Below are 43,976 nucleotides of genomic sequence, written 5' to 3'. Positions count from 1 at the left end.
GCAGGCCGGCTCCCGCGGCGTACGCGTGCGGATGCTGGACGCGCGCCGGGCCTTCCACTCGCCGCACGTCGCCGCGGCCGCCGAGGCCCTGGCGGGTGCGGGAGGCACTGGTTTGCGAAGGTTCGTACATGCGTGGGTGGCGGCGGGGCTGCTGCTGCCCGCTCTGGCCGCGGCCGCGCCCTCGGCGCGAGCGGACGACGCGTCGCTGCAGCAGGCGTTCGTCCGGGCCGCCGAGCGCTATCGGGTGCCGCAGGACGTACTGCTGGCGGTGTCGTACCTGGAGTCCCGCTGGGACGGGTACGGCGGGGCGCCCAGCGTGGCGGGCGGCTATGGGCCGATGCATCTGACCGAGCCGGCCGGCCGGGCGGCCGGGGGTCCCCCGCCGACGCTGCCCCAGGCCGCCCGGCTGACCGGGCTGGCGCCGCGCGAGCTGCGCGAGAGCGCCGCGGCCAACGTCCAGGGCGGTGCCGCCGTGCTGGCCGACCTCCAGCGCCGGCTGGACCTCCCCACGAGCGCCGATCCCGCCGACTGGTACGGCGCGGTGGCGGCGTACTCGGCGGCGCGCGACGAGCGGTCCGCAAGGTCGTTCGCGGACGAGGTGTACGACGTGCTGCGCACCGGCGCGCGCCGGACGACGGACGACGGCGACCGCATGGTGCTGCCGCCGCACCGCGGTCTGCGCCCGCACGCGGAGCAGCTCGCCCTGCTGGGCCTGGCGAAGGCCGCCGCGGGGCGCGCGGAGTGCCCCGCGGAGCTGGCCTGCGAGTGGATCCCCGCCCCGTACAAGGAGTTCCGGGGCGCGGGCGGCGAGCCCGACTACGGCAACCACGATCTGGCGCGGCGCCCGCTGGACATGCGGGTGCGCTACATCGTCATCCACGACACGGAGGGCGGCTACGCGGGCTCCGTGCAGGCCGTGCAGAACCCGGAGTTCGTGTCCTGGCAGTACACGATCCGCTCCCGCGACGGTCACGTGGCCCAGCACGTGCCGCTGAAGGCGGTGGCCTGGCACGCCGGGAACTGGCATGTGAACTCGCAGTCGATCGGCATCGAGCACGAGGCGCGGCTGGTCTCCCCGGACACCTGGTTCACCGAGGCGATGTACCGCTCCTCGGCGAAGCTGGTGCGCTGGCTGGCCGGGCGTTACGACGTACCGCTGGACCGGCAGCACATCATCGGCCACGACAACGTGCCCGCGGGCACGCCGGGCGCCGTCTCGGGGATGCACACCGACCCGGGGCCGTACTGGGACTGGGCGCACTACTTCGAGCTGCTGGGCGCCCCCTTCAAGGCGCAGGGCGGTCCCCGCTCGGGCGCGGTGACGATCCTCCCCGACTACGCCAGCCACCGTCCCCGCTACACCTCGTGCCACTCGGGCGGCGACACCTGCCCCGCGCACGGCTCGGGCGCCGTCCGGCTGCGCAGCGCACCGGACCCCGACGCCCCGCTGGTGAAGGACGTCGGTCTGCACAGCGGCGAAGGCCGCTCCTCGTCCGGCGTCAACGACACGGGGGCGCGCGCCTCCACCGGCCAGCAGTTCGCGGTGGCGGGCCGCAAGGGCGCGTGGACGGCGATCTGGTATCTGGGGCAGAAGGCCTGGTTCCACAACCCGAAGGACCGTCCGGTGGCGGTGCCCGCGACCGGACGCGTGGTGACACCCCGTCCCGGCCTCGAGAAGGTGCGCGTCTACGGGCGGGTGCTGCCGGAGCCTGCCGCGTTCCCCGAGGGGATCAAGGTGGTGGAGCAGACGCCGCTGCCGTACACGCTGAAGGCCGGGCAGCGGTACGTGCTGGGTGACCGGGTGCCCTCCGAGCACTACCACGCCACGGAGTTCTCCGGGCCGACGCAGCGCCGGGTGGTACGCGGCCGGACGGTCTACTACGAGATCCAGTTCGGCCACCGGATCGCCTATGTGAAGGCGGCCGACGTCGTGGTCAGCCCTGCTGGAACAGCTCCGCGGGCAGGGGCTTGAGCAGCTGGTAGAGGTCGTCGGTGATCGGCCGGTCCCAGGCGGCGATGGTGACCAGCACGCCGTCGCTGCGGTCGAACTGCACGCAGGAGATGCGGCCCTCGGAGCATTTGACGCGCTTGACGATGAGCAGGTTGTCCTGGTGCATCACCGGGGTGTCCTCGGTCTCCACGACCGTCACCGGCTCGTCGTTGCCGAGGGCCGCCATCAGCTGCGCCACCTCGAACGGCACCTGGCCGTCGCCGAGGTCGCGGGCCGGGGAGCCGGCCGGCAGGTTGCCGATGATCATCGCGGGTCCCCGGCCGCCGAACAGGTCGTAGCGCAGGAAGACGCCCTGGCAGGTCCCGTCGGGCGCCGGCAGCAGGCCGGCGCCGAGATCGCCCGGCCAGTCCCCGGGATCCATGGCGAGGACGTCGAAGTCCGGCCCGGCGGGCGTGGGCGTGCTGCGGCGGCGGAGGAAGGACATGCGTCCAATCGTACGGCCAGGCAGCGCGAGAGGAAGCCGGGGTGCGGGCGAGTCGGCACGGGCCCGCGTGTCCGCGCTGTACGGGGCGCGTGTCCGCGCTGTACGGGGCGCGTGTCCCGACCGCACCCGGCGCGTGTCCGGCCCGTACGGGCCGCCCGCCCGGACCGTGCGACGTCTCCCGGCCCGTGTCCGTCAGGGCGTCGAGCGCAGCGCCTCCGGCAGTCCCGCGGCGTCCGTACCGACCTTGCGGTACACGGCGGACAGCAGCAGCTCGACGGCGCGCTCGTCGGTGCCGAGCTCCTCGGCGATCCGCTGCGCGGGGACGGCGCGGGCGGCGCGGTCGGCGGCGGCCCGCTCGCGGCTGCTCAGGGCGTCGGTGTCCGTGGCGCGCAGCCGGCGCGGGCGCAGTCCGGCGGCCGCCAGCTCGCTCTGGGCGCGTTCGGCGAGGGCCTCCGCCCCGCAGGTGAGCGCCCCGTCCAGGCCGCGGTACAGCTGCTCCGCGGCCTCCCGCATCCGCCCGGCCGCCCGCAGCGCGGCGCCGTGCTCGACGAGGGCCACGGCCAGTTCGTACCCGGCGGGTGAGCGTTCCAGCTGGTCGACGGCTTCCTGCAGCAGCTTGGGGCGCTCCGCCGGGCACGACACCTGGGCGGTGACGCGCAGGGCCTGGCCGATGGCGGAGGCGGTGCCGTACCGCCGGGCCTGGGCCATGGCCTCGTGGGCCTGGCGGAGGGCCTCGTCGGGGTTGTCGTGCGCCCGGGCGCGGGCGAGGTGCAGCTGCCAGGGGCACCACGAGGGGTTGCGGATACCGCGCGGGGAGAGCCGCCGGCCGGCAGCCGCCAGCTGGACGGCGGCCTCCTCCGTCCGGCCGGTCGCCAGCAGCAGCTCGCCGTAGACGGTCTGCGCGTCGGGGAAGGTGACGGCGGCCGGGAACGGCTCGCCGAAGTCGTAGCTCTCCGCCAGCCGTGCCGCCTCGCGGGGGCGTCCGCGCGCGAGGAGGATCTCGATGAGGATGGCCAGCGCGTACCACTGGGCGGGTGTGCCCCTGCCGACGCGGTCGGCCAGGCGCAGCCCGTCGCGGGCGAAGTCCTCCGCCTCGTGGAGCCGGCCGCGGCGGTAGCGGACGTAACCGAGGAGGGTGTAGCCGAAGGACAGATGGGCGCCGCGCCAGCCCGCCCGCTCGAAGGCCGCTATGCCGTCGGCGAAGAGCTCCTCCGCCCGGCCGGGCCGGTCGGCGTACATGAACGCGAGGGCGACCAGCACCGGCACCTCGAAACCGCGTTCCTCGTCGGCCCAGTTGAGGCCGCCGCACAGCGCGCGCTCCGCCTGCCGGACGGCGACGTCGGCGGGTTCGGCGCGCAGGGTGGCGTCCCAGGCGCGCAGGCCGATGATGTACCGCTCGGTGAGGTCGCGGCCCGGGAGCCGGTCGGCAAGGCGGGCCAGGCGCCGGGAGCGGGCCGGCGAGTCCGGTTCGTCGGAGCGGAACGCGTCCCACATGAACTGCTCGGCGCGCATCCGCAGCCGGGTGCGGGCGTCGCTGACCGTCCGCGAGCCCTCGGCGACCACGGCGGACGCCTCGCCGAGGCGGTCGGAGTGGGCGAGGGTCTGGGAGAGCCGGTAGATGATGGCGTGCCGCAGCTCCGGGTCGGAGTACGGCTCGTCCAGCGCGCTGCGCAGATGGTTGACGGTGGTGGCGGGCTCGGTGAGCGTGGAGGAGCAGCCCAGTTCGTACAGGACGGCGGCGCGGTCCTCCAGGGGCGGCGGTTCGCGCAGGGCGCGGGAGAGATAGGAGCGCGCGGCCTCGGGCGCGCCGGCGCGCAGCGTCTCGCGGGCCGCCTCGCGCAACTGGGTGACGACCCAGGGGTCGCCCTCCGGATGGGTCTCCAGCAGATGGCGGGCCGCGGCGGAGGGGCCGAGCCCCTGGTCGACCAGCGCCCAGGCGGCCTGGCCGTGCAGCGCGACGCGCACCGCGTCCGGGATCGCGCGGTAGACGGCGGTCGCGATCAGCGGGTGCACGAACTCCAGGACGTCGGAGCCGGCGAGGATGCGGAACTCGCGCAGCCGGTCCGCCGCGTCGGCGGCCTCCTCCTGGCCCAGGCCCGCGACGTGCGCGGCGAGCGTCGGGGAGATCTCGGTGCCGAGTACGGCGCAGGCCCAGGCGTAGCGGACGGTGGAGGCGCCGAGGCGCTCGAGGCGGCGGACGAGTCCGCTGCCCTTGGCGGCGGCCGCCAGATCGCGCAGCAGATGGGCGCTGGACTCGTCGGGGCGCAGACCCCGGTCGCGGACCTTGGCGGTGAGTTCGACGGCCTCGAAGGGGTTGCCCGCGGTGACGGCCCAGCACTCACGGCAGAAGGCGTCGTCCGCTCCGGGGCCGATCCGGACGCGCACCAGGTCGGCGATGGCCGGCGCGGTGAGCGGGTCGAGGCCGATCGGTCGGTGGCCGGCGCGTCCGGGCAGGCCGCGGAAGGACTCGGCGTACTCGGGGAGTTCCTCCGGCCGGTAGGCGGCGACGACGAGCATGGGGAGCTCCTCGGCGCGCGGGGCGAACGCGGTGAGCCAGCCGAGGGACTGGGGGTCTGCCCAGTGCGCGTCGTCGAGGACGAGCACCAGCGGGGCGCGGTGGGTGGCGAGGTACGTCAGCACCCAGTCCAGGCCGTCCGCGAGCCCCTGGGGGTCCGGCGGGGCGCCGCCCGCGGGGGCGCACAGGCCCAGTGCGGGGCCCACGATGCCGTACCAGCCGCCGAGGGTGTCGTGCAGTTCGTCGTCGCCGTAGCGGGCGAGCTGGGGCTGCAGGAGCTGGCGGGCGACGTGGAAGGCGACGCGCTGCTCCTGGTCGCCGCCGCGGGCGAACAGGACGGTGCAGCCGAGGGCCGCGGCCCGGGTGCGGGTCTCGGCCAGCAGCGTGGTCTTGCCGAGCCCGGCGTGCCCGGCGACGGCGACCAGCCCGCCACGGCGCACCCGGGGCCGGCCCGAGCCGCTGCGAGGCAGCCCGGCGACCTCGCGCAGGGCGTCGTCGATGGCGCTCAACTCCGCCTCGCGTTCGAGTAACCGCTCCTCGCGCATCAGGACACCACCAGCTCAGGCCAGGGAGCGCGGAGGCCCGCACACCCGTCCGTGACCACTGAGCGTACGCCCGCGCGCACGGTCTGGGACCCCGTCCTGCGGGATTGCCCATGGACTATTCGCAGGCGGTCGGACCGCGCCGCGGGAGGACGGCGCGGGCTCAGACCGTGCCGCGGTGGCGCTCGTGGTGGCGGGCGACGCGGGCGCGGTTGCCGCAGGACGGTTTGCACCACTCCTGGCGCGGATGCTCCTTGACGAAGTAGCGCACACAGCGCGGGCCCTGGCAGGCGCGCAGCTTCTCGCGGTCCGGTCCGGCGAGGAACGCGATCGCGTCGCGGGCCAGGGCGGCGGTCAGCCGGACCGGCGGCGACACGGCGGCGGACGGGACCTCGGAGGCGGCCGGGGCGCCGCCTTGCGGCCACTCCAGGCGCGGCGCGCTCGGCAGCGCGGCCGCCGCGGCGTTGAGACGGGCGACGGCCTCCTGCGCCGGCATCGGGGGGCGGGTGTCGGCCCGGCTCGCGGGGCCCGGCCGTACGGCCAGCGCGAACAGGGCGCGGACGGCGGCCCGCAGGTCGCGTACCGCCGTCAGGGCCGCGTCGTCCGCCGGGAAGGGCTCCACGCCGAGCGCCGCGCGGTGCTCGGCGACCCACACGGTGAGGGCGTCCGCGGTGGTCAGATCGTCCGCCACGCCGCCGTGCCCGTCGTGGCGGATGGTGAGAGCCAGGCGCAGCACCGGCCGGTCGTCCGTCATGGCCCCCATGCATACCACCTCTCGTCCGCTCGGCCCCCCTCGGGCTTCTAATGCTAAGGTCCCACACATCCATTAGCCACACGTGGAGGGGACGCCGCATGACACCGCAGGTACGTGACGTACTGGACGAGATCCTGGCCGGCCAGGACCGGCTGGGTGAGCTGGTCGAGGGCCTGACCGACGAGGCCGTTCGCGAGCCCTCCGCACTGCCCGGCTGGTCCCGGGCGCACGTGCTCTCGCACCTCGAGGGCATCGGCCGCGCACTCGCCCGCCAGGCGCGCCACGCGGTCAGGGGCGAGCTGGTCGAGGTGTACGACGGAGGGCGGCCGGCCCGCGACGCGGGCATCGAGGCGGGCGCCGTCCGCTCCGCCGCCGAACTGCGCGACGCGGTGCGCGTGGCGCTGGCCGAGGCGCACGCCGCCTGGACGGCCGTGGGCCCGGACGACTGGTCGCGGCCGGTCCGCTACCGGGACGGGGAGCTGCGGGGCGCCCTGCTGTGCTGGTGGCGGGAGCTGGAGATCCACACCGCCGACGCGCTGCTGGGCCGCGGACCGGGCGACTGGTCGCGCGCCCTGTGCGGCCACATCCTGGACTTCCTCACCCCGCGCGCCCCCGAGGGCGGACTCGCGCTGCGGGTCACGGACGGACCGGAGAGCCGGGTGTACGGCGACGGGGATCCGGCCGCGGCGGTCGACGGACGGCTGGCGGACCTCGCGGCGTGGTTCGCCGGCCGTACGCCGCGGCAGCCGGTCACCGCGGTGAACGGTCCGCTGCCCGAGCTGGGGCCCTGGCCGTGACGACGCTCGACTTCTGGAAGGCCGGACTCGGACGCGTACCGGCCGAGGTGTGGCAGGAGACGGGCACCGAGGTGCTGATCCTCGCGGACAACGGGCTCACCGAACTACCCCCGGGGATCGCCTCCCTCACCCGGCTGCGCACCCTCGACCTGGGGCACAACCGGCTGCGCGCGGTGCCGGCGGAGGTCGGATCGCTGCCCGCGCTCGACCGCTTCCTGTATCTGCACGACAACCGGCTCACCGTCCTCCCGGAGTCCCTGTGCGCGCTCACCGAACTGGCGTACCTCAACGTCGGGGAGAACGAGCTGGTCGCGCTCCCCGCCGCCCTGGGCGGCATGCGCGGGCTCGTCGAGCTGCGCGCGCAGCACAACCGGCTGACGGCGCTGCCCGCGTCGCTGGGCGGCCTCGCCGGGCTGCGCGAGCTGTGGCTGCGCGGCAACGCGCTGAGCGGCCTCCCGGCGGGCCTGGGCGACCTCGCCGAGCTGCGGGAACTCGAGCTGCGCGACAACGCGTTCACGGCCGTCCCGGACTGCCTGGCCGGGCTGCCGCGGCTGCGCCGGCTCGACCTGCGCGGCAACCGGCTCACGGGGCTGCCGGGCTGGCTGGCCGGACTGCCCGCACTGGAGAAGCTCGACCTGCGCTGGAACGGGGTCGAGGACTCACACCCGGTGGCGGCGGGGCTCCGGGCGCGCGGCTGCGTGGTGCTGGTCTGAAGATCCCCTAGGTGAGGTCGAACTCCCCGTCGCGCGCGCCCAGCACGAACGCCCGCCACTCCGCGGGCGTGAAGATCAGTGCGGGTCCCTGCGGGTTGCGTCCGTCGCGCATGGCGATATAGCCCTCGACGAAGGCGATCTGGACGTCGCCGACCCCCTGGCTGCTGGACTGCCACTGCGCGCCCGAAAGATCGAGCTGGGGCTTCTCCCGGCCGGCCAGGGGATGTTCAGTGGTGCTCTCGGCCACGTGCGTGCTCCTCCCGGTGCGTGTCCCCGGCAAGCCTAGCCATCACGGGGCCTGTGCGACAGGTCACACGGTCAGCTCCCGGGAGCGCGGTCGGCGACCAGCCACATCGAGAAGAACTGGGAGCCGCCCCCGTACGCGTGGCCGAGCGCCCGGCGCGCCCCGGGCACCTGGTGCTCCCCCGCCGCGCCGCGCACCTGCAGCGCCGCCTCGGCGAAGCGGATCATCCCGGACGCGCCGATCGGGTTGGTCGACAGCACCCCGCCGGAGGGGTTCACCGGGAGGTCGCCGTCCAGTTCGGTGACGCCGGACTGGGTGAGCTTCCAGCCCTCGCCCTCCGCCGCGAAGCCGAGGTTCTCCAGCCACATCGGCTCGTACCAGGAGAACGGCACGTACATCTCCACGGCGTCGATCTCCCGCCGCGGATCGGCGATGCCCGCCTGCCGGTAGACGTCCGCCGCGCAGTCCTTCCCCGCCTGCGGGGAGACGCAGTCCTTGCCGGCGAAGAGGGTCGGCTCGCTGCGCATCGCCCCGCCGTGCACCCAGGCCGGCCGGTAGGGGGCGCGGGCCGCGCCGGCCCGGTCGGTGAGGACCATGGCGCAGGCGCCGTCGGAGGACGGACAGGTCTCGGAGTAGCGCACCGGGTCCCACAGCATCGGCGACGCCTGGACCTTCTCCAGGGTGATGTCGTGCTCGTGCAGATGCGCGTAGGGGTTCTTCAGGGCGTTGCGGCGGTCCTTGTACGCCACCAGGGAGCCGATCGTGTCCGGGGCGCCGGTACGCCGCATGTACGCGCGGATGTGCGGGGCGAAGAAGCCGCCCGCGCCCGCCACGAGCGGCTGCTGGAACGGGATGGGAAGGGACAGCCCCCACATCGCGTTGGACTCCGACTGCTTCTCGAAGGCGACGGTGAGCACCGTCCGGTGGACGCGGGCGGCGACCAGGCTCGTCGCCACGAGGGCCGTCGATCCGCCGACCGAGCCGGCCGTGTGCACCCGCATCATCGGCTTGCCCACCGCGCCGAGGGCGTCCGCCAGATACAGCTCGGGCATCATGACGCCCTCGAAGAAGTCGGGCGCCTTGCCGATGACGACGGCGTCGACGTCCGCCCAGTCGAGCTCCGCGTCGGCGAGCGCCCGCAGCGCCGCCTCGCGTACCAGACCGGCGATCGACACGTCCTTGCGGGCGGAGGTGTGCTTGGTCTGGCCGATTCCGACGACCGCCACGGGCTCCTTGCTCACGACTCCCCCTCGAGGACGGCGACCAGGTTCTGCTGCAGACAGGGCCCCGAGGTGGCGTGGGCCAGGGCGCGTTGCGAGTCGCCGCGTGTGATCCGGGCCGCCGCCTCGCCGATCCGGATCAGGCCGGCGGCCATCACCGCGTTCTCCGCGCCGGAGGGGTTCAGGGCGACGCCGTCGCCGAGCTTCAGCGCCTCGCGGAGCACGGCCTGCTGTCCGCGGTACGGGGCGTGCAGTTCGGCCGCGTCGACGGGCGCGTCGAAGGCGCCCGCACGGGTCGCGGCCAGCCGGGTGGACGGCGAGTCCGCCAGATCGCGCACCCCGAGGCCGTGCGCCTCGATCCGGTGGTCGATCCCGCGGATCCACGCGGGCCGCGCGCACAGCCCGCGCGCGGTGTCGCCGGCGGCGAGCACCACCGCCGCCGCGGCGTCCCCCACGGGGGTGCGGTCGGAGGGCGACAGCGGCTGGCTCAGCCCGGCGTGCCCCGCGTCGATGGCGGCCTGCGTCTGCAGGGCGCCCAGGGAGTCTGCGTCCGGCCACAGGGGAGCGAGGTAGTACGGATCGAGCTGGCGGGTGAGGACGGCGCCGATGTCGCCGGGTGAGGACTTGCCGTACGCGTAGACGAGCGCGGTGTCGGCGTCACCGGTGAGCAGCTTCACCCACGCCTCGTACAGCGCCCAGGCGCCGTCCATCTCGACGTGCGACTCGGAGATCGGCGGCCAGGCGCCCACGCCGTCCAGGGCCATCGTGAAGGAGAACGCCCTCCCGGCGAGATAGTCGCTGGATCCGGAGCAGGTGAAGCCGATGTCCCCGGCCTTCAGCCCGGTGGCGTGCAGCACCTCGTGCAGCACGGGCATCAGCATCTCGACCTCGGAGAGCTCTTCGGCGCCCGCGCCGGCCGGCGTCCTGGCGTACGCGACGATCGCGATGTCCCGCATCACTGCCTCCCGTTGCCGTCGTCGGCCCGCGCGCTTGTCCGCGGGTACCTGGGGTCGCCGGTCCGCGCGCCCGTCACAGGAGGTCCTTGTAGTCGTCGTAGTCCGCGTCCGGTTCGCCGGTGGGGCGGTAGTGGTCGGGCCAGCGGGCGCCCTCCCGCCACACCGGCTCGACGCGCAGGCCCATGCGGACCTGGTCGTACGGGATGCCGCCGATGCGGCCGTGCAGGGCCAGTCCGGCGCCGTCCAGGGCGATGTGGGCGTAGACGTACGGGACCTCGACGTCGAGGTTGCGGGCCTTGATGTTGACGATGCAGAACGTCGTCACCGTGCCGTGCGGCCCCACCTCCACCTGCTCGTCGGTGGCCACCCCGCAGGTGGGGCAGGCGCCGCGCGGCGGCACGTAGACCTTGCGGCAGGAGGGGCAGCGCTCGCCGACGGTGCGCTGTTCGGTGAGGGCGTGCAGGTACGCCGTGGTGGAGCGGCCCGGGCTGTAGGTGTACTCCAGCCGCGCCGGCTCGACGATGCCGGTCACCGGCTCGGGGAAGACGCCGTCGTGCGGGGCGGGCGGCGGCGGTGCGGGCTCCGCCGCCCCGCGCTCGGGTTCGAAGCAGGCGATGTCGGTGATCCGGCCCTCCCGTTCCTCGGCCCACCGGACACGCACCCGCATCCCCGTGCGGACGACGTCCCGCGGCGCCTCCAGGGCGTGCAGCAGGCCGGTGTCGGCGCCGTCGAGCCGCACCAGCGCCCAGGCGAAGGGCGTGCGCAGCGGCTGACCGGGCCGGGGGGCGGCGTTCCACGCCCAGGTGACGACCGTGCCGGCGGTGCCGACCTCGACCAGGTCGCGGATCTCCGCGGAGGTCACCGGGTCGTACTCCACGGGCGGGACGAGCACCCGCCCGCCGGCGGTCCGCACACCGAGCACGGTGCGCTCGCGCAGCCCGGTGAGGAAGGCGCTCTGTACGGGCCCGAGGGAGCGGGTGAAGGGGAACTCGACGACCAGCGGGGCGCTGAGGGTCTGCGGCACTTGGGTCTCCTTGGGGCGTGGGTCTCCTTGGGGTGGGAACGCTCAGGCCCGGCGGAACTCCGGCTCACGCTTCTGGGCGAAGGCGCGGGCGCCCTCCTTCGCGTCGGCGGTGGCGAAGACCGGCCAGCCCCGCTCGAGTTCGAGCTTCAGGCCGTCCTCCTCCGGCAGCGCGGCCGTGTCGTACACGCTGGCCTTGACGGCCTCGACGGCGAGGGGTCCGTTGGCGTTGATCAGCCCGGCGATCTCCAGGGCCCTGGCGCGGGCGGTGCCGTCGGGTACGACGTGTCCGATCAGGCCGATGTCGCGGGCCTCCTGCGCCGTGTACGGGCGGCCGGTGAGCAGCATCTCCAGCGCGTGCGTGCGCGGGATCTGGCGCGGCAGGCGGACGGTGGAGCCGCCGATGGGGAACAGGCCGCGCCGTACCTCGAAGAGTCCGAACGTCGCGCTCTCGCCCGCGACGCGGATGTCGGTGCCCTGCAGCATCTCCGTGCCGCCGGCCACGCAGTAGCCCTCGACGGCGGCGATGACCGGCTTGCGCGGGCGGTGGTGGCGCAGCATCGCCTTCCAGTGCAGGTCCGGGTCCGCCTTCAGACGGTCGCGATAGCCGTCTCCGGCGAGTCCGCCGTCGCCGGCGAGGGCCTTGAGGTCCATGCCGGCGCAGAAGTCGCCGCCCGCGCCGGTGAAGACGACGGACCGGACGGTGTCGTCCTCGTCGGCCGCGAGCCAGCCGTCGTACAGGCCGACCAGCATGGGCAGGGAGAGGGCGTTCTTGGCCTCGGGGCGGTTGAGGGTGAGGATCAGGGTCGCTCCCTCCCGTTCGACGGTGAGGTGCTCGGTGCCGCTCATGGCTCTTCCTCTCGCCGAAGGGGGCCGGGAAACCGCGTAGAACAGGGTGCAGGAGCGGGCGGCCCACTTCAAGACTTTTCTGACGCTCAGTCAGATTTCTTGTCCGCGCCCCTTCCCACGTCGGTGCGGCGGCGCTAGTAATACGGCCAACGACCCAGCCCGGGCAGGAGGCGCCGTGGAGTACAACCTTGCCGACCTCTTCGAGTCCGTCGTGGACGCCGTGCCCGGGCGGGAGGCGCTGGTGTACCTCGACCATCCGGGGACGGGCGCGCGCACCGCGCTGACGTACGGCGAGCTGGACGCGGCGGCGAACCGGATCGCGCACCATCTGCTCGCCGCGGGCGTCTCGCCCGGCGAGCACGTCGGCCTGTATTTGTACAACGGCGTGGAGTACCTGCAGTCGGCGCTCGCGGCGATCAAGATCCGCGCCGTGCCCGTGAACATCAACTACCGGTACGTCGAGGACGAGCTGATCTACCTCTTCCGCGACGCCGATCTGACGGCCGTCGTCTTCGAGGGGGAGTTCACCCCGCGGGTCGCGGCCGCGCAGCCCAGGTCGCCGAAGCTGCGGCACCTGGTCCGGGTGGGTGAGGCGCCCGAGGGCTCGCCCGAACCGGCCATCCCTCCGGTGCGGTTCGCGGACGCCGAGGCGGGCGGGTCACCGGAGCGCGGTTTCGGTCCGCGGTCGGCCGACGACCAGTTCATCATCTACACCGGCGGCACCACGGGCATGCCGAAGGGCGTCATGTGGCGGCAGGAGGACCTGTTCTTCTCCGGGCTGGGCGGCGGGGCGCCGACCGGTGAGCCGGTGAAGCGGCCGGAGGAGCTGGCGGAGCGGGTGGCGGCCGGCGGCGAGGGGCTGGTGTTCTTCCCGACGCCGCCGCTGATGCACGGTACGGCGACGCTGACGTCGTTCATCTCCTTCAACTTCGGCCAGAAGCTGGTCATCCACCGCAAGTACGCGCCGGAGGCGGTCCTGCGGACCATCGCCGAGGAGCGGGTCACCAGTGTGTCGCTGGTCGGGGACGCGATGATGCGGCCGCTGCTGGACGCCCTCGACGGGCCGATGCGGGGCTCGGACCTGTCGTCGCTGTTCAGCGTGAGCAGCTCGGGCGCGATCCTGTCGGAGACACTGCGCGACCGCTTCCGGGCGCTCGCGCCGAACTGCATGCTGCTCGACAACTTCGGCTCCTCGGAGTCCGGCTTCAACGGCACGGCCACGGCCGACTCGGGGCCGGGGCGGTTCCGTATCGAGGTCAACGAGCGGACGCTGGTGGTCGATCCGGCGACGCACGCGCCGGTGGCCCCGGGCGAGATCGGACGGGTGGCCCAGCGCGGGCACGTGCCGCTCGGCTACTACAACGACCCCGGGAAGACGGCCGAGACGTTCTTCGAGCGGGACGGCCTGCGGTGCGTGCTGCTCGGCGATATGGCGACCATCGACGAGCAGGGCATCGTCACGGTGCTCGGGCGCGGCTCGCAGTGCATCAACACGGGCGGCGAGAAGGTCTATCCGGAGGAGGTCGAGCATGTGCTCAAGGCCCATCCGGACGTGTACGACGTGCTGGTCGCCGGCGTGCCGGACGAGCGGTGGGGCAACCGGGTGGCCGCCGTCGTCCAGCCCCGCGCGGGCGTGGACACGCTGACGGCGGAGGCCATCGAGGCGCACTGCCGCGGACGGCTGGCCGGCTACAAGATCCCCCGTACGGTGGTGTTCACGGACCACGTCCAGCGCTCGCCGAGCGGCAAGGCGGACTACCGCTGGGCGAAGCAGGTCGCGTCCGGCGGGTGAGTTCCGGCCTACTCCGGCGCCGCCCGATACGGCAGGATGGGCGGCGGGAGGACATGTGACCGACCGGGATCCGGACACCGTGACGACAGCGCGCCTCGAGGTGCGCCCGCCGCGCGAGTCCGACCGGGCCCGTTTCGTCGAGCTGTTCCGCGACGAGGACTTCATGGTGTTCTCCCCCCGGATCCTCACCGAGTCGGAGGCCGAGGCCCGCTTCGACCACATGCTCGCGGTCTGCGGGACCATCCCGTTCGGCAAGCAGCCGGTGGTGGAGCTCTCCTCCGGGCTGATCGTCGGCTACACCGGCGTCGACCGCATCGACCTCGCGGGCGAGACCTGGCTGGAGTGGGGCTACCGCCTGGTCCCGGAGGTCCGCGGCCTCGGCTACGCCACGGAGGCGGGCCGCGCCCTGCTGTCCAGGGCCCGCCGTACGTACCCGGGCGCTCTGCTGGCGATCATCGCCCCGGACAACCTCTCCTCGCAGCGGGTCTGCCGCAAACTGGGCTTCGCCTTCTGGAAGCAGGCACCGGTGGAGGGCGACCTGCGGAACCTCTACACGCTCTGCGCCGAGGACCCTGTCTCCTGACCGCCAAGGAGGAACGGGCGCTGCGCCCCCAGCCAGGCGTTCTCCGCGCGCATCTCCGCCGCGTCCCCGCGCGCGAGGAACGCCGACCAGGGCTCCTGGCCCTGGCCCCCGAGGCGTTCGGTGCGGGCTGCCTCGCGGGACTGCAGGGCGTCCAGCGCGTCGAGGACCGATGACGGGTCCGCGCCGTACGCCGTGCAGAGGGCGTCCAGGCGGGCGGGCAGCGCCCGGGAGCCGGAGACGGGTGCGCGGCGCTGCTGGTCCGCGGGCCTCAGCGGGACCGCGTACCAGGCGAGTTGGGCGAGGTCGTCGAGGGCCTGGCCGGGGGCCGCGAAGTCCCAGTCGATGAAGCCCGCCAGCCGGTCCCCGGCCCAGATGGAGTTCCACGGGCCCAGGTCGCCGTGGCGGATGACCAGTCCGGGGCGCCAGTCCTCCTCCTGGCCCTGCCACCGGGCGTCCGGCGGCGGGCGGAAGTCGCGGACCGCGTCGTGGTACTCGCGCAGCCAGGACGCCAGCCAGGCGATACCGGCCGTCCGGCGCAGGGCCTGCGGCCAGGGCGAGAACGCCGGTTCGCCGTGCAGCAGGGACAGCACCTCCTCCGCGCCGTCGGTGCCGACGACGCGGGGCGCACGGGTGAAGCCCACCGACTCGAGATGGGCCAGCAGGGCATGCACCGCGGGCGTCCAGAAGCCGACCGGCCGGCGGATGGTGTCGCCGACCCGCCGCACCGTGGTCACACTGCCCCTGGCGGTGGCGCCGTCCTCGATCATCCGGCCAGGGTAGCCCCGGTACCGGCGCACGAACGGGGCGGGCACCCGCGCCGGCTCGCACCGCGTCGCCGAGGCGTACCGGCCCCCGCCGGCAGCCCCTACCGGCGTCCCGCCGCTTGCCGCCTCGACCGGCACGCGGCAGCATCGGCGGCAGGCCGCAGATCCGTACCCGGGAAGGAGGGCCCATGACCACACCGGGTGCCCAGCTCGAACGCCTCGCCAAGCAGAAAGCCGTCCTGCTCACCACGTTCCGCCGCAACGGTCAGCGGATCGGCACGCCGGTGAACATCGCCGTCGAGGGCGACCACGCGTACGTCCGCACCTTCGCCGCCTCGGGCAAGGCCAAGCGGATGCGGAACAACCCGCGGGTGCGCATCGCGCCCTGCACGATGCGCGGCACGCCCACCGGACCCGACATCGAGGGCGGCATGCGCGCCCTCGACGGCACGGAGGCGAAGGCGGCGGCGCGCCGGCTGAACCGCAAGTACCCGTTCCAGCAGCGGGTGCTGCTGGAGGTCCAGTACGCGCTGACCCGCCGCGAAGCCGTCACCTACGAGTTCACGCCGGACTCCCCCGCGGAGCCGCCGGACTCCCCCGCGCCGCCGCCCGCCTCCTGACCGAGGAAGCCGCGCACCGCGTCGAGGAACTCCCGCGGCCGGGTCTCGTGGACCTGGTGCCCGGCCTCGACGGTCACCAGGGCGCAGTCGGGGATCGCGTCCGCCAGGTCCTTGAACAGCCGTTCCGGCAGGAAGCTCGCCGGTCCGCCGTAGATCACCAGGGTGGGCGCGGTGATCCGCGCCGCGTCCGCCGCCCAGGCCGGGTCCGGGGCGTTGCGCTGCGGCACGGCCTGCACCTTGGCCTCCCAGTCGAAGTCCAGGCCGGCGGGCGCCTCCGGCACGCTCTGCGGCGGGTCGGCGGGCGCGAGGGACGGGGCCTCCTCCAGGACCAGCCGCTCGACCAGCTCCGGATGGCGGGCGGCGAGCAGCTGGCCGACCAGCCCGCCGAGCGAGTGCCCGATCAGGGTGACCGGGCCGAGGTCCAGCGCGCGGATGAAACCGGCGACGTCCTCGGCGTACGCGGGGAAGGCGTAGCCCCCCGGCCGGTCGCTGTCGCCGTGACCGCGCAGGTCGAGGGCGTACACCCGGTGGCCGGCGGCGAGTTCGTCCGCAACCCCCGACCAGTGGGCGCCGCGCCCGCCGAGGCCGTGCAGCAGCACCATCGGCGGCGCGTCGGGCCGCCCCCAGCAGCGGTAGGCCAGGCGGACGCCGTCCACTACGGTCTCCTGGACCGCCCCCTCGTCGAGGAACGCGGCGGCATGCCGTACGACGAAATCGCCGTCGTCCACCCAGGGCGCGTGCACCGTGCCCGGCTGGACGACGAGCCGGCCGGCGGGCAGCAGGTCCGCGAATTCCCGCGCGTCAGACGGGCGCGGGTTCCAGTCGTGTTCGCCCGCCAGCACCAGGACGGGCGCGGGGAAGCGGGAGACCTGCTCGCGGACCTCCGCGACGTCGAAGGCACCGGGAGCGAAGTAGCCGTTCGCCGCCTCCTCGTTGAACTGGTCGTCGGCGCCCGCCGCGTGCTCGCGAGCCGCGTCGTCCCAGGTGCCGTAGAAGAACGGCTCGACAGCCTTCCACAGCTCGTCCGAGTCACCGCCCCCGGCGATCTCCGTGAGCGCGGCGCGCGCCCGCGGGTACCAGGGCTCGCCCGCACGCCACGCCGTGTGCTCCTGCCAGAGCTCCAGGGACGGTTTCAGCCCCAGCGGCCGCAGCGTGGGCGTCAGGAACACCATCCGCCGCACCCGCTCCGGATACCTCAGGGCGTACAGCAGCGCCAGGTTCGAGCCGGCGGAGTGCGCGAGCACGTCCATCCGCTCCAGCCCCAGGTGCGCGCGCAGCGCCTCGAGGTCCGGCACCTGCCGGTCGACTCGATACGTCGACTTGTCGTCCGGTACGGCGGAGTCCCCCGTGCCGCGCAGGTCGAGCAGGATCAGCTGCCGGCGGGCGTCGAGGCCGCCGAGGGTCCCCAGGTACGCGGAGGCGCGCATGGCGCCGCCGGGGACGCAGACCAGCGGCTCGCCCCGGCCCTTGACGTGGTACGTGAGCCGGGTGCCGTCCGGTGCGGTGAAGGTGGGCATACGGGCGATGCTGTCATCGGTCGATCATCACCCGCAACGGTGTTCTGCTCACCGCAGAGCTGACCGCGGCGCTCACCACGGAGCACGTCACACCGCCTTCTCCCGCCCCTCCCAGTACGGGTCGCGCAGCCGCCGCTTGTACAGCTTGCCGTTGGGGTCGCGCGGCATGTGCGCGATGAAGTCGACCGTCCGCGGGCGCTTGTAGCCGGCCAGGTTCCGGTCGCAGTGCGCCAGGATCGCGGCGGCCAGCTCCGGGTCAGGGGCGTGGCCCTCAGCGGGTTCGACGACGGCCTTGACCTCCTCGCCCCAGTCGTCGTGCGGGATGCCGAAGACGGCGGCGTCGGCCACGGCGGGGTGGGTGAGCAGCGCGGCCTCGATCTCCGCGGGGTAGATGTTGACGCCGCCGGAGATGATCATGTCGATCTTGCGGTCGCGCAGGAAGAGATAGCCGTCGTCGTCCAGATAGCCGAGGTCGCCGACCGTGAAGAAGTCCCCGATCCGGTTCTTGCGGGTCTTGCCCTCGTCCTTGTGGTACGCGAACCCGCCCGTCCTCATCTGCAGGTAGACGGTGCCCAGCTCGCCCGGGGGCAGCCGGTTCCCGTCGTCGTCGTACACCGCGATCTCGCTGATCGGCCACGCCTTGCCGACCGTTCCCGGCTTCTTCAGCCAGTCCTCGGCGGTGGCGAAGGTGCCGCCGCCCTCGCTGGCCGCGTAGTACTCCTCGACGCAGCTCCCCCACCAGTCGATCATCGCCCGTTTGACGTGGTCGGGGCAGGGGGCGGCGCCGTGGATGGCATGCCGCATGGAGGACACGTCGTAACCGGCCCGGACCTCCTCCGGCAGGGCGAGGAGGCGGTGGAACTGGGTGGGGACCATGTGCGTGTGCGTGCAGCGGTGTTCGTCGATGAGGCGCAGCATCTCCCGCGGCGTCCACTTGTCCATCAGCACGATCCGGTGGCCGATGTGCAGCGACGCGCCCGCGAACTGCAGCACGGCGGTGTGGTAGAGCGGCGAGCAGACGAGGTGGACGTTCCCGTCGAAGGGCCTGATGCCGAAGATGCCGAGGAAGCCGCCGAGATGGTTCTCCTCCGGGGGCCTGCCGGTGAGCGGACGGCGGATACCGCGGGGCCGGCCCGTGGTGCCGGAGGTGTAGTTCATGACCCAGCCCATGGTGCGGCCGTCCGGGGGCGTCTCCGGCTGTCCGTCCAGCAGTTCGTCGTACGCGCGGAAGCCGTCGACGGTTCCGACCGCGTAGCGCCCGGCGGCCGGGAGTCGCGCCGCGTCGGCCGCCGTCCGGGCCGCGTCCGCGAAGCGCTCGTGGGCGATGAGGACCTTCGCCTCGCAGTCGGAGACGATCCAGGCGATCTCCGGGCCGACCAGATGGTGGTTGACGGGCACCAGGTAGAAGCCCGCCTGGAACGCGGCGAGGTACGCGGTGAACAGCTCGACACCGTTCGGCAGCACGACGGCGAAGGCGTCCCCCGCGCTCAGCCCGGCGGTGCGAAGGCCGTGGACGAGGCGGTTGCTCGCCGCGTGCAGCCGGCCCGCGGTCCACTCCTCGCCGTCGGGGGCGATCAGCACGACCCGCCCGGGGTCGGCGGTGGCCTGTGCCCAGAAGCCGTTGGGCGCCGCGCCGGTCATCAGGCTCTCCCCGCGATGCGGTTGACGCGGTCCACGGCGCGCTCGAAGCCGCGGGTGAGGTCGTCGAAGACGGCCTGGACGGTACGCCGGGAGTTCATCGAGCCGACGATCTGGCCCACCGGTGTGCCCAGCAGCGGTTCGACCTCGTGCCGCTGGATCCGCGAGACCGCCTCCGCGACGAGCAGGCCCTGCAGCGGCATCGGCAGGGTGCCGGGGCCCGCCGGGTCGTCCCAGGCGTCGGTCCACTCGGTGCGCAGCTGGCGGGCGGGCTTGCCGGTCAGGGCGCGGGAGCGGACGGTGTCGCCGGAGCCGGCGGCCAGCAGCTTGCGGGTGAGGGCGTCCGAGTGCAGGTCCGCCTCGACGGTCGTCAGCCACAGGGAGCCCAGCCACACGCCCTGCGCGCCGAGCGCCAGGCCGGCGGCGATCTGCTCGCCGCTGCCGATGCCGCCCGCCGCCAGGACGGGAAGCGGATCGACGGCCCGTACGACCTCCGGCGTGAGCACCATGGAGGCGATCTCGCCGGTGTGCCCGCCGGCCTCGTACCCCTGCGCCACGACGACGTCGATGCCCGCCTCCTGGTGGTGGCGGGCGTGCCGGGCGCTGCCCGCGAGGGCGGCGACGAGGATGTCCTGGGCGTGGGCGCGCTCGACGATGTCCGCGGGGGGTGAGCCGAGCGCGTTGGCCAGGAGCCTGACCGGATAGTCGAAGGCGACGTCCAGCTGGCTGCGCGCCACCTCCTCCATCCACCCGGTGATGCGCCACCCCGACGCCTCGCCGTCCGGCAGGTCCGGTACGTCGTACTTGGCGAGCGTCTCGCGGACGTACCGGCGGTGCCCCTCGGGGATCATCGCCTCCACGTCCTCGACGGTGACGCCCTCGACCTTCTTGGCGGGCATCACGACGTCGAGTCCGTACGGGCGGCCCTCGGTGTGGGCGTCCATCCAGTCGAGGTCGCGGGCGAGTTCGTCCCCGGCGGCGTAGCGGACGGCGCCGAGGACGCCGAGGCCGCCGGCGCGGCTGATGGCGGCGGCGACGGCGGGGAAGGGGGTGAAGCCGAAGATGGCGTGCTCGAGGCCGAGGCGGCGGCTCAGTTCCGTCTGCATGGGCGCAGGATGCCGCAGGGAGCGTGGCGGGGGAAGACCTTTTCTGACGTTCCGTCAGATTGTTCGTAACGCCGGGGGCGCCGTCATCGAGTCGCGCGCTCCGCCTCCGCCGCGCTCGCCGCCAGGTCCAGCAGCACCACCGCGTCGTGGTCCGGGCTGCCCGGCACCGCCTGGTACGCCACCAGCCGCTGGCCGTTGGTGCGGGCCAGCGACATGACCTCGTACTGCAGCGCCATGTCGCCCACCTCGGGATGGCGGAACCGCTTCACGCCGTCCGAGAGCGCGCCCACCTCGTACCGCTCCCACAGCCGGGCGAACTCCGGGCTCTTCACCGCCAGCTCGCCCACCAGCCGCACCAGCTCCGGATCGTCCGGATCCGTGCCGGCCCGCGCGCGCAAATGCGCCACGCCGCTGCGCACGGCGCCCTCCCAGTCCGCGTACAGGCAGCGGGCGGCGGGGTGCAGGAACATGTAGCGCAGGACGTTGCGCCGCGCCGCCGGCCACTCCTGGATCCCCGCCATCAGCCGCAGACCCGCGGGGTTGGCGGCGAGCAGGTCGTTGGTCCGGCCGATGACATACGCGGGGTAGGGGCGCAGGGTCTCGAGCAACTGCCGCACGCCCGCCCGGACCGTGCGCGGGGCCGGCTGGTGGGCGGCGTGGCGCGCCTCACGCGTCGCGAGTGCGACCAGGTGGTCGTACGCGTCGTCGCACAGCTGCAGCGTCCGGGCCAGGGCGTCGATCACGGCCGGGGAGGGCCGGGTCTCCTTGCCCTGCTCCAGCCGCGTGTAGTAGTCGATGCTCACGCCGGCCAGGGTCGCCAGCTCCTCGCGGCGCAGCCCGGGGGTGCGGCGTATCCCGGCGCCCGGCGGGAGGCCCACGTCCTGCGGCTTGACCAGCGCCCTGCGCGCCCGCAGGAACCTCCCCAGCTCGCTCCCGGCCCGATCGCTCATGCGCCCAGTCTCGCAGGCCGCCGCGCCGGGGACAGGCCGTGGGGGGCCCTGTCACACCCAGGAACGGCGCTCCCCGCCGCCGGGCGGCCTGCCACGCGCGCACGACGCGGACCAGGGTGGGAACACCAACGAACCACAGGAGTGCCCCACATGGCCGTCACCCGGACCACCCTCGCGCCACCGCGCACCGCACCCGCCGGACACGACGGCTCCCCCGGCCCCGTCCTCGCCGCCTCCCTCCTCGGCTTCTTCGTCATCGCGCTCGACGCGCTGGTCGTCACCGTCGCACTGCCGGACATCGGCGCGAGCCTCGGCGGCGGCATGGCGGGGCTGCAGTGGGTGACCGACGGCTACACCCTGATGTTCGCGGCGCTGATGCTCTCCGCCGGCGCGCTCACCGACCGGATCGGCGCCCGGCGGGCCTACGCCGGCGGGCTGGTGCTGTTCGCCCTGTCCTCCGCCGCGTGCGGGCTGGCGCCGGGCCTGGGCACGATGGTCGGCGCCCGGCTCGTCCAGGGCGCGGCGGCGGCCGTGATGATGCCGGCGTCGCTCGCACTGATCCGGCAGGCGTTCACCGACCAGGCCCGGCGTGCCCGGGCGATCGCCGTGTGGACGGCCGGCGGCGCGGTGGCGGCGGCCGCCGGGCCGGTGGCCGGTGGCTTCCTGACCAGCGCCTGGAGCTGGCGGGCGATCTTCTTCATCAATCTGCCGGCCGCGGCGGCGGCGCTGCTCCTGCTCGCGCGCACCCGGCGCTCGCCGCGGCTGCCCGCGCCGGTGGACTGGACGGGCCAGCTGACGGCCGTCCTGGCGATGGGCGCGCTCACCTACGGCGTCATCGTGGGCGGCGCGGAGGGCTTCGCGGGCCCGCGGCCCGTCCTGGCGGTTCTCGTCGCGGTGGCCGCCGGCGCCGCCTTCGTACGGGCGCAGGCGCGGCGGGCGGCGCCGATGGTGCCGCTGAGGCTGTTCCGTACGCGGGCGGTGTCGGTGGGCGTGGCGGTCGGGTTCGCCGTCAACGCCGCGTTCTACGGCGCCGTGTTCGTCCTCAGCCTGTACTTCCAGCAGGCGCGCGGGCTGTCGCCGCTGCACACGGGGCTGCTGTTCCTGCCGATGACGGCCCTGGTCGCCGTCGTCAACCTGGCCGCCGCACGCGTCGCCGCCCGCTTCGGCCCGCGGGTGCCGATGGCGGCGGGCCAGCTGCTGGCGGGCGCGGGCCTGGTGGCCCTGTGCCTGGTGGACTCCGGTACGCCGGTGACGGCCGTCGCGCTGCTCGCCGTACCGGTCGGTCTCGGCGGGGCACTGACGGTGCCGCCGATGACGGGGCTGGTGCTCGACAGCGTTCCGGCGGAGCGGGCGGGGACCGCGGCCGGCGTCCTCAACACCAGCCGGCAGACGGGGGGCGCGCTGGCGGTGGCCGTGTTCGGCGCGCTGCTGGCGGGCCGGGAGTCGTTCGAGGGCGGCATGCGGATCAGCATGGCCGCGGCGGCCGTGACGCTGGCGGCGACGGCGGCGCTCACCGTGGGGCTGCTTCCGTCCGCCAAGCGCTGACAAAGGCTCCTCAACTGGCCGTTCACGCTTCCACGGTATTGACACGGGCTCCGCCCTGGAAGAAAGTTTCCCGCGATGCCCAACGGCACGAAAATATCTTTCAGAGACAGGGTGGGATCATGAGCGCGGACGAGGCTGCGGGCAACGGATTCAGCCGAAGGCAGTTCGGAGCGGGCCTGATGGCCTTGAGCGGAGGCCTGATGGTGCTGGGAGGCGGCGCCGCGCCGGCGTGGGCCACCGAGTCGGCGGCCACCCCCGTCCTGCGGCGCGGCGGCGCCGAGGACGCCGGGCTGCTGCAGCGGTACCTCGACCAGCTGGTCACCGACGCCCGCGCCTATCTCGGCCCGAGCCCCAAGTACCCGTGGTACGCCGGAGCCGTGATCCTGGCCGGCCGCGGCCGGACAGTGGCGCTGGAGCAGCCCATCGGCAAGGCCCTGCGCTATCAGCGGTACGACGAGACCACGGACACCGGCGTCGAGTTCCCGGCGGACCAGCAGATCGACATGTCGATGGACACGGTCTTCGATCTGGCGTCCGTCTCGAAGCTGTTCACGTCCCTGCTGGCCGTGCAGCAGATGGAGCGCGGCGCCCTCGACCTGCACGCCACGGTCGCCTCCTACCTCCCGGAGTTCGGCGCCGCGGGCAAGCAGGGCATCACCATCCTGCAGCTGCTCACCCACACCTCCGGCTTCAACTCCTGGATCCCGCTGTTCAAGGAGCCGACCTGGGAGGCCAAGCTCCAGCGGCTGTGGAACGAGGCGCCGCTCAACCCGCCCGGCACCAAGTACCTCTACTCCGACCTCAACCTCATCTCCCTCCAGCTGGTCCTGGAGAAGATCACCGGCAAGAAGCTCGACGTGCTGCTGCACGAGGAGATCACCGGCCCCCTGGGGATGCGCCACACGCGCTACAACCCGCCGGCCGAGTGGAAGCCGCGCATCGCCGCCACCGAGGACGCGCGGCTGCCCTGGTCGGGGATGCAGCGCGGGCTGGTGTGGGGCGAGGTGCACGACGAGAACGCCTTCTCCTTCGGCGGCGTCGCCGGCCACGCCGGTGTCTTCTCCACCGCCTGGGACCTGGCGATCCTGTGCCGCACGCTGCTGAACGGCGGGGCGTACGGGAAGGCCCGCATCCTGAAGCAGGAGTCGGTGGAGCAGATGTTCACCGACTTCAACACGGCCTTCCCCGGCGACGAACACGGACTGGGCTTCGAGCTCTACCAGCACTGGTACATGGGCGCGATGGCCACCCCGCACGCCGCGGGGCACACCGGCTTCACCGGCACCTGCCTGGTGATCGACCCGAGCACCGACACCTTCCTGATCCTCCTCGGCAACTCCGTGCACCCGGTGCGCAACTGGCGCTCCGGCAGCGCGCCGCGCGTCGCGGCCGGTACGAACCTCGCCCGGGCGGTGCCGGTGCGGCCGGTCGACGGGGAGACGGCGTGGTTCTCCGGCGTCGCCAGCCAGACCACCGCCACGCTCACCCTGCCGGAGCTGACCGTGCAGGGGCCGGGCGCGCAGCTGCGGTTCGCCCTGTGGTGGGACACCGAGCCGACCTGGGACCCGGTGCGCCTGGAGGCGTCCGGCGACGGCGGCACCACCTGGGTGCCGGTGCCGTTCTCGGCGGCGGCGCCGGGCGGTCCGACGGTCGCGCACCCCGAGGGCACGGCGGACGGCTGGTCGGGCCGGGTCTGGCACCGGGCGTCGGCGTCGCTGGCGGCGTGGCGCGGCAAGCCGGTGACGCTGCGCTGGCGGTACACCACCGACGTGCGCTACGTCGGACGCGGGGTGTACGTCGACGAGGTGCGGGTGGAGGACGGCGACACGGCCGTGTTCTCCGACGCGCGCGAGGCGGACGCGGGCCGGATCGCGGCGAAGGGGTGGACGGCGTCGCGGGACTGAACGCAGGCATGGCTGAGGGGCGGCCGGACGGCCGCCCCTCAGGGCTGTTCAGACCTCCCCCAGCACCGCCATCGCCGCGTTGTGCCCGGGGATGCCGCTGACGCCGCCGCCGCGCACGGCGCCCGCCCCGCACAGCAGCACGTTGGCGTGCGCCGTCTCCACGCCCCAGCGGCCGGTGCCCTCGTCGGCGTACGGGAACGCCAGGTCCCGGTGGAAGATGTTGCCGCCGGGCAGCCGCAGATCGCGCTCCAGGTCCAGCGGGGTCTTCGCCTCGATGCAGGGCCGGCCGTCGGCGTCCGTGGCCAGGCAGTCGTCGAGCGGCTCGTCGAGCACGGCGTCGAGCTGGGCGAGCGTGGCCTTCAGCAGCGCCTCGCGCGCCGCGTCGTTGTCCTCGGCGAACAGCCGCGCCGGGGTGTGCAGGCCGAAGAGGGTGAGCGTCTGGTAGCCCTCGCGGACCAGGTCCGGGCCGAGGATCGACGGGTCGGTCAGCGAGTGGCAGTAGATCTCCGAGGGCGGGGCGGCGGGCAGCTTCCCCTCGGCCGCCTGCCGGTACGCGGCCTCGAGCTCGGCGTACCCCTCGGCGATGTGGAAGGTCCCGCCGAACGCCTCGCGCGGGTCGACGGACCGGTCGCGGAGCCGGGGCAGCCGCTTGAGGAGCATGTTCACCTTGAGCTGCGCGCCCTCCGCGGGCGGCGGGGGCGCGTCGCCGACCAGGGCGGCGAGGGCCTGCGGTGAGGCGTTCACCAGGACGTGCGCGGCGGCGACCGTGTGCTCACCGTCCGCCGTCCGGTACGTGACCTCGGCCCGCCGGCCGTCGGTGGCGATGCCGGTCACCTCGTGCCCGGTGCGGAGCTCCGCCCCGGCGGCGCGGGCGGCGTTCGCCAGGGCGTCGGTGAGGGCGCCCATGCCGCCGACGGGGACGTCCCAGTCCCCGGTGCCGTTGCCGATCACGTGGTACAGGAAGCAGCGGTTCTGCCGCAGCGACGGGTCGTGGGCGTGGGCGAAGGTCCCGATGAGGGCGTCGGTCAGCACGACGCCGCGTACCAGGTCGTCCGCGAAGTCCGCCTCGACGCGCTCGCCGATGGGCCGCTCGAACAGCGCCTCCCAGGCGTCGGGGTCGTCCACCCGCCGGCGCAGCTCCGCGCGGCTGGGCAGCGGTTCGGTCAGCGTGGGGAACACGCGCTCGGCAACGCGCTGCGTCATCCCGTAGAACCGCTGCCACGCCTCGTACTCCCGGTCCGACCCGGTGAGCGCGGCGAAGGAGTCGCGGGTCGCGTCCGGACCCGACACGAGCAGGCCGGTGTCGCGGCCGCCGCGCGAGACGGGGGTGTACGACGAGACGTGCCGCTTGCGGACCGCGAAGGACAGCCCGAGATCCGTCACGACCTTCTTCGGCAGCAGGCTGACCAGGTAGGAGTAGCGGGACAGCCGCGCGTCGACCCCGGCGAACGCCTGGGTGGACACGGCGGCCCCGCCGGTGCGCCCGAGCCGCTCCAGCACCAGCACGGAGCGCCCGGCGCGGGCGAGGTAGGCGGCGGCGACGAGCCCGTTGTGGCCGCCGCCGACGATCACAGCGTCGTACGAGGAGGTCATGGCCCTTCGTAACACGAGACGATCACCCGTGACCAGCCCCTCAGCGGGTCAGCGACCCCCGGCTCGTCAGCCGCTGGCGCAGCTCCCTGGCCTCCTCCTCGCGGCCCAGCTGCTCGAGGCAGGACGCCTCGTCGCCCAGCGCCGCCAGGGTCTCGGGGTGGCGCGGGCCGAGGGTGCGTTCGCGGGCCCGGGCCACCTCGCGGTAGCCGTTCAGCGCCTCCGGCCAGCGGCCGAGCCAGCCGAGCGCCACGGCCGTCTCGCGGCGGCTGACGATCGTGTCGTCGTGGTCGGGACCCAGCGTTCGCTCGCGCTCCGCGCACACCTCCTGGGCCTGCGTCAGGGCCTCCGCCCAGCGGCCGAGGCGGCCCAGGCTGACGCCCAGGCCGTGCCGGGCGCGCAGGGTCTCGACATGGTCCGGGCCGCTGTGCCGGGCGCGGTCGGCGATCAGCTGCTGGTAGTGCTCCAGCGCCTCGCCGGGCCGTCCCGTGCGGCCCAGGCAGATCCCGATCTCGTAGCGGGCGGCGAGCGTACGGGGATGTCCGGAGCCCAGCGTGGCCGCGCAGTCCGGGACGAGTTCGAGGAACGCGGTGAGCGCCTCGTCCCAGCGCCCCTGGCGGCCGAGTTCGAGCCCGGCCTCGTGCCGGCGCCGCAGGCCCGCGATCCGCCCGTCGTCGGCGGGCGTGCCGCCGGGCGGCGTCCACACGGCGGTGAGCCCGGAGAGGGTGTCGGCCGGAGCCGGGCGGGGCGCGGCGCTGGGGCCGGTGGTCATCGCGGACGTCCAGGCCGGCATGGCGGGCCCGGCCTCCGGCTGCGAGCCGGGCTTCGACGACGTCGCACGGGCGAGCCGCTCGACGATCTCGTGGGCGTCGGCCGGGCGCTCCTCCGGCTGCTTGGCGAGCAGGTCGAGGACGAGCCGGTCCAGCTCCTCGGGGATCGCGGGGTTGCGGGTCCGGGGCGGTACGGGCTCGGTGTCGCGGTGGCCGACGAGCACCGACCAGGAGTCCTCCAGGTTGAACGGCGGCTCGCCGGTCGCCAGTTCGTACAGCACACAGCCCAGGGAGTACAGGTCGCTGCGGTGGTCGAGGCCCGCCCCCGCGATCTGTTCGGGCGACATGTAGTGCGGGGTGCCCATGGCCACCCCGCCGCCGGAGACGCGCGCGGTGAAGCCGATGTCGTGCGCGAGGCGCGCGATACCGAAGTCGCAGATCTTCACCGAACCGTCCGCGAGCCGCACGATGTTGGCGGGCTTCAGATCCCGGTGCACGATGCCCTGGTCATGGGTGTACGCCAGGGCGGCGGCGGTCTGCGCCGCGATGTCCAGCACCCCGTCGACGGACAGCGCGCGATGCCCGTTCCCGCGCAGCACCTGGCTGAGGTTGGACCCGTCGAGCAGCTCCATCACCAGGTACAGGAGCCCGCCGTTGCCCGGGTCCTCGCCGAAGTCGTGGACGACGGTGATGCCCCGGTGCTGCAGCCCCGCGGCGACCCGCGCCTCGCGGCGGAAGCGCTCGCGGATCACGTTGCTGAACGCCTTCTCGTCGCGGTGCGACCCGGCGGGCTTCAGCACCTTCACCGCGATCCGGCGCCCCAGCGACTCGTCGAGGGAACGCCAGACCTCGCCCATGCCGCCCCGGCCGATCAGCTCGATCAGCCGGTACCGGCCCTGGATGAGCCTGGTCTCGCTCACTACGTCCCCCTACGTACGGGACAGGCCTCCCCCGCCTGCCGCACCGTCATCCGTCCCCTTGGTGGGGTCCAGTATGAAGGCGGGCCCGCGCAGCCGAGAAGGCGAGGGGCGGCTCTGCGGTCCGAGGCGTTCCATGGCGCGCAGGATGTGCCGCGGCGGCAGCCGCCAGCGGATCTCGGGCGGGATCGCGCGCAGGATGCGGCCGGTGGCGGTGAGCCGCCGGGTGACCGTGCCGGGCGGCGGGGCCGGGTGCCCGTACAGCTCGTGGGCCCAGGGCGGGAGGGTGCCGTAGGCGACGGCGGCCACCCGGGTCCACACCGCGCCGCGCAGGGGCACCAGCAGCGGCTTGACCGGGGGCCGCAGCAGGAACGCGTACACGTCCTCGGCCTCGGGGGTCGCCGCCAGTTCGGGCCGCACCTTCTCGAAGTAGCCGGCCAGCTGCGCGGTGTCGGCGGGTACGTCGGCGGGGTCCAGGCCCACCATCCGTGCGGCGGCGCGCTGTTCGCCGACGTACCGGTCGGCCTGGGCGTCGGTCACCGGCAGCCCGCAGCGGCGGACCACGTGCAGATACGAGTCGATCTCCGCGCAGTGCACCCACAGCAGCAGCGCGGGGTCGTCGACGCGGTAGCGCTCCCCGGTGTCCGGGTCGACGGCGGTGAGCCGCCGGTGGATGCCGCGCACCTTGGCGCCGGCCTTCTCGGCGGCCGCGGTGGTGCCGTAGGTGAGCGTGCCGACGAAGCTCGCGGTGCGCATCAGCCGGCCCCAGGTGTCGTGCCGGAAGTCGGAGTTCTGGGTCACGCCGCGGACCGCGCGCGGGTGCAGGGCCTGCAGGTACAGGGCGCGCACGCCGGCGATCCACATCACCGGGTCGCCGTGCAGCTGCCAGGTCACCGAGCGCGGGCCGAAGAGACCGGGGTCGCGGTCCATGGACGCCTCCAGGGCTGGTCGGGGCAGTCAAGATCCTTCCCGTCCGGCGCCCGTGGCGAAACGGGCGCACGGGAGGCACCCCGGACGGAGCAGCGGATCAGCGCGGCGCCGTGCAGTCCTTGTCCGTGGCCTTCCCCTCGGGCCACGCCACCTGGACGAACCGCACCCTGCCGGGTGCCTTCTCGTCCAGGCGTACCACGGCGACGGCCTTGTTGTAGGCGTTGCCGTAGTTGTCCAGGCAGATCCAGCCGCTCGCCCCGTTCACCTTCCCGTACTGCCCGTGCAGCCGCAGCCAGCCGTCGGCGACCTGCTGCGTCGAGGGCACCCCGGCCTGCGTGCCGCGTACCGAGGTGACGGCCGTCAGGCCCGCGTCGTACATGGTGATGGCCCGGGAGTCGATGAGGTCGTCGCGCTTCAGCTTCAGCACGCTCCGGGCCAGCTGCTCGAACTCGCGGTACGCCGCCACGGATCCGCCGGTCCTCGGCGCGCCCGCGCCGCTCCAGGCGTCGGGGTGGGCGATCGCGGCGTACTCGACGGTGATGGGGTTCTCGCCCTCGAGCGCCGTCCAGTCGAGCTTCGCGTCGTTGACGAGGGTGGAGGCGCCCGAGCCGCTGATCACGGTGTACGTCTTCTCCCGGCAGCCGCGCCGGCCGAGCTCGTTGATGAACTGGCGCAGCTGCACGGGCCGGCCCGCGAAGTACAGGTACCGGGCGGTGGAGGTGCACACGGACGTCACCATCTGCTGGAACTGGACGGCCGTGTTGCCCTCCTCGTGGTAGTCGTCCGGCGCGCGGTACTGCTCGGAGGCGCGCTTCGAGCCCTGGGACAGGGACTGGAAGGCGTCCCGCAGGGACTTCACGTAGTTGTCGCCCTCCCGGATGTCCTCGATGATCAGCGTGTCCTCGGGCTTCACCCCGGCATGCAGATGGGCCATCGCGGCGGCCTCGCCGGAGGTGGTCGGGACGACGCGGGCCAGGCCGGGATAACGGCGGGGCTGCTGCGCGCTGTTGCCGAAGTCGTCCGCGGTGATCGGGCCGCCGACGACGGGGATGTGCAGGTTCGCGGTCAGGTACTGGATGGCCTGCTGGGTGATCCGGGTGGAGACGTCGAAGCCGACCACGGCCCGCAGCCGCTCCTCGGACCGGGTCATCTCCCCCAGCTGGTCGGCGACGGGACGCCAGTGCTCGTGGCCGCGGCCGGGGTTGGCCAGCAGCAGCCTGATCAGCGGCTGCTTCTCGTTGCTGCCGTGGTTGGCCTGGTACTGGGCGAGGAAGACGCCCCGGAGCTGGCTGAGGGTCTTGTCGCGCTCGGGCTGCTGGGCGGGCGCCATCGGCAGCACCACGGCGAGGGAGATGGCCGAGACCTTCTTCCCGCCGCCGGTCTGTTTGTCGACGAAGTCGTTCTCGGCCTTGATCCGCGCGCTGATGTCCCCCAGGTTGGGGGCGAAGACGTACGAGCCGTCGGTGACGCCGGTGCACTCCTCGGCCGGCCCGCGCTCCTCGACGCCTTCGGCGCAGGAGGGGTCGCGCTCGGGGAAGACCAGGCCGAAGCCGAACCAGCCGCCGGTCACCAGCACGGCCAGCACCAGCGTCGTGGACAGCAGCTTGACCACCGGGCCCCCGGGCAGCCGGCCGTAGAAGCTTCCTATCACTCAGTCCTCCTGGACGGGCAGGTCGGGGGCCTGGACGCCGGCCGCGAGGGCGCCCGGCCAGTCGCGGGACGCCTGGAAGTAGGCGTTGTCCTGGCGCACGCGGTAGAGCTCGATGAGATCGGTGGCGATCAGCCGCCGCTCCTCCGCGCCGGGCGGTGGCGCGAGGGGGTCCGAGTGCCGCCACACGGCTGCGACCAGGCGTCGTATCGCGTGGTGCTCGGGCGGGACGGGCGCGCCGCGCGGACAGGCCGGGCAGGGCGGCGGCTCGCCCTCCGGCGGGGTGTCCCGGCGCGGATGGGGGGCGGAGCACAGGAAGTTGAGCAGGATGAGCCACTCGCGCGCCGGGGTGCCGTCGAGCCGACGGTGCAGGGCGTGGGCGAGCGGTCCGGGGTGGCCGAGGGCGAGGGTGTGGAAGAGGTAATCGGGGCTGTGCTCGCCGGCGTACGGGTCGTCGAGGTGCGGGTCGTACAGATGGCGCTGGCGCAGCTGGATGCCGCTCCACTCGCCGTCGCGGCTGGTGCGGCGCAGCTCCTCGCCGAGCAGGGCGGTGAACGCCCGGTCGTCCTTCAGCCCGACCAGCTCCAGCCATTCGTCGGCCTCGCGGACCACGACGACGTGCGCCGGGTCGTCGGGGTGGCGCTGCTGCCACAGCGCGCGCCGCGCCCGCTCCCCGCGGGCGGCGGAGAGCAGCACCAGGCGGGCGCGCAGGGTGGGTTCGGGGACGAGTTTGTCCAGCATCCTCGGCAGCGCCGCGTCCAGCAGCTCGTCCAGCGGTACGGACTGGCGCGCCTGGTGCAGCTGCCGCGCCTCGGCGGCGAGGACCGCGGCGCAGCCCTGCCGGCCGCCGCTGAGCCGGGCGATGACCCGGGGGAGTTCGCCGGCCGGGCCGCCGGGGCCGAGCAGCCACTGGATGTCGGCGTCGGCGACCGGGGGCAGCGCGAGCCGCAGCTCGGCGGCGGCACCGTCGAACCGCAGTCCGTTCAGATCGGCCAGCGGAACGCAGTCCGCGCCCTCTCCCAGGACGGTGGCGAGCACCGCGGGGCGGGTGGGTTCACGGCCCGCGCGGTAGGCGTCCTTGAGCAGGCCGGTGAAGCGTCGGCCGAGCGGCGCGTGGGCGTTGTCGAGCAGGAGCAGCGGGCGCGGCCGGCGGTTGGCGCGGTCGAACCGCGAGTAGTCGTCGTCGATATCGGCGAGCAGCGCCGCGACCAGCGCGTCCTCGGCCGCGGTGCGCCCCGCCCCGCCGGTGCGGAAGCCCATCGCGAGCGCGAACAGCCGGTCCACACCGTCCCCGGTGTGCTGCGGCAGCGCCTCGCGCCACCACTGCACGACACCCTTCTCCGGCCGTTCGCGCAGCAGCTCCTGGGCGGCGGTCCGCAGCGTCGCCTGCAGCGCCGCGCCGAGGCCCGGCAGCGGTACGAAGCCGCCGGCCAGGCCGTCGGCGAGGGCGTCGAGCCAGGTCTTGAGCAGGGCCCTGCGGCGCCGGACGTTGGTGTCGCCGGCCGCCGCGAGCAGCTGCCACAGGTCGTGCTCCGCGCGGCGCAGTGCGGCGGGCCGCACGGGGGCGTACGGATCGGGGAACATCCCCTCCTCCGGCGGCGGCTGCCAGACGGACACCACGAGCAGGCCGACGGCGAGCCGGGGCAGCCGTTTGATCTGGTGCTCGCACTTCTGCGTGAGCCGGTACTCCAGCACGTACAGCAGATGGGTGAGGGCGGAGGCGCCCGGCAGTCCGTCCTCGGGCAGCGGAGCGAGGCCCGGCACGCCGAGGTCGGGGGCGCCGAGGTCGGCGCGGGCCAGCGGCAGCCGGCCGTTGTAGTCCTCGAACACCCCGTCCAGCAGCGCCGTACGGCCGCGGTCGCGCCCGGCGACGGCCTCCACGACGGGCACGCCCCGCGGATACGCCCACGGCGGGCGGAACCCGCGCGTGTGGTGCAGACCGAGCAACCGGGGAAGGAACTCGTCCCTCAGTGGTTCGAATCCGCGCAGCGTACTCCGCACCCGGCACCCGCCTCCCCCACCAGTGAGCCGTCAACCCCCTTGGTTTACAGGGGCGTTGTTCGTGTTGGTCGTGGGGAAGATGGTAGCGAACCGTACGGCACACGCGTTCGGGTAACGGCTTACTGCGACACCCCGTGATCAATTGGCGGGATGTGCCTTCGTGGCACGGTCCCGGGTGACGCCGAGGTGCCGGACGCCAAGGGCGTGTCGTGGGTGCCGACCGGGCCGCGGGGAAGCATCCGGTCCAGCCACTTCGGCAGCCACCAGTTGGTCCGGCCGAGGAGTGTCATGGTCGCCGGTACCAGCACCATGCGTACGACCGTGGCGTCGATGAAGATCGCGGTGGCCAGGCCGAGCCCGAACATCTTGGTGGAGGGGTCATCGGCGACGGCGAAGGACAGGAAGACCGCCACCATGATGAGGGCGGCCGAGGTGATGATCCGGGCGGTGCCCGAAACGCCCTCGACGATCGCCGTGCCGTTGTCGCCGGTGCGCAGGTACTCCTCCCGTACGCGGGAGAGGAGGAACACCTCGTAGTCCATCGACAGGCCGAACAGGATGGCGAAGAGGAACATCGGGATGAACGACACGATCGGAACCGTCGCTTCCAGCCCGATGAGTGCGCCTCCCCAGCCCCACTGGAAGACCGCGACCATGATGCCGTAGGCCGCGCCGATGCTCAGCAGGTTCAGCAGCACCGCCTTGAGCGGTACGACGACCGAGCGGAAGACCAGCATCAGCAGCAGGAACGACATCCCCAGCACGGCGGCGACGAACACCGGCAGACGTTCGCTGGTGCGTCGGCCCACATCGGACAGGCTCGCGGCGGCGCCGCCGACGTGGGCCCTGGCCGGACCGTCCCCGATCGCCGTGGGCAGCACGTCGGTGCGCAGCCGGGCGATGGTGTCGGTCGTGGCCTTCTCCTGAGGGCTGGTGGTCGGGAACACCACGAGGGTCGCGATGCCGCTGGCCCGGTCGATGTGCGTCGGCGCGACGGATGCGATGCCCGGATCCGCCGCGACAGCCCCGACGAGTCGGTCCAGCACTCCCGGATCACCGGCGGGGTCCGCGGCGATGACGAGGGGACCGTTGGTGCCCGGACCGAAGCCCTCGGCGACGAGGTCGTAGGCGCGCCGCTCGGTACGGCTCTGCGGCAGTGAGCCGTCGTCCGGCAGGCCGACGCGCAGGCCGAGCACGGGCAGCGTCGCCGTCAGCAGCAGCGCCGCCGCGCCGACCGCGTACGGCACGGGGTGCCGGCCGACGTGCCCGAGCCAGCGCCACCACCCGGCGGCGGGGACGGTGCCCGCCGCCGTGTCCCGCCGTCGGCCGAGGCGGCCCGACCGCGCGGCCCGAAGTGCCCGGCCGATCCGGCCGGCCCGGCCCAGCCGCGGGCCCGCCGCGCCGAGGAAGGCCGGCAGCAGCGTCACCGACGCGAGCACCATCGTCAGGACGACGATCGAGACGGCAAACCCGCCCACCGTCATGAACGGCACGTTCGCGACCGCCAGGCCGAGGATCGACACGACGACGGTGCCGCCGGCGAAGACCACCGGCCGCCCCGCCGTGGCCACCGCTCGTCCGGCCGCCGCCTGCGGGTCGAGCCCGCGCGCGAGGTACTCCCGGTGCCTGGCGAGCACGAACAGCGCGTAGTCGATGCCCACTCCGAGCCCGACCATGCTGCCCAGGACCGGTGCGAAGGTGGGGACCTCGGTCACCCCCGCCAGGAGCGTCATCGTGGCGACCCCGACGGTCAGCCCGAAGAGCGCCATGCCGATCGGCAGCGCGGCGGCGACGAGCGAACCGAACGCCAGGAACAGGATCGCGGCCGCGGCGAGGAGGCCGATCAGCTCGCTCACGCCGCCGCCTGGGTCGGAGAAGGCGTAGAAGAGGTTCCCGCCCATCTCGATGCGCAGGGGCAGTTCGCCGCGCAGCCGGTCCCCGAGATCCACCAGGGCGTCGAGGTCATCGGCCGACAGCCGGCTCTGGTCGGGGTACTGCACGCGGACGACCGCGATCCGCCCGTCGGCCGAAACGAGGCCGCCGCGCACGGCGGTGTCCCCGCCCGCGTCGAGCGCCCCCGCCGGGTCGCTCGTGCCGAGCACGTGCGGCAGCCGCTTCACGTCGGCCCGCAGCCGCGTGAGAGCGGTGCGCGCGCCGTCGTCGTCGAAGAACGTCGCACCGTCGTCGAGGGGGGTGACGACGACTTGGGCGGTCATCCCCTCCTGGCCGGTGCCGGCCCGCTCGATCAGTTCCGCGGCCCGCTGGGAGTCAAGTCCCGGAGCGGTCATCGAGTCCGCGGTCCGCCCGCCGAAGGCGACGGCGGCGAGGACGGCGAGCGTGGCGGCGATCAGCCATGCCGCGATCACCCGCCAGGGATGGCGGGCGGCGCCTGCGCCCAGGCGCAACAGGGCTTTCGAGAGCATCGGGTCCTCCAACCACCTTCTCGGCCGTCCTTGTACGGCCGCCGATGCCGAGGCTCGTCGCCACGGCGCTCCGCGGCATCGGCCCGCGGGCCGCGGATCCGTCGGCCCGGGGGCGGAGTGACGACCCGTCCTTTCGGCCGATGCGCGGCACGCCGCGGTCCCTAGGCTGGGAACCGTGCTCCGAGACGACCTGCGAACCCTGTGGACCGAACCCCGGCCGCCCGGCGCGCCCGCCCGGTTGCGGCGGGACTGGGCGCTGCTCGCCGCGGGCCTCGCCGGTGTGGCGCTGGAGGCCACCCTGCGCGAGAACGTCGTGTGGCGGCCGGTGGCGGTGGTGCTCGCCGTATGGCTGTGCCTGCTGCTCCTGTGGCGCCGGACCCGCCCGCTGGCGATGGTGACGCTGGCGTTCGGCTCGGTGGTCCTGCTTCCGGTGGCCTCGCTCGTCGCCGCACCGCGCGAGCCCGTCGGCCTGTACACCGGCGCGGTCGTGCTCGTGCTGGTGTACGCGCTGCCCCGGTGGGGTTCGGGACGGGAGATCGTGCTGGGCGGCGCGGTGATCGTCGTGGTCGGCGCGCTGTGTGTCGTCACGGACGGGACCCCGGTCGTCGAAAAGGTCGTGGGCTTCGTCTTCCTGCTGCTCCCCGGCGTGGTCGGGGCTGCCGTGCGGTTCCGGGTGACCGCTCGCGAGCGGCAGTTGGAGCAGGTGCGCTCCCGCGAGCGCGAGCAGCTCGCCCGCGAACTGCACGACACGGTGGCCCACCACGTGTCGGCCATGGTGATCGTCGCTCAGGCGGGCCGGGTGCTCGCGGGCGCCGACCCGTCCGCCGCCGTCGAGGCGTTGGAGGGGGTCGAGGAGGAAGGGGCGCGCACGCTGGAGGAGATGCGCGCCATGGTCGCCGCGCTGCGCGACCGCGGGGTCGGCGCCGAGCTGGCGCCGCCCGCCGGCGTCGCGGACCTGGAGCGCCTGGTGCGCACCCCGGGTGGTCGCCTCAGGGTCGACCTGGGGCTCGACGGCGAGCTGGACGCGCTGCCCCCGGCCGTCGACGCGGCCGTCTACCGGATCGTGCAGGAGTCGGTGACCAACGCGCTGCGCCATGCGGTCGACGCGACCGAGGTCGTCGTCCGGGTCGCCGCGGAACGGCACATGGTGCGGGTGAGCGTGCACGACAACGGCCGGCGCACCGGCCGGGGTCGCGACGGATACGGACTGACCGGACTGCGCGAGCGCGCGACGCTGCTCGGCGGCACACTACGTGCCGGCCCGGGTACCGACCGGGGCTGGCATGTCGAAGCCGAACTGCCGGGAGCGAGGAGTGAGAGCGGTGTCCATTCGCGTCCTCGTCGCTGACGACCAGACCATCATCCGCACCGGGTTGCGGATCATGCTGAACGCGCAGCCCGGCATCGAGGTGGTCGAGGAGGCCACCGACGGGCGGGAGGCGGTACGTCTGGCCCGCGAACTGCGCCCCGACGTCTGCCTGTTCGACATCCGTATGCCCGTACTCGACGGGCTCGAGGCCACCCGGCTGGTCGCCGGCCCGGGCGTCGCCGACCCGCTGGCCGTGGTCGTCATCACCACGTTCGACCTCGACGAGTACGTCTACGGCTCACTGCGTGCCGGCGCCCGCGGATTCCTCCTCAAGGACACGGGACCGGAGCTTCTGGCCCAGGCCGTACGGTCGGCGTCCGACGGTGAGGCGCTCATCGCGCCCAGCGTCACCGTCCGGCTGCTCCAGGCGTTCGCGGACCTGCCCGCCGGCCGGCCCGTGGCCCAGCCGGTCTCCCCCGTCACCGCCCGCGAGGAGCAGGTGCTCCTCGCGGTCGCTCGCGGGCTGACCAACGTCGAGATCGCCGACGCCCTGCACATCAGCCTGAGCACGGTGAAGACGCACCTGGCCAGCCTGATGGCCAAACTCGGCGCCCGCAACCGGGTCGAGATCGCGATGTGGGCCTACGAAACGCGCCGCATCCTCCCCGGAACCTGAGCCGGGTGCCGGGCCATGTCCCTGCCGGGTCACCGCCGCACCCGCGGCATGCCCATCCCGATCCAGGCGATGATCTCCCGCTGGATCTCGTTGTTGCCGCCGCCGAAGGTGAAGATCACCGCGCTGCGGTAGCCCCGCTCCAGCTCGCCGTGCAGCACCGCGCCGGCCGAGCCCTCCTTGAGCGGACCGGCCGCGCCGGTGACCTCCATCAGCCAGGCGTACGCGTCGCGGCGCGCCTCCGAGCCGTACACCTTGACCGCCGAGGCGTCCTGCGGGGTGAGCGTGCCGCGCTGCAGGGCGTCGACCATCTGCCAGTTCAGCAGCTTCAGCGCCTCCAGCTTGGTGTGCGTACGGGCGAGCCGGCCCCGTACCCAGCCGAGGTCGATCACCCGGCGGCCGTCGGCGGTCTTGGTGTCCGCGGCCCAGCGGCGGACGTTCTCGTACGACCGGATGGCCATGGTGCCGTGTGCGGCGAGGGTGACGCGCTCGTGGTTGAGCTGGTTGGTGATCAGCCGCCAGCCCTGGTTCTCCGCGCCGATCCGGCGACTGGCGGGCACCCGGACGTCCTCGTAGTAGCTGGCCGTGGTGTCGTGGCCGGCCAGGGTGCGGATGACCGTGCAGGAGTAGCCGGGGTCGGAGGTCGGCACGAGGAGCATGGTGATGCCCTTGTGCGGCGGGACGCCCTCCTCGACCGGTGTGGTGCGCACGGCCAGCCAGACCCAGTCGGCGGTGTCGCCGTTGGTGGTCCAGATCTTCTGGCCGTTGACCGTGTAGTGGCCGGTGTCCTCGTCGCCCTCCCGCACGGCCTTCGTCTGCAGCGAGGCCAGGTCCGTACCGGCGCCCGGCTCGCTGTAGCCGATGGCGAAGTCGAGTTCGCCGGAGAGGATGCGGGGCAGGAAGTACTCCTTCTGCTCGTCCGTGCCGAACCGCATGATCGTGGGCCCCACGGTGTTCAGCGCCATGAGCGGCAGCGGCACACCGGCCTGTGCGGCCTCGTCGAAGAAGATGAACTGGTCCATCGGGCCCAGCCCCCGGCCGCCGTACTCCTCGGGCCAGCCCACACCGAGCCACCGGTCGGCGCCGAGCCGGCGGATCGTCGCCCGGTAGAAGCGCTTCTGCTCCGCCGGGTCGGTGTGCCGGCCGTAGGCGCCGTCCGGCACCAGCTCCGCGAAGTACTCGCGCAGCTCGGCGCGCAACTGCTCCTGCTCAGGCGTGTGTGCGAGGTCCACGGCCCCTCCTGACGACGCGCGCCCGCGGCGCGGACGGCTCGGAACGAGGGGCAGACTAGAACGTGTTGCAGTAAGACGGAAGCCCCGTCAGGCCTCCCGGCGCACCCGGATCTTCGACTGGCCGTGCGGCAGCTTCTCCCAGTCCTCCATGAACTCCCCCGTCAGCCCGTGCTTCTTGGCGAGCGCGATCAGGGTCTCGGTGCGGTAGTAGAAGTCCTCCCGCAGCACGTGGTGCTCATCCACCTCGGTGCGGTCGAACGTGAAGTCGAACCAGCCGTCCGCCGTCATGATCCGCCCCACGTGCTCGAAGCACTCCTCGATCACCGAAAGGGGTGAATGCGAGAACACGCTGTGCGCGTGCACCACCCGGAAGTGCTCGTCGGGCAGGAAGGCGAGGGTCAGGTCGCGTACGGGGGTGAGGCGCGGCAGCTTGCCCTGCAGGTGGTGCCGTACGAGCGTGTTCTGCGCCGCGAACAGGATGTCCGGGGAGATGTCCAGACCGTAGTAGTTCCCGGAGTCCAGATAGTCGATGAAGCGCCAGCCGGCCCGCAGATTGCCGCAGCCGATCTCCAGCATCCGGTCGCCGGGCGCCAGCCCGTGCGACGTCAGGTAGTCGAACTGCATCTGCCCCAGCGCCAGCCAGTGCTCGTGCGACTTGCTGCCCACGGCGGCCTCGGGGCTGACGGAGGCGTCGGAGGACATCACGGCCCGGTAGTACGCCACATGGTCGGGGTGCTTCAGCCGGTACACGGCGTCGCGGCCGGCCCGGCGCAGATAGGCCGGAACCTTGCCCGGGTTGGCGAGCGCGTAACGGGCCTTGTGGCTCAGGGTGGATCGGTTGGCGCGCGGCTTCATGCCTGCCATGAGTCGACTCCCGGGTGATATCGCGGTGTACGGAGGGCTGTTCGCCGGTGGCCGGGAGTGTACGGCGTCACACCGCGAATGGGCGATCCCCCGGACAAACCGGGGCGGGCAGCGAGTTGACGCCGGTCAGATAAGCGTCGACCGCGGCGGCGCAGGCCCGGCCCTCCGCGATGGCCCAGACGATCAGCGACTGGCCGCGTCCCGCGTCGCCGGCGACGAACACGCCGTCGTGGCGGGTGGCGAAGTGCTCGTCGCGGGCGTAGCCGCCGGACGCGTCGACGTCGAGGTGCAGCTGCGCGGCCAGCGGGCTGTCCGCTTCGGGGCCGTCGAAGCCGAGCGCGAGCAGCACCAGCCCGGCGGGGATCTCGCGGTCCGTGCCGGGCAGCGGCGTACGGTCGACGGGGTCGACCTCGGCGAGGTGCACGGACCTGACCCGGCCGTCGGCGCCGCCCTCGAAGCGCAGGGTGGCCGAGGAGTAGACGCGGCCGTGCTCGCCGCGGCCCGAGGTCGCGCCCGCCTCCTCGTACGCGGGCTCGATCCGGTGGACCTTGGGGTGCACCGGCCAGGGCTGGTGGCCGGGGCGGTCGGGGCCGGGCATGGGGTTGATGTCGAGCTGGGTGACGGACTCCGCCCCCTGGCGGATCACGGTGCCCAGGCAGTCGGCGCCGGTGTCGCCGCCGCCGACGATGACCACGTCCCGGCCCTCGGCGGTGACGGGCGGCGTGTCGTAGTCGCCCTCCTGGACGCGGTTGGCCAGCGGCAGGAACTCCATCGCCTGGTGCACGCCCGCCAGCTCGCGCCCGGGTACGGGCAGTTCGCGCCGGGCGGTCGCGCCGACGGCGACGATCACGGCGTCGTAGCGGCGGCGCAGACCGGCCGCGTCGAGGCTGCGGCCGACCTCGATCCTGGTCCGGAACCTGGTGCCCTCGTGGCGCATCTGGTCGATGCGGCGGTCGATGTGCCGCTTCTCCATCTTGAACTCGGGAATGCCGTAGCGCAGCAGCCCGCCCAGCCGGTCGTCCCGCTCGTACACGGCGACCGTGTGCCCGGCCCGCGTCAGCTGCTGCGCCGCGGCGAGCCCCGCGGGGCCCGAGCCGATCACGGCGACCGTACGGCCGGACAGTCGCTCGGGCGGCTGCGGCGGGGTGAGGCCGAGCGCCCACGCCTGGTCGGCGACGGCCTGCTCGACGTTCTTGATGGACACCGGGAAGTCGTTGATCGCCAGCACACAGGCGCTCTCGCACGGTGCGGGGCACAGCCTGCCGGTGAACTCCGGGAAGTTGTTCGTGGCGTGCAGCCGCTCGCTGGCGGCCTCCCAGTCGCCCCGGTAGGCGTAGTCGTTCCACTCCGGGATCAGATTGCCCAGCGGACAGCCCTGGTGGCAGAAGGGGATGCCGCAGTCCATGCAGCGCCCCGCCTGCTCGCTGATCACCGGCAGCAGGGCGCGGGGCCGGTACACCTCGTGCCAGTCGGCCACGCGCTCCGAGACCGGGCGGCGCTCCCATACGCGCCGGGGGGTGGTGAGGAATCCCTTCGGGTCAGCCATGGGCTGCCCCCTGTGCTTCCGCAGCGGTTCACGGTTCCCTCCACGGTACGACCGGGGGCGGCGGGCGGCACCTGGTACCGGGGCGGGGCCGGGCCCGGCACCAGGCGTCCGGCCCGGGACGCTGCGGGCCCGCGCCGCGCACAGCCCCCCCGGCGCCCGAACCGGGCCGACCGGCCCATCCCGCCGGGTCCGACCGGATGCCCGGGCGGGCACCCTTCGGCCCGCGCGGCTGCCGGGGCGCGGGGACGAGGATCGGAGACATGACAGAGCGCTCGGTGGTGGTCGGGATCAACGGCTCGCTGACGTCGGTCCGGGCACTGGACGAGGCGGCCGCCGCGGCGGCGCGCCGGGGCGCGGTGTTGCGAGTGGCCTACGCCGTGCGGGACGCGGACGAGGCGGGACCCGTGCTGAACGCGGCGCTGGACCGGGTACGCCGGCGGCATCCGCGGCTGCGGGCCGTGCCCGTGGTGGCCGTGGGTGATCCGGTGCAGGTGCTGGAGCGGCTCGGCGCGGACGCCGCGCTGACCGTGGTGGGCTCGCGGGGGCTGAACGAGGCCGCGGGCCGGCTGCTCGGCTCGGTGAGCCGGCGGCTCGCGACGCGCCGGGGCGTCGGGCCGCTGATGGTCGTACGCGGGGAGCGTCCGGCGGGCGCGGAGGTGGTGCTGGCCGAGGCTTCGGCGACGGACGTGGAGGCCGCGGTGTTCGCCTTCGAGGAGGCCGAGCTGCGGAACGCCCCGCTGCGGGTGCTGCGCGCCGTGCGGCTGCCCGTGCCGATGGGGCTCAGTGTGCGCGGGCTGTGGTCGGCGGCGGAGGGTGCCGGGCTGCTGGTGACGGCGGCGCGGACGACGGGCCCGACCGCGGCGCTGCTGCAGCAGGCCGCGTGCCCGGTGGTGCTGGTCCCTTCGGCCGTGCGCGCTTGACGGCTCGCGGGGGATGCGGGGTGATGGGTGGGTGGCCCCTGTCCGTCCGGATTGCCCCCGGAACGCCCCTGCGCCCGATCCGCCCGCCCGCTCCACCACGCCGCGGACCGCCCGCTCGCGCAGCCTGGGGACCGCCTCCCCCACCCCGCCCGCTCCCCCAGCCCTTTCGACCCGCCTGCACGGCCGACCGACGCCGCATCCGATTCCGACCCGGAGGACACCGCCATGGATGGGCACCCCCTCCCCGACGACGAGCTCAAGGCCCTGGACGCGCACTGGCGTGCCGCCAACTACCTCTCCGTCGGCCAGATCTACCTGCTGGCCAACCCCCTGCTGACCGAACCGCTGCGCGCCGAGCACGTCAAACCGCGCCTGCTCGGCCACTGGGGCACCTCCCCCGGCCTCAACCTCGTGTACACCCACCTCAACCGGGCGATCCGGACCCGCGGCCAGGACGCGCTGTGCGTCTGGGGACCCGGCCACGGCGGGCCGGCCGTGCTGGCCAACTCCTGGCTGGAGGGCAGCTACTCCGAGACGTACCCGGACATCAGCCGCGACGCGGAGGGCATGGGGCGGCTGTTCCGGCAGTTCTCCTTCCCGGGCGGCGTGCCGAGCCATGTCGCGCCGGAGACCCCGGGCTCGATCCACGAGGGCGGCGAGCTGGGCTACGCCCTCTCGCACGCCTACGGCGCGGCGTTCGACAACCCGGACCTCCTGGTCGCCTGCGTGATCGGCGACGGCGAGGCCGAGACGGGACCGCTGGCCGCCTCCTGGCACTCCAACAAGTTCCTCGACCCGGTGCACGACGGCGCCGTACTGCCGATCCTGCATCTGAACGGCTACAAGATCGCCAACCCCACGGTGCTCGCCCGTATCCCCGAACCGGAGCTGGACGACCTGCTGCGCGGCTACGGCCACGAGCCGATCCACGTCACGGGCGACCAGCCGCTCGCCGTCCACCGCGAGATGGCCGCCGCGATGGACACCGCGCTGGACCGCATCCGCGCCATCCAGCGCAGCGCCCGCGCGGAGGGCGTCACCGGACGCCCCCGCTGGCCGGTGATCGTGCTCCGTACGCCGAAGGGCTGGACGGGACCGGCCGAGGTCGACGGGCTGCCGGTCGAGGGCACCTGGCGCGCGCACCAGGTGCCGCTGTCCGCCGTACGCGAGAACCCGGAGCATCTGCGGGCGCTGGAGGCGTGGCTCAGGTCGTACGGGCCCGAGGAGCTGTTCGACGCCGAGGGCCGCCCGCGGGCCGAGGTCCTGGCGTGCGTTCCGGCCGGTCCGCGACGCCTCGGCGCCACCCCGCACGCCAACGGCGGGCTGCTGCTGCGCGAGCTGCCGCTGCCGGCGCTGGAGCGCTTCGCGGTGGAGGTGGACAAGCCCGGCGCCACGACGCACGAGCCGACGCGCGTGCTGGGGCGGATGCTGGAGCAGGTGATGGAGGCGACGGCCGAGCGCCGCGACTTCCGGCTGGTGGGCCCGGACGAGACGGCCTCCAACCGGCTCGACGCCGTGTACGCCGCGTCGGGCAAGGCGTGGCAGGCGCGCACCCTCGACGTGGACGAGCATCTGGACCGCCACGGCCGGGTCATGGAGATCCTCTCCGAACACACCTGCCAGGGCTGGCTGGAGGGCTATCTGCTGACCGGCCGGCACGGGCTGTTCTCGTGCTACGAGGCGTTCGTGCACATCGTCGACTCGATGGTGAACCAGCACATCAAATGGCTGCGGACCACCCGGCAGCTGGGCTGGCGCCGTCCCGTCGCCTCCCTCAACTACCTGCTCACCTCGCACGTCTGGCGCCAGGACCACAACGGTTTCTCGCACCAGGACCCGGGCTTCGTCGACCATGTGCTGAACAAGGCGCCGGAGGCCGTGCGGGTGTATCTGCCACCGGACGCCAACACCCTGCTGTCGGTGGCGGAGCACTGCCTGGCCAGCCGCGACTACGTCAACGTGGTGGTCGCCGGCAAGCAGCCCTGCTTCGACTGGCTGAGCCTGGACGAGGCGCGCACGCACTGCGCGCGCGGCGCGGGCATCTGGGAGTGGGCGGGCAACGGCCGCGGTGTGCGGGAGCCGGACGTTGTCCTGGCCTGCGCGGGCGACGTGCCGACGCAGGAGGTGCTGGCCGCGGCGCAGCTGCTGCGCGAGCACCTGCCGCATCTGGCGGTGCGGGTGGTGAACGTCGTGGACCTGGCCCGGCTGATGCCGCACGACGAGCATCCGCACGGGATGACGGACGCCGAGTTCGACTCGCTGTTCACCCGGGAGGCGCCGGTGATCTTCGCCTACCACGGCTATCCGTGGCTGATCCACCGGCTGGCGTACCGCCGGGCGGTCCACGGCGGGCTGCACGTACGCGGCTACAAGGAGATCGGCACGACGACCACGCCGTTCGACATGGTGCTGCGCAACGACCTGGACCGCTACCGCCTCGTCATGGACGTCATCGACCGCGTCCCGCAGCTGTCCGTGCACGCGGCACCGGTACGCCAGGCGATGGAGGACGCCCGCACCCGGCACCACGCCTGGATCCGTGCACACGGCACGGACATGCCGGAGGTGGCGGACTGGAGCTGGCAGGGCTGACGCGCCTGCCGGGGCCCGTGGACTCGTAGCGCGCGATCCGCGCATGCCTGCCCTTCGAAACGGTAGGCGTCCCTTCGGCCGGCAGCCAGGACACGC

The 43,976-nt window shown here is 73.9% G+C and carries 34 protein-coding genes; 12 read left to right on the top strand and 22 right to left on the bottom strand.

The window, feature by feature from the left end; translation table 11 throughout:
- Positions 1 to 31 precede the first annotated feature (31 nt).
- Positions 32 to 1,972 carry an N-acetylmuramoyl-L-alanine amidase gene (locus AB0M28_RS25830; protein WP_365409525.1) on the top strand — a complete coding sequence of 647 codons (1,941 nt, stop codon included), beginning with the start codon at positions 32 to 34 and terminating at the stop codon, positions 1,970 to 1,972.
- On the opposite strand, the gene AB0M28_RS25825 is transcribed toward AB0M28_RS25830, so the two are convergent.
- The 3 genes from AB0M28_RS25825 to AB0M28_RS25815 form a co-directional block, all read right to left on the bottom strand.
- On the bottom strand, positions 1,935 to 2,435 hold the full coding sequence (locus tag AB0M28_RS25825; RefSeq protein WP_365409516.1) for a hypothetical protein: 501 nt from the start codon (positions 2,433 to 2,435) through the stop codon (positions 1,935 to 1,937). The two genes, AB0M28_RS25830 and AB0M28_RS25825, sit on opposite strands and share 38 nt — an antisense overlap.
- Positions 2,436 to 2,627: 192 nt before the next feature.
- Entirely contained in the window at positions 2,628 to 5,495 is a 2,868-nt protein-coding gene (locus AB0M28_RS25820) for an AAA family ATPase (RefSeq protein WP_365409515.1), read from the bottom strand.
- A gap of 160 nt (positions 5,496 to 5,655) precedes the next feature.
- Entirely contained in the window at positions 5,656 to 6,246 is a 591-nt protein-coding gene (locus tag AB0M28_RS25815; protein ID WP_365409522.1) for an ABATE domain-containing protein, read from the bottom strand.
- Between the two features lie 98 nt (positions 6,247 to 6,344).
- Between AB0M28_RS25815 and AB0M28_RS25810 the strand changes: the two genes are divergently transcribed.
- Complete coding sequence (locus AB0M28_RS25810) at positions 6,345 to 7,043, top strand: maleylpyruvate isomerase family mycothiol-dependent enzyme (RefSeq protein ID WP_365409512.1); 699 nt, start codon at positions 6,345 to 6,347, stop codon at positions 7,041 to 7,043.
- A complete protein-coding gene (locus AB0M28_RS25805) occupies positions 7,034 to 7,756 on the top strand; it encodes a leucine-rich repeat domain-containing protein (RefSeq protein WP_365409519.1) in 723 nt (240 codons plus the stop codon). Before AB0M28_RS25810 ends, AB0M28_RS25805 begins: the two co-directional genes overlap by 10 nt.
- Positions 7,757 to 7,763: 7 nt before the next feature.
- On the opposite strand, the gene AB0M28_RS25800 is transcribed toward AB0M28_RS25805, so the two are convergent.
- The 5 genes from AB0M28_RS25800 to AB0M28_RS25780 all read right to left on the bottom strand — a co-directional run bounded on the left by AB0M28_RS25800 (position 7,764) and on the right by AB0M28_RS25780 (position 12,046).
- Positions 7,764 to 8,003 carry a DUF397 domain-containing protein gene (locus AB0M28_RS25800; RefSeq protein ID WP_365409509.1) on the bottom strand — a complete coding sequence of 80 codons (240 nt, stop codon included), beginning with the start codon at positions 8,001 to 8,003 and terminating at the stop codon, positions 7,764 to 7,766.
- A 71-nt stretch (positions 8,004 to 8,074) separates the two neighbouring features.
- Positions 8,075 to 9,241 (bottom strand): thiolase domain-containing protein, encoded by a 1,167-nt coding sequence (locus tag AB0M28_RS25795; RefSeq protein ID WP_365409506.1) that lies wholly within the window; start codon positions 9,239 to 9,241, stop codon positions 8,075 to 8,077.
- Positions 9,238 to 10,176 (bottom strand): lipid-transfer protein, encoded by a 939-nt coding sequence (locus tag AB0M28_RS25790; protein ID WP_365409504.1) that lies wholly within the window; start codon positions 10,174 to 10,176, stop codon positions 9,238 to 9,240. The genes AB0M28_RS25795 and AB0M28_RS25790 overlap by 4 nt, the downstream gene beginning before the upstream one ends.
- Positions 10,177 to 10,249: 73 nt before the next feature.
- A complete protein-coding gene (locus AB0M28_RS25785) occupies positions 10,250 to 11,200 on the bottom strand; it encodes an OB-fold domain-containing protein (protein ID WP_365409501.1) in 951 nt (316 codons plus the stop codon).
- Positions 11,201 to 11,242: 42 nt separating this feature from the next.
- The gene (locus tag AB0M28_RS25780) at positions 11,243 to 12,046 is read right to left on the bottom strand and encodes a crotonase/enoyl-CoA hydratase family protein (protein ID WP_365409499.1); all 804 of its coding nucleotides are present in this window, start codon (positions 12,044 to 12,046) and stop codon (positions 11,243 to 11,245) included.
- Between the two features lie 175 nt (positions 12,047 to 12,221).
- On the opposite strand from AB0M28_RS25780, the gene AB0M28_RS25775 reads away from it, so the two are divergent.
- On the top strand, positions 12,222 to 13,838 hold the full coding sequence (locus AB0M28_RS25775; protein WP_365409496.1) for an acyl-CoA synthetase: 1,617 nt from the start codon (positions 12,222 to 12,224) through the stop codon (positions 13,836 to 13,838).
- 79 nt (positions 13,839 to 13,917) lie between these two features.
- Entirely contained in the window at positions 13,918 to 14,421 is a 504-nt protein-coding gene (locus AB0M28_RS25770; protein WP_365409493.1) for a GNAT family N-acetyltransferase, read from the top strand.
- Here the strand turns inward: AB0M28_RS25770 and AB0M28_RS25765 are convergent.
- On the bottom strand, positions 14,388 to 15,188 hold the full coding sequence (locus AB0M28_RS25765) for an aminoglycoside phosphotransferase family protein (RefSeq protein ID WP_365409490.1): 801 nt from the start codon (positions 15,186 to 15,188) through the stop codon (positions 14,388 to 14,390). The two genes, AB0M28_RS25770 and AB0M28_RS25765, sit on opposite strands and share 34 nt — an antisense overlap.
- Before the next feature lie 185 nt (positions 15,189 to 15,373).
- Here AB0M28_RS25765 and AB0M28_RS25760 point away from each other — a divergent pair, with 185 nt between their 5' ends.
- The gene (locus tag AB0M28_RS25760) at positions 15,374 to 15,805 is read left to right on the top strand and encodes a PPOX class F420-dependent oxidoreductase (protein WP_365409487.1); all 432 of its coding nucleotides are present in this window, start codon (positions 15,374 to 15,376) and stop codon (positions 15,803 to 15,805) included.
- On the opposite strand, the gene AB0M28_RS25755 is transcribed toward AB0M28_RS25760, so the two are convergent.
- From AB0M28_RS25755 to AB0M28_RS25740, 4 genes are all read right to left on the bottom strand, one after another.
- Complete coding sequence (locus tag AB0M28_RS25755; RefSeq protein ID WP_365409484.1) at positions 15,739 to 17,322, bottom strand: alpha/beta hydrolase; 1,584 nt, start codon at positions 17,320 to 17,322, stop codon at positions 15,739 to 15,741. The two genes, AB0M28_RS25760 and AB0M28_RS25755, sit on opposite strands and share 67 nt — an antisense overlap.
- An 87-nt stretch (positions 17,323 to 17,409) precedes the next feature.
- On the bottom strand, positions 17,410 to 18,963 hold the full coding sequence (locus tag AB0M28_RS25750; protein ID WP_365409481.1) for an acyl-CoA synthetase: 1,554 nt from the start codon (positions 18,961 to 18,963) through the stop codon (positions 17,410 to 17,412).
- Entirely contained in the window at positions 18,963 to 20,066 is a 1,104-nt protein-coding gene (locus AB0M28_RS25745) for a nitronate monooxygenase family protein (protein WP_365409478.1), read from the bottom strand. The genes AB0M28_RS25750 and AB0M28_RS25745 overlap by 1 nt, the downstream gene beginning before the upstream one ends.
- Before the next feature lie 83 nt (positions 20,067 to 20,149).
- Entirely contained in the window at positions 20,150 to 21,016 is an 867-nt protein-coding gene (locus AB0M28_RS25740; protein ID WP_365409476.1) for a helix-turn-helix transcriptional regulator, read from the bottom strand.
- Positions 21,017 to 21,166: 150 nt separating this feature from the next.
- On the opposite strand from AB0M28_RS25740, the gene AB0M28_RS25735 reads away from it, so the two are divergent.
- A complete protein-coding gene (locus AB0M28_RS25735; protein WP_365409473.1) occupies positions 21,167 to 22,561 on the top strand; it encodes an MFS transporter in 1,395 nt (464 codons plus the stop codon).
- 119 nt (positions 22,562 to 22,680) lie between these two features.
- Positions 22,681 to 24,465 carry a serine hydrolase gene (locus tag AB0M28_RS25730; RefSeq protein ID WP_365409471.1) on the top strand — a complete coding sequence of 595 codons (1,785 nt, stop codon included), beginning with the start codon at positions 22,681 to 22,683 and terminating at the stop codon, positions 24,463 to 24,465.
- A gap of 48 nt (positions 24,466 to 24,513) precedes the next feature.
- Here the strand turns inward: AB0M28_RS25730 and AB0M28_RS25725 are convergent, their stop codons facing one another.
- The 6 genes from AB0M28_RS25725 to AB0M28_RS25700 form a co-directional block, all read right to left on the bottom strand.
- Positions 24,514 to 26,058, bottom strand: a complete 1,545-nt coding sequence (locus AB0M28_RS25725) for an NAD(P)/FAD-dependent oxidoreductase (protein ID WP_365409468.1) — start codon at positions 26,056 to 26,058, stop codon at positions 24,514 to 24,516.
- A 40-nt stretch (positions 26,059 to 26,098) separates the two neighbouring features.
- The gene (locus tag AB0M28_RS25720) at positions 26,099 to 27,745 is read right to left on the bottom strand and encodes a protein kinase (protein ID WP_365409465.1); all 1,647 of its coding nucleotides are present in this window, start codon (positions 27,743 to 27,745) and stop codon (positions 26,099 to 26,101) included.
- Between the two features lie 9 nt (positions 27,746 to 27,754).
- Positions 27,755 to 28,672 carry an oxygenase MpaB family protein gene (locus AB0M28_RS25715; protein ID WP_365409462.1) on the bottom strand — a complete coding sequence of 306 codons (918 nt, stop codon included), beginning with the start codon at positions 28,670 to 28,672 and terminating at the stop codon, positions 27,755 to 27,757.
- A 97-nt stretch (positions 28,673 to 28,769) separates the two neighbouring features.
- Positions 28,770 to 30,323: a hypothetical protein gene (locus tag AB0M28_RS25710; RefSeq protein ID WP_365409460.1), complete on the bottom strand. Its 1,554-nt coding sequence runs from the start codon at positions 30,321 to 30,323 to the stop codon at positions 28,770 to 28,772.
- A complete protein-coding gene (locus AB0M28_RS25705; protein ID WP_365409457.1) occupies positions 30,324 to 32,210 on the bottom strand; it encodes a hypothetical protein in 1,887 nt (628 codons plus the stop codon).
- 230 nt (positions 32,211 to 32,440) lie between these two features.
- Positions 32,441 to 34,744 (bottom strand): MMPL family transporter, encoded by a 2,304-nt coding sequence (locus AB0M28_RS25700; RefSeq protein WP_365409454.1) that lies wholly within the window; start codon positions 34,742 to 34,744, stop codon positions 32,441 to 32,443.
- A gap of 175 nt (positions 34,745 to 34,919) precedes the next feature.
- Between AB0M28_RS25700 and AB0M28_RS25695 the strand changes: the two genes are divergently transcribed.
- Both AB0M28_RS25695 and AB0M28_RS25690 read left to right on the top strand, forming a co-directional pair.
- Positions 34,920 to 36,092, top strand: a complete 1,173-nt coding sequence (locus AB0M28_RS25695; RefSeq protein ID WP_365409451.1) for a histidine kinase — start codon at positions 34,920 to 34,922, stop codon at positions 36,090 to 36,092.
- On the top strand, positions 36,067 to 36,729 hold the full coding sequence (locus AB0M28_RS25690; protein ID WP_365409448.1) for a response regulator transcription factor: 663 nt from the start codon (positions 36,067 to 36,069) through the stop codon (positions 36,727 to 36,729). The genes AB0M28_RS25695 and AB0M28_RS25690 overlap by 26 nt, the downstream gene beginning before the upstream one ends.
- A 29-nt stretch (positions 36,730 to 36,758) precedes the next feature.
- On the opposite strand, the gene AB0M28_RS25685 is transcribed toward AB0M28_RS25690, so the two are convergent.
- The 3 genes from AB0M28_RS25685 to AB0M28_RS25675 form a co-directional block, all read right to left on the bottom strand.
- Positions 36,759 to 37,958 (bottom strand): acyl-CoA dehydrogenase family protein, encoded by a 1,200-nt coding sequence (locus AB0M28_RS25685; protein WP_365409445.1) that lies wholly within the window; start codon positions 37,956 to 37,958, stop codon positions 36,759 to 36,761.
- Between the two features lie 87 nt (positions 37,959 to 38,045).
- Positions 38,046 to 38,822 carry a class I SAM-dependent methyltransferase gene (locus AB0M28_RS25680; protein ID WP_365409442.1) on the bottom strand — a complete coding sequence of 259 codons (777 nt, stop codon included), beginning with the start codon at positions 38,820 to 38,822 and terminating at the stop codon, positions 38,046 to 38,048.
- A 67-nt stretch (positions 38,823 to 38,889) separates the two neighbouring features.
- Positions 38,890 to 40,368 (bottom strand): glutamate synthase subunit beta, encoded by a 1,479-nt coding sequence (locus tag AB0M28_RS25675; RefSeq protein WP_365409439.1) that lies wholly within the window; start codon positions 40,366 to 40,368, stop codon positions 38,890 to 38,892.
- A 260-nt stretch (positions 40,369 to 40,628) separates the two neighbouring features.
- Between AB0M28_RS25675 and AB0M28_RS25670 the strand changes: the two genes are divergently transcribed.
- Together AB0M28_RS25670 and AB0M28_RS25665 are read left to right on the top strand one after the other, a co-directional pair.
- On the top strand, positions 40,629 to 41,288 hold the full coding sequence (locus tag AB0M28_RS25670) for a universal stress protein (RefSeq protein ID WP_365409436.1): 660 nt from the start codon (positions 40,629 to 40,631) through the stop codon (positions 41,286 to 41,288).
- Between the two features lie 225 nt (positions 41,289 to 41,513).
- The gene (locus tag AB0M28_RS25665) at positions 41,514 to 43,880 is read left to right on the top strand and encodes a phosphoketolase family protein (protein WP_365409433.1); all 2,367 of its coding nucleotides are present in this window, start codon (positions 41,514 to 41,516) and stop codon (positions 43,878 to 43,880) included.
- Positions 43,881 to 43,976 lie beyond the last annotated feature (96 nt).

It is taken from the genome of Streptomyces sp. NPDC051940 (assembly GCF_040680895.1).
Classification (GTDB): domain Bacteria; phylum Actinomycetota; class Actinomycetes; order Streptomycetales; family Streptomycetaceae; genus Streptomyces.
The sequence above is the reverse complement of the archived record's forward strand: the minus strand, read 5'-3'. Positions and strand labels throughout refer to the sequence as shown.

What these genes read in the sequence shown, in the direction of transcription:
- AB0M28_RS25830 (WP_365409525.1), top strand. Translation starts at nt 32, where the DNA reads ATGCTGGACGCGCGCCGGGCCTTCCACTCGCCGCACGTCGCCGCGGCC.
- AB0M28_RS25825 (WP_365409516.1), bottom strand. Translation starts at nt 2,435, where the DNA reads ATGTCCTTCCTCCGCCGCCGCAGCACGCCCACGCCCGCCGGGCCGGAC.
- AB0M28_RS25820 (WP_365409515.1), bottom strand. Translation starts at nt 5,495, where the DNA reads ATGCGCGAGGAGCGGTTACTCGAACGCGAGGCGGAGTTGAGCGCCATC.
- AB0M28_RS25815 (WP_365409522.1), bottom strand. Translation starts at nt 6,246, where the DNA reads ATGACGGACGACCGGCCGGTGCTGCGCCTGGCTCTCACCATCCGCCAC.
- AB0M28_RS25810 (WP_365409512.1), top strand. Translation starts at nt 6,345, where the DNA reads ATGACACCGCAGGTACGTGACGTACTGGACGAGATCCTGGCCGGCCAG.
- AB0M28_RS25790 (WP_365409504.1), bottom strand. Translation starts at nt 10,176, where the DNA reads ATGCGGGACATCGCGATCGTCGCGTACGCCAGGACGCCGGCCGGCGCG.
- AB0M28_RS25780 (WP_365409499.1), bottom strand. Translation starts at nt 12,046, where the DNA reads ATGAGCGGCACCGAGCACCTCACCGTCGAACGGGAGGGAGCGACCCTG.
- AB0M28_RS25765 (WP_365409490.1), bottom strand. Translation starts at nt 15,188, where the DNA reads ATGATCGAGGACGGCGCCACCGCCAGGGGCAGTGTGACCACGGTGCGG.
- AB0M28_RS25760 (WP_365409487.1), top strand. Translation starts at nt 15,374, where the DNA reads ATGACCACACCGGGTGCCCAGCTCGAACGCCTCGCCAAGCAGAAAGCC.
- AB0M28_RS25755 (WP_365409484.1), bottom strand. Translation starts at nt 17,322, where the DNA reads ATGCCCACCTTCACCGCACCGGACGGCACCCGGCTCACGTACCACGTC.
- AB0M28_RS25750 (WP_365409481.1), bottom strand. Translation starts at nt 18,963, where the DNA reads ATGACCGGCGCGGCGCCCAACGGCTTCTGGGCACAGGCCACCGCCGAC.
- AB0M28_RS25745 (WP_365409478.1), bottom strand. Translation starts at nt 20,066, where the DNA reads ATGCAGACGGAACTGAGCCGCCGCCTCGGCCTCGAGCACGCCATCTTC.
- AB0M28_RS25740 (WP_365409476.1), bottom strand. Translation starts at nt 21,016, where the DNA reads ATGAGCGATCGGGCCGGGAGCGAGCTGGGGAGGTTCCTGCGGGCGCGC.
- AB0M28_RS25735 (WP_365409473.1), top strand. Translation starts at nt 21,167, where the DNA reads ATGGCCGTCACCCGGACCACCCTCGCGCCACCGCGCACCGCACCCGCC.
- AB0M28_RS25730 (WP_365409471.1), top strand. Translation starts at nt 22,681, where the DNA reads ATGAGCGCGGACGAGGCTGCGGGCAACGGATTCAGCCGAAGGCAGTTC.
- AB0M28_RS25725 (WP_365409468.1), bottom strand. Translation starts at nt 26,058, where the DNA reads ATGACCTCCTCGTACGACGCTGTGATCGTCGGCGGCGGCCACAACGGG.
- AB0M28_RS25715 (WP_365409462.1), bottom strand. Translation starts at nt 28,672, where the DNA reads ATGGACCGCGACCCCGGTCTCTTCGGCCCGCGCTCGGTGACCTGGCAG.
- AB0M28_RS25700 (WP_365409454.1), bottom strand. Translation starts at nt 34,744, where the DNA reads ATGCTCTCGAAAGCCCTGTTGCGCCTGGGCGCAGGCGCCGCCCGCCAT.
- AB0M28_RS25680 (WP_365409442.1), bottom strand. Translation starts at nt 38,822, where the DNA reads ATGGCAGGCATGAAGCCGCGCGCCAACCGATCCACCCTGAGCCACAAG.
- AB0M28_RS25675 (WP_365409439.1), bottom strand. Translation starts at nt 40,368, where the DNA reads ATGGCTGACCCGAAGGGATTCCTCACCACCCCCCGGCGCGTATGGGAG.
- AB0M28_RS25670 (WP_365409436.1), top strand. Translation starts at nt 40,629, where the DNA reads ATGACAGAGCGCTCGGTGGTGGTCGGGATCAACGGCTCGCTGACGTCG.
- AB0M28_RS25665 (WP_365409433.1), top strand. Translation starts at nt 41,514, where the DNA reads ATGGATGGGCACCCCCTCCCCGACGACGAGCTCAAGGCCCTGGACGCG.